This is a genomic window from Pararhizobium capsulatum DSM 1112 (assembly GCF_030814475.1).
GTDB lineage: Bacteria > Pseudomonadota > Alphaproteobacteria > Rhizobiales > Rhizobiaceae > Pararhizobium > Pararhizobium capsulatum.
This window is the reverse complement of sequence record NZ_JAUSVF010000007.1, coordinates 1-55566: the sequence shown is the minus strand read 5'-3', so window position 1 is coordinate 55566 and position 55566 is coordinate 1. Positions and strand designations below refer to the sequence as shown.

Here is a 55566-nt window from a genome sequence, read left to right as displayed (position 1 = left end):
GCCAAGCTGGCCGATTTTGAGTGTCTTGCCATCGGCGAAGGCAAAGTTCGGGATGCCCACGACAGTCGCAAGAAGCGCGTAGGTCGACAACTTGATAATGGTGCGCCGAGATTTCGAATTCTTCATTTGTAATCTCCCAGTTTGAGATTTGAGGCCCCTCAGCCTCTTTATAAATTGTTCTTTATGCAGAACTTTGTTCTCCATAGAACACAGACATACTCCATCGCACGTGCAGCATTGTCAATCGAAGATTTCTTTAAAAATGCGCAGCCGATACCACTGTCTGATGGCCTACTTCCTCAGCCGGCTGGAAAGTCATTCGGCACGCGGCCCAAAATTGCCTGGTTGATTGAAACGGCCGTTCGAACGAGCTCACGCGCAAGAAGCTCCTCACGCGGGGCTATTGTCGATAAAAGACCGGAGCAAGTGAAGGTGTAAATAACCTCCCCGTGACGGCCGAAAATGGGCATTCCGAGCGCCATAAGTCCTTCCGTCAGCTCGCCAATGCTTCTGGCATATCCGCGCTTACGGGTTGCGGCGATCTCCGCTCTTACTTCCTTCTCAGTCATCATCGTCGTCGACGTATAGCGAACTGGGCGCCAACTTTTCATCCAGCGGTCGATTTCGGTCTCAGGCTGCCAGGCAAGGTATGCCCGCATATTTGCCGTGGCATCGCGCGGAAAGTGATGTCCTATGGGAAAGGAAACCTCCATCGATTGGGCGCCATTGAACTTATCGACGACAATAAATGTATCGTCGTCCTGAGGCTGAGATAGCACAGCCGGTATCTCCGCACGCTGAACGAGAAGTTGCAGCTCACGTCGGATGGCATCAAGCACTGGTGAGCCGAGAAGTGAGGACGCACTGGCAAGGAGGCCGGAGTTCAGTTGGTAGGCTTTTGTGCGTGCATCGAATTTCAACCAGCCGAAATATGTGAGCGTCTTCAAGATTGAATGACAATGGCTCTTTGAGATTGGAAGTACACTCAGGATCTCAGTAAGGGATGCCATGTGAGCCGGTGCGCGGTTGATATAGTTCACGATCCCAATCGCGTTCTCCACTGCAGGAACCAGTCCAGGCGCGGGAGACTGTGGAGAAACGTCATCGTCTTGCGCCGTCAACAACCACCGATTTCCGCTTTGGCGTAACTCGGACGAATAAGCGCTTCTTAGCGGAGAACCCTCCTGAAGCGAGCCCGCAGCCTCAATTTCACGGTTATCTTTCGACACTTTTTTCACGTCCCTCCCCAAGGCAGTCAGATGCTTCTATTGAAATACTATTCTATATAGGGAACAACGTCGAATGAAAATATGATCGTAGTAGGGATGCCGTCCTGGTGATTATGGAGGCACCTGCTTGGAGATCGCATCAGCGCTCAAAACGCGCAGCCAGCATTTTCTTTAACTGAACATTCTGCAGTCGAAGCCTATTCGCCAACTGTAAGGGCAGCTTTTTTGCGCGGGTTGATACGGGGTATTGGTGGTAAAATCCACCCTCATTGCTTCAAAATGGCGGGAGGTATCGCGTGGACTGCGCCCTTCAGGTCCGGTTACGGTGCACCCCGTCACTATCGCCACATTCATCTTGGGTTCATGCCAAGCGTCCCAAAATGAACGACGGAAAAAAAGTTGGGTGATTGGGATGAAGAAGATTGGTGCAATGCTAATTGCGGTTGTTACGGCTTTTTCTGGTGTGGTTCCAGTCCAAGCGATGCCTGTATTAAAGATACAGGTGCCGGATTTGAGCGCTCAGGGCGTGGACTTGGTTCACCACAAGCCGGGTCACTCCGGTGGCCCGCCGCACGCACGCACATATAACCGCTACAACGGTACACGTTACAGCACTGGTACACGATACGGCTATCACAACGGCTACAGGGGCTATCGCTATAGTCGGAACGGCTACCATCAGCATAGTGACGGTTGGTGGTATCCACTCGCAGCATTTGGAACAGGCCTTATCATCGGTGGATCGATTGCGTCGCCACGGCGTCCGGCCTATTCGAATTCAACCTCGGCCCACGTTGACTGGTGCTACTCGCGCTATCGTTCGTATAGTGCCTACGACAACAGCTTCCAGCCCTACAGTGGTCCGCGTCAGCAGTGCATTTCCCCGTATTATTGAAGCAGCTCACGTTCAAGCGCGCGTGCTATGTGATCTCTGTCGATCAGGCAGGCGAGAAGGTTCATGGCGGCGTACATCTGCAAGACTTCCCGCCAGGACATCCAGCCGTGCATCCATGTCGCAAGTGGCCAGAACAGGGACGAGGCCAAACCCGCAATCAAGGTGAGATGGACGATCGCGGTCTGCGATTTCCTGCCTCCAGCCTGCACGATTGCGGTGAAGGCCCTCGAATAGAGGACCCCGGCGGAGACCACCTGCATCAGCGTGAGCAATACTGCGAAAACCACCGGTCCCGACGAGATCGCCGTCAGCGCCGAACCTATCGATCCGACCGCCATCACCCTTCCCGCCCCCCAGATGCGGGAACAAATACTTCGCATCCATTGTTGCAATCGCCGCAGGGTTTCGCCCATCGACGCATGACTTAAAAAGGTGCATTCAGAATCCACGGATTAGGAGTTGATAGCATGCCAGACATTTTCAGCCTTATCGGACGCTCACTCGGCACGGCAGCGCTTTTGCTGTCGGTCGCAGCTGCGCCGATTTCAATCCCCGCAGCCAGGGCACAGGACACCCAGGCCGCAGCAGCTGCCCCGAGCGCAGATGCTGATGCAGACACGCCCGATCTTCTGACAGAAGATGAACTGGAGGTGCTCGTCGCCCGCATCGCCCTCTATCCGGACGAGCTGGTCGCCGTCATCACCTCCGCCTCGATTTTCCCCCTGCAGATCGTGGAGGCGCAGCGGTTCCTCGATCAATCGAAGGCCAAGAAGGACCTGAAGCCCAAGGACAGCTGGGACGGCAGCGTCATCTCCCTTCTGAATTACCCCCAGGTCGTCAAGATGATGAGCGACGACCTCGAGTGGACACAGTCGCTCGGCAGCGCCCTCACCTATCAGCAGAAGGATGTGCTGATCGCCATACAGACGCTGCGCGACAAGGCGGTCGCCGACAACGTCATCAAGAGTGACGACAAGATTACCGTCGTCAATGAGGGCGACAATGTCGTCATCCAGTCCACGAACCCCGAAAAGGTCTACGTGCCGCAATACGAGCCGCAAATGCTCTATGAACCGAGCTATGCTCCGGCTCCGATCAGCTACTATCCTGAACCCTACCCCAATTATTACTACCCGACGGCAACCTTCTTTGCAGGCGCGGTGACGGGTGCAATCTGGGCCTCAGCGGTCGATTGGGACGATTGGGGTGTATGGGGCGGAAACTGGGGCGGCGGCGATGTCGATATCGACTGCGACAACTGCTTCAACAACGTCGATATAGATCGCGACAAGTTCAAGATGGGTGATGTCGACTGGAAGAATGTCGACCGTTCCAAGATCAAGTTCGACAAGAACCAGTTCAACAATATCGATCGCACCAAGATGCGTAACGATTTCAAGGGAAATCGCGAAAACAACATCGGTGTCAAGGCAAAGGATTTGCGTCGCGACGGCGGTAACACCATCGCCAACAATCGGCCTAAGGTTACCACAAACGACATTCGCAAGAGCAAGGTCGATGCGGATCGTGCTCGCAACAAGAGCGCTAATGCCGGAAATCAGCGACCGGGCAAGGGGCAGAACGCTGCCAACCAGCGGCCGGGCAAAGCACAGAACGCTGGTGCCAATCGTCCAAAAGCTTCACAGGGGGCAAACCGTTCGAACAAGCAAGTCAACCGGCAGGTCAAGCAGCCAAAGGCAGGTGCTCGTACCCAGAATCGCTCCCCGAAAAACAACTCCGTGCTCGGCAATCCAGGCAATCGCCACCAAACGAACATGTCATCCAATCGCGGCAGACAGTCGATGGGCGGCGGCCATCGCGGTGGTGGCGGTCATAAGGTGGTGAGACATGGCGGTGGCGGCGGACGTCGCCGGTAATTCGGGCGCAAAGGAGAAACGACGATGAAAACAGAATACAGAACTATTCTTCGCACGTTGGCCTGCGCCGCAGTCTTTGCAGGCACAACGCTGGTACCGGTTGTCAACGCGCAGACCGCTGACGACAATATGTCCATTTCGGACTTCGCGTCGAAACAGGAACCACCGACTTTCGCCACCCCCGAAGAGGCTGTCGCGGCGTTCAAGTCGACCGTCGAAGGTGGCGATATCGACAAGCTCGCCGCCCTGCTCGGTCTCGATGCCGCAAAAACCAAGGCGGCCAGTGGCGTGGCGGAAACCTACGAAGACATCAAAGCCCGCCTGAAGGAAAAGCTTGATCTCACGGATGTGAACAACCGCAAGGTTCTGGAAATCGGCAACGAGCGCTGGCCTTTCCCCTTCCCGATCTCCAAGGGTGACGACGGCAAATGGGCCTTCGATACCTTTGTCGGGCTTGAGGAGGTCGCAAATCGCCGGGTTGGAGAAAATGAACTTTCGACCATCGACACCATCAGCGACTATGTCGGAGCACAGGAGCAATATGCCCTTGCCGATCACGATGGCGATGGCGTTCTCGAATATGCGCAGAAAATAATCAGCACCGAGGGCACCCAGGACGGCCTCTATTGGCCAGCCGAGGCGTTCGACGGCGAGGAAAGCCCGGCCGGCGCAGCACTTGCCGGCGGGGATGCGCTCAAGGCAGCCAAGGCAGGCGAAGGCTTCAATGGCTACCGATACAAGATCCTCACCCGACAAGGCGACGCGATTGCCGGGGGCGCTTATGACTATGTCATCAACGGCAACATGATCGCCGGTTTCGGCCTCGTGGCCTGGCCCGTCCATTATGGCATAACCGGGGTCAAGACCTTCGTCGTCAACAAGAACGGCATCGTCTATGAAGCCGATCTGGGCGACGACACGTCGAAAATCGCGTCGAAAATCGAAACCTTCAATCCGAACGACGATTGGCAGATCGTGGAGGACTGACGCGGTGACTCGGTCGCGAGAAGGGAGAGAACCAGACAGCGGCCGCGGTCGACAAGAAATAGCTGAACTGTAATGCCCGGCTCCGCATTTGCGGGGCCGGGGATTTCGGTACTTGTGCAAGTGCAGGTACGTGGCTCGGTCGTTCTGCTGACATCTCGGTTTCTGCCCCGCGCCGTATCGACCTCGCCTTGGGCTATCTGCGGTTCGTGGGTACGTTATTCGGTTGCCAAGACATCACGCACCTGGTCGATCTTGCCAACAGCAGGTCCGACGCCCAAAACGGTCTTCGCCCATGCCATTACTTCCGGATCGGCCACAATCACGTCGCCCGGCTGCCCTATAACACCAATGTCCTTATTGGCTGCCGACAGCAGCGCCGCGCTCAGAGCCTCATCACTCAGGGCCGGGTCGGTCGGGATCGCAAGGCGGCCATTGTCCAGCTCGAACTGGGCGTAGGCAACGACATAGGAGGAACCCTGACGATGCAGCATGACCCTGCCGTGCTTTCCGCCGGAGCCGTTGCCAGAACGAACGTTCCTTCGTCGAATTTTCGGTTTTTAGGGCATAGGCGGGATTGGCGCGCACGCAGAACCCCGCGCCTATCGCGTCCTGTCTCACGGGATTGGACAAGAAACCGACGATGCACATGACTCGACACCCAAACCCTGAACCAACTCGCATCGATCCTGTGGCACTATCGACAATGTCACCCATTGCGCAGATGCTGTGCCGGGTTGAGATCATGCAAAGGTCAAAGGGTTGGAAGTATGAAAAAGCTTATCATTGCGGTTGGAATGATTGGGATTCTCTCGTCATGCACGCAAACAGAACGAGGCACCGCAATCGGTGCAGGCTCCGGCGCAATCATTGGCGGCGCTGTCAGCAATAGCTGGGAAGGCGCGGCTATTGGCGCGGTGGCTGGTGGTGTTGTCGGCGCACTTGTTGGCCACTCCCAGGAACACCGAGGCTATTGCATTTACCGCGATCGCTATGGTCGCCGGTTCGAGGCACCTTGCCGATAGTTGCGGCCCGATAGCCGGACCCCTTCGAGCGCCTGTTGTTGGTTGACCCCGACGGGTACAGCGCGTCCTCAGCCATACCGACAATCTGGAGCCAACAGTTCGCTACCCTATCGCGACTGGGGGCCGGTCAGCGGCGAAGAAAGGAGGGATTACCCTCTTTAGTGCCAACGCCTCGCTTTCTTGCCGGAAGTATCGGAGCAGGAGACGGTCGCGGTACTGTTCGTGCCGTTGAAATAGGCCGATGCATCTCGCCGATGCATCTCGAATGCGGGCGTGAGGCCTGTACGTCAGCGAGTGGAGATGCAAGGGGCATCCAGTGGCCAGCTATGGCGAGGAGAAACAATAGGGCCCCCGCTTCGCAGCGAGGGCCTCGCGATTATATTCTGTCCAAAATTGCTGGCCCTGAGTACTAGCCCATGTTGGCTAGTACCTCTAATTGATGAAGGGGTGGCGACTGAAGTCCGCACAAAGCACTTGCGTTTCCCACGGGGATTTCGTAAGCAAATCTTTAACATTCGGTAAATTATTATTTAAGATTTGATAGTTTTTCTGCAATTTGTGCTGGGGGGCACGAATTCGAAATGCTTTACGCGTCCTGCGGTCTTTTGAAAGTGAACTTGGTCGGCACTGCGAGTTTGCTCGGACGGTCGGTCATTGGCCACGCCGCCCGCACCGCATCCCCATAGAGTTACCTGAAAACCCAAGCCCGTCGTGAAGGGGGCGACGGCGGGTTGGGCCTATGCGGAATACACAGCCCTCGCATTGGGAGGAAATAACAAAATGGCACAAACGCCAACGAGCCCTTCGGCTCTTATCAACAACGCCGCGAAAGACGACGTCGTCGGTCTGAACGGCGACTTCAACTTCACCATCAGCGATCTGCTGGCCAATGATCCGGGTGGCGCTGCCAAGGTCAACATCGGCACGCAGTTCTTTTTCGGTGACAGCGCACCGGCCGCTGGTATCCCGTCCATTGGTGATCAGGTCAGTTATCTGGCCGCGCATGGTATCACCGCCCACCTCAACGCTGCCGGAACCGCTTTCGTGTCGTTCGATATCGGTGAGAGTGCCACGGATATCAATTACTTCGTCCAGATTGGCAACAAGGGCACGTGGTCTCAGGCCCATGTAGACGTCTCGGCTCCCGACCCGGTGGTCGTGCCGCACCTCGGCGGCAATCTGTTCACCGAGAACTTCGACAACATCCCGGCAGAGCATGTATGGGTTGCCAGCGGTAGCGTGTGGCAGCAGGTCGACCTCAACGCGGCTCACGGCTGGACTGGTGCTGCCTACAGTGAGCTTGGTGCCGACGGTTATCTGGAAGTCGAAACCACTTCGGGCGCCACCGGGCAGGCTTTCTGGCTCGACACCCAGAACAGCCCAGGCCCAATCAACATCAGCCACGACTTCATCGATGGCACCGCGCCGGTTGACGGCAAGACAGCGGTATTGTCGTTCGATATCGCCAAGCAGGATTTCGACGGACACTTTACACCAGCCAACGAATCGTTCGAATTCCGGATCGACGGGCAGACGGTGGCACAGATCGACGCTTCTGATCTGACGAACGCCGGCCAAATGTATCACTACGAAGTGAACATCGCTGGCTACGCTGACAACACCGACAGCACCCACACGCTGTCGCTGGTCGACACAACCGGCGAGTTCCACTTCAACGGCTTCTCGGTCGACAGCGTCCAGATCAACGACTGGGTCGTCTAACGAGATCGGGGGCAATAGGTCCTTCTCGAGCTCAAACCACGGGCAGACCGGCCCCTTGCACTCGGGGCCGGCCTGTTTGCTACTAACAAGCACTTTCGGGTCTGGAATGGCTTTGGATTGCGTCGAACGAAATCGCCCGTTCTCTCAACATCGACGAGAGCGGCAAATTCAGCGAGCAAACGCCCGAAAACCGAGGCGCCAGTGCTCACATCCAGCAGCCACATCGGGCTGGGGGGCGTCCGCAGAACGTCGCCTCCCTTTACCAGCTCTTTACAGTTCATGAAGCACACTGTTGCCAAGCGCGATAAGTATCACGTACGCGCACCTCTGTTTCTCGCCCGCCAGTTTGGCGGGTTTCTTTTTGCCAGCGTACCGGAATCGGGAAAACCAGGCTTCCCATTCCACACCGCGGTACCTAAGGTTTCATTCTGGTTTCCCTCTCTGGGACGCCGCCTCCCCTCACCCACATTGCAGCCAAGTGTGGGATGGCACTTTGCCCCGCCCTCACACGGCGGGGTTTTTCCTGTCGGCCGATCATGGCAACGATCGAACCCACCCCCGATTGTTGTCGGATACGGACCGGGACGTTCGTCAAGTCTGGCCACGTGGCCTGACGGTTTTGTCGATGCAGATGACCGCCCTGCGCAAGGCCGCAACGACCCCCGAGGCGATTGGCGAACGTTCGGCCGATCGTGAGGACTGTCAAAAAGAGGGTCGCCTGATATTTTCACCATGCAGTGAAAAGCACGGGGCGTTTCGCCGGGACTTTTCATGGATCAAGCGGAGAACATAATGAGCACGGATCGTCGCCGCGCGTTAATGCAGCACCTGATAACAACGGAAGCAGCTGCGGGTCATGCGATCGACCGCGATGCGGACTTCATGGCATTGGTCGAACTCTGGATTGAAGGAGACGTCGACATGGTAGAAGTGCGTCGGCGGTATCGGATCATCTGCAAAGAGCGGCTCAAGCAGAAGCGAATTTCGGTAGCATCGGGCAAGGGTCAGACCCAGCCTGTACCGTTCACTTCGGAAGATGAACTTCTTGCGGAAATCGCACGGATAACCACGCCGGATCACACCGTATGAAATCCAGGTCTATCTCCCAGAGGCAAAGGATCTGCGCCAACGGGTTGGACCACGGCTGCTCTCGATCAGCTCCGACGTCTTCCCGCTGGCGGTCGCCGAGCTTCTAGAATCCCGAACGCAGCGACCGCTGGGCGACAGAAGCCAGCATATCGCCTCACCACGGGCGTAGATTGCGTCTGCATTTACCACCGCCAACGCCGGCGCAACGCCTCGTTGAACCACACTTCGGCATCATGATCTGCGCCCCCTGCGGAGTGGAAGTCGAGGGTATGGCCATGCCCGTTCTGTCGAAGCCAGGCTTTAAACGATCTGAAGGTCGGATGATCCATTTCTTTATCGGTCAGAGTTCGAAACCATATCGCACTCAGGGAGCGGATGGCATTCTCGGTTTCGGATTTTTCCATGCCTCATGCATCCATAGGTGGATCAAAGTTGAGAGCCGCCTTGCCGTTGGCGACGGCTGTCCCCAGACGGTCCAGAAGGTCCTGTGATCCACACTCTCCGAACCGGCTGCCGTGGGCTAGATCGGTTAACTCCGCTGAAGTATCGGATTCGTGAAACATCGTCGCCCTGCACGTATGGGGAGATAGTTTGTATATGAATAACGGAAAATAAGCCGGAAGCAATAGACGGCCCAAAAGGCTACGGCCACATTGTCGGTGACGAGGGATACGGTGTTCACATAAGTCTCGCCCGATGCACGGACCCCGCGGCTCAACAGGCCACGCAACCAACTGTGAATGCTACCGGTTATCGTTATGCGGTGGGGGGAGCGGCTCAGAGAGAAGCTCAATTTCGGCCCGTTGGAGCTTGCAGCGTGACCAGCACGCGATGAGGACCAGTACGGTCGCAAACTCCGGCTCTGGAAACCGCCATCATGGAATGGGGAATCGCTCAGTGGAGCGTCGCTCGCAACCTCTTGTGCCTCAAGGAACGATGAGGGGCACCGTGGTGTCCCATACAGAACTCGAGGGCCGCGGTGGATGCCTCGTCTTCATTTTTAAACGGGCCAAGCACCGTGAGGGAATCGTCCAGCACGATCGTTATCGTTCGGCGCTCCGGATTGTACACAAAGAAGGCGCTCTCCAACTCGGCGTCAATTGTTTCCACGATCGCCTCGCTATCTCTCAGAATGAGAGGTATTTTAGCTAAATGATATATTCACACATCACCCAATTGGGGGAGGTCTTACACCTGTTGATCGGAGCCAAAACATTGACGCGAAGGGAGCTGTCGCCGCCGCGTTGCTTTCAATCCCAATATTCCCCGCCTTGTCGCCGCCGACGCCATCCGCCTTGAGAACGCCATCTTCACGGCACTGGCTGCGGTGGGGACACTCGCATCCGGTGCGTTCGCGTCGAATTCGACCGGCTTTGCTGGCGACAGCAGCGATCGCATCATTTACGAAAAGGACACCGGCGCACTCTACTATGATGCCAATGGCAGCGTCGCTGGTGGGGGCATCCACTTCGCCACATTGAGCGCCAATCTGACACTCACCAACGCGGATTTCTTCGTGATCTAGTGATGGTTAACTCGATAGCCGAAGAGACAGGTTTCTCCGGTCTCGACGCATTCGAGCAGTCCCGCCCGGGATAGAACTTCGCGTCTGTCGTCTTGTCTCACGGGACCAGGAAGCGGTGCGTCTTGGCCAGGATCGAACGGGTGCAGAGGATTGTTGAAGCGTTGCAGCCCCAGCACTGGTCGTGATCGTACTAGCAGCCTTCAAACAGCTAACTAAAACAAAAGGCCAAACCGCCTTGCTCGGGCGCTGCCGGTTGCCTACGGCGTACGATCTCCTTTTTGGGAATTGTTCGCGTGAGGGATGACACCCTGGATATTCGCCATTCCTGCTTCAAAACAGGCCGCAACAAAAGCTTCGCGAGCAACCGCGCTCGACGCGCTCAGGCATAGAGCCCTGCGACAGGCGGTAACAGCGCGCTCGTAGCGCTCGCCGTGCTTGAGTGGTCACTCGTGTTCGAGAAAATCGAGCGCTTCGTCGACCTTGGAACCGCGAAAAACCTGCATCGTATTCTCGGCGAGGTGATCGCGGATATCATCAAACCAGGCGATAAATCTCAGGCGAATTGATGGGGTGAAGGCGCCCATGCTGCGCACTCCCCAGACGCGAAGGAAAAGAAACGTTAGATCGTCTCAGCATTGGCGGTGTGGCGGCCCTTACTCCACGCCAATCGCAGCGGCGCAGGAAATGGAACCACCCTGCGTGAGTGCTTGCAGGGTGGCTCAAATCCGGTTGGGGAACCGGGCGCTCGGTGAAGTGGTCCTCACAGGGAGTGACTGAAGACCAATTTGGGGCCTTATAAGCGCTCTTTAACCGTCGCTGAAAAAATCGAATGACGTAACCCTGAAATTTCAGGGGCAGAAGGCAAAAATCCTTGCTCCCAATGGCCCGAAGTACCGGATCGGGAACAGCCTTGCTTGACACTCGCGTGCATTATGGCAGGTTGCGCGTATAAGGCGTGGGGCGATAGATGATTGCGACTGACTGGCATGCCAAACTGACGGAACAACACGAGATTGTCAGGATCAAAGCCGAAGAGGCGACGATCCTGCTATCGAAGCCCGACCTTCCTCTTCAAACCGCGTCTCAACTTTATCGCGATGTCGAGAGGCTGGCGCAGAGGTTCGATGAGATCGTCAATCTTCTCGCAGAGGACATCGATGCCGACACCCGGCTTTCCGAAGCCGCAGAAGCCCTGGACGATTTATGGGCTTGCCTTTCGGTCGCGACCGTCAATCGCGTTCTTGTCCTGCGAGGCCTTGATCCGTTCGGAATTCGGGATGATCGCGAGGACGGCGATGATTGAGGCCGCCAACGCCAATCGCCCCTTCCAAGGCAAAGCCCTCGCAGCGGTGTTACGCGATCTTGCCCAAATCAACGCGATCGCGCTCAGCCTTAAATACGACCTCGCTCCGCTGTCGGAGAACGACAAGGCATTGGGCATGCAACCGCTTGCCCCAACGCAAATCTCCCGTGAACTTGAACACATAGCTGCAATTGTTACCCGGATTGTCCTGGAACATTTGAAGGCCGAATCCAACGAGTGGTACGAGGCAAACGACCAGATCGAATAGCATCAGGCCGCCTGGCAGGATGAGCCGCGCGGCCTTGGATCGTTTGCGTTGGAGGGAGCCTCGATTGAATGACCCACACCACCGACTTCATTGCTGAGCTTTTAAGGGCCGGGAACGAGGTCGAGACGCTGGGCGCGACCGAGGTAAGCCAATTGCTGGACCGGTCAGTCGACACGATCCGAGACATGCACCAGCAAATCGACGCCGAGCAGAACCGCCTACGCCGAGACGTCGTTATCTACCGTCAGACTGCATCGGCCAGAGCAAGGGACTACCGCCCGACGAGGCGAAAGACGCCCTGCTCGATGCAGCCGACACGATCAGCACGTTCAAGATGGTGTCGGACGCAACGTATAATCGCATCAAGGAGCCCTGACGATGCAGCATGACCGTGCCTTGCTTTCTGCCGGAGCCGTTGCTCTTTCCCTTTCAGCAACCGTCGCCGCTCTGATGGCCCATCTTCGACGAATAGGCGCCGTCAGTGAGCAGGCTGAACGTGAAATCTATGAGGATGCGTTACTGATGCTTGAAGAGGGCCAAGCCAACGATGCGAGCGGAGTATTCCTCGCCGCCAGAGACCTTATAGAACAGCAATTGGCGATCGATAAGGTTTCGAAGGGCGAAGGAGGGTGAACATCGTAGTCGCCAGGCAGGTCGCCTCCGGCCGTGACAAAAACGACACGGGCACGCAAGAAATGATTCTAGCGTATGGAAGCATTGCGGAGCCTGTGCTTCAATATCTCGATATTGGAGAGATTTTCAAAGAGGCAAAGGCATGTACGAGTATCGCCTTGACCAAAAAATTACGTTCCTGGCAGCAGATATTCTTCTGTCTCAGAACATAGACTTCAAGCACCCAAGTTTCTTCTCCCGTTTTTTCGATCTCGAAGCCGAGATGAACAAACTTTCCGAGCCAGAGATCAGCAGGCGATTTGCTATGGCGCAATCGCAGTTGGAATGTGCCGACATTGATCGACTGCTCCACAATTTCGCGACCAGCTTGGAACACCACCAGATCGCCAAAAGGCTGTCGTCGTTGAAAGCTGCGTTGGCGGCGCTTCAACCACCCTCCCCTGAACGAACGTTCCTTCGTCGTATTTTCGGTTTTTAGGCATTGGTGAAGTTCAGGCCGGCCGTGGTGAGCTTGTAGTTCGTCCCCCCATCGCGTCGCCTTTGGGTCGCCGCCCGAAATTCCATTTCTATTCTTTATGAAGTAGATGTAGGCTCGTTCTCGGTTACGATCCATGCGACCGGAATGTGAAGTTCCGACCATCTGATATCGCGGAAGTCGAGCCCCCTGAGCAGTGCCCACAGAATTTCTCGACCGCCTCAAATTTGGTTTTTTTGACACTGATTTTTTCTGGTTCTCACGTGGGATCGCGCTGATCCTCGCCACGGATCAAGTCAGACAGCACACAAAAAAAGGGTTACCAATGAGAAACGTCCTGACTGTTATCGCCGCGATGTCAGCATCGCTCTTATCCGCAACTGCGACCACCGCACAAACACCCGTCCCCAGTGCAACCGACGTGCTTGTCAAATATGGAGAAGTCGAGGGCTGGACCGTCTATGAAAATCAAACCCGCGGCGATTGCTTGATCGTGCGGGATTACGGCATGGGTTCAGTCCAAATGGGTGTCACAGCCAATCAGGAGGTCGGTTATCTAGGCGTGTTCACGAAGGCGGATATCGGCTTTCAGAACGGCACGGTGACGGAAGTGTTCGTTGACGTCGGAGGTAAACTCTATAGCGGTCTCGCCACCAGCACGCATGGCGAACTCAAAGGTGGCTATTCCGGCGGCTATATCTTGGCCAACGACCCGAATTTCAAGCGCGACATCGCTAAAAAATACGAAATGATCGTTTTTCCGAAAACCACGGCAACATTTGTCGTAGACCTGAAGGGGACGTACAAAGCGATGGAAATGGGAGCCAAGTGCCTGAAACATTGATGGACTGACCTGATCGCTGAGACGGCTGCGCTCTCAGCTTGAGAGTTTCTGAGCGATAGCGCACGGGGCGAGATCGCGGTGACGCCGAACGATTGTATCGCCTGCTGGTGGACGTTCGGCATCACCGCGTTTGGCGCCGAGCTGAATCGCAATTTGTTCACTTGATGGTAAGAAACTTGGTTTTCTTCAAAGCACGAACGGTTGCCGAACGGATTATGCACGGACAAACAACAGCGCAGCGCGTCTAATCCAATTGGGGATGGCCTCCCCTTTCTCAGCCGCCCATTGTCGGACTGTTTGCCGTTTCAACCGTAAGCTATTATTTACAGTGCTAGCAACCCAACCCCAAACGCTAGCTTTACCCTCGCGCTCAAAGGTGAACCCCGCGGGCAGGAGGACAGCGAAGCAAGCCCATCCTTGCTTCCTGGTGGGCGACCACCATTGACCGGCGGTCGCCCATTCAAATCAGGAGATCATGATCTCTATTCCGCCTGCCGACACGAGACAGGTGGGTGATTGAAGCCTTCGTCCGCCCTCGATGGCGACGGATCCACGCGGCGATGGAGATTAAAAAGCCAGTGGCTGCGGCAACCACTGGCTTACCCCGCCTGATTTGGAGGCGGAGAGAACACCGGCAAAGACGGGGACCTTCGCCAGCGATAGTTTTCACTATCACGCGATCAAACTGAACTTTTCTGACATGAGCCTGAAGGGGCAATGTCCTCAATTCCCCATCGAGGAACGGGCGATTTTGAGCGGCGGCAGAGGCCCGAAACCGCGCCGGCGGCGCTCACGTCCAGCAGCGAAATCGACCGGCGCGTCCGCAGAACTTCTACACCTCTCGTCTTGTCGCACGTAGTCAATAAGAAACCGTCAACACGCGACACCGGTACCGCGAACTGTCCAGCATAGAGGCGATGTGGGCCAAAACTCGCCTCCCTCGCCGACGACCGCGGCGCTCTTGCGACGACTGGATAGCGATTACTGATCTCGCGGCCATCGTTGCAGGCATCCCTGGAGAAAAGGTGAGCAAGTCAGCCGCGAACGGGACCCGCTTACGTTGCCAGCAGCTCGTTGAAGCGGGCCTGGTCGAGCTTGGATACCAGGACCAATTGACCGGCGCCGTCTGGAAGCACCGCGGCGAACAGCGAGTCCGCCTTGTCGTCAGGCGCCTCGAGTCGCTAGGCTAGCTATACACCAGCACGACGAACCGCTCGCCTCGAAAGGAACTTCCGTCCGTGGTGGTCGACGACGTAGTCGAATGTTGCAGCAGCTATGGGAGGGCGAAATATGGGTGACGAAGCTATTTTCGGTGACAGGTTTTACCTTTCCCATATGGAGGCGCGGGCTTCGGCACGCATATACGAGGGCTTTTAGCTATTCTCTAAAATGAACCGAAACGTTCTCCTGCTATCAAGAACAAAACGATAGCTTCCCCATGATGATTCGTTGCCGGGATTATCCCTTGAAGCGTGTATTGGAGAAAGTCGGCCACGACTGGATAGCGATTGTTGGACTCGCTGCCATGCCTATTCAAGAATTATTAGGCGGACTTCCGCAAGGTGGATGCACACGCCCGCCGGAGAAAACATGAAGTCCAGGAATAGATCCGATATGAAGGCTTCAACTGCCATCCCGCTTGCTCTGCTGCTCGGCGCTGCCACGATGTCGCTGTTGGGAATAACCGATGCGCAGGCACAGAACAACGACGTCGATCAGGCGGTATTCGTCTTCGGCGGCGCGATGGTCGACGCGGACATGCTCCACGCAGCTAATCCTTTCGGTGCCACATCCGCCGACCTCCCGATCGTCGGCCTCGGCTACCAGTTGTTCCCGGCAAGGATGGGCTCCTTCAAGTTCGGACTAGAAGCGGGGCTCGCCGGAAGATTTGGCGGGCATCCGAATGCGGAATTCTGGGGCGGCCTCGTCGGGCGCTACGACGGTTTCGAGATTGGCGACGCTGTCCGTATCTCGCCAGCCTTTACGTTTGGCATCAGCTATGTCACGCATACCCAGGAGGGGCGGGAGCGCCAGAACGAGCTGGAACACAACGGGGACGCCAGAACGCTTTTCTATCTCGGCCCCGAGTTGAACCTTTCCTTCGACACCATTCCCGACGTCGATTTCTTCTGGCGGCTTCACCACCGGTCCGGAGCCTGGGGGACGCTCGGCGACATGCACGGCGCCTCCAATGCAAATGTCATTGGCGTACGGCTCAACTTCTGAAGGACCCTACTTCGTCTCCAAATCGATGGAATGCGACGATTTATGGTCTCTGTCCTTTGAGTTGGGCTTGCGTGTCGCGGGCTCCGCCCAGTGCGTAAGACGAGAATGGTCAAATCCATCAAATGCCGGGACCATTTAACCTGACGCAGTCGGTAGGCCAGCACCCTCAAGCCATGCGCGGACGTTTCCTTCGGCCGCTTTTTGCGCATCGGTGAAACTATGCGAGCGCTGGAAGCCGCCGAGCTTTGTAAGGTTCTCCGACCACAGCCACTGGCCTTGTGGCTCCTGCAACTGGATGATCGTTGCGACCGGATGCCGACCAAGCATTCCCACCCATCGGCGATTATTTTCGGCTATCCAGCTCAGCGTCGCACTCATAAGGCCTCCGCAACTATAACTGAAGCAGAAAGAATATTGCACAACTGAAAAAATGCTAGCAAAAATTGAATTCACATACTGTGTGCAGCTGGGAACCGAACTTAGCTACCTCCCTCGGTTCGTCGCGCGAACCAACCAGCAACGGAGTTTGATGGCTCTCCGCCCCGAAGGCCCGGTTGCCAAAGAAATCAAAAGGTGCGGATATGGCCTGGTCCCGGCTGCTACGGTTGACTCGGTAAAAGAACCAACAATGCGGTCGACCCGATTGCCGTGTTGTTTGATGGATGAACAGCCATCTCTGTAAGCGCCATAGCGGCGATGTTGTCGGCGAAGGAGCTGAATTGTGGCGGATATCGATGACGAACTCAGGACGCTTCGAAGTGCCTTGCGAGTTCTCGAGGAAAAGAACCGCAGAACCGGTGGTGATGGCTATCCTCTCCAGATCGCCCAGGTACGGGACATGATCGCCGAAAGGGAACGGTTTCGCCTGGATCAAGGTCAATTCGGAAACCCACTGTCCCGTCAACCAATCACCAAAGAACGGGCCTCACGAGACAAAGAGGATCGCTGACCCCACAGGCTTTCAGGACGTCACGGCCATCGAAGAGAAGCACAACGTTTTGCGCTTGCCGCAACTGGTCAAGCAATGCCGCCACGGCTGGCGCCATCCGAATGATGTTCTTGAACTCGACATTGAGGTCCTTGCCGAAGGCGTCGAGACGATGGCCGATCTCGATTTCCTGCGAGAGGAAGGATGCAGCCAAGTTCAGGGTTTTTTGTTCGGGAAACCTATGCCAGCGGACATGCTCGAGCCCAAAAAAACGAGCTCCGGAGCAACATCCCTCCCCCAACGGCTACGCTTGGGGGAAGATAACCAACGCTCCTGATAAAACAAACCAATCGGTGCAAAATTCCCGAGTATTTTTGGCGATTATGTGTGGTGGGACGGCTTGGAGGTCGATCAGGAAGGCTTCTGCCGATCACGCTGGCACCATGGCCGCAAGCAGCTAATGTCTCAAATCATTCGCTCACGGAGATTTCAGAAGCATTTCGAAGACGGCCTGTTCGAGTGGATCCAGCGGCGCAAGGTGAGGATATTTTATCGCTCAGGGTCTCGCTGAATCATGGCTCCATTCCTCATTTTTGCCTCGATCAGATCAGGAGCGATCCGTCCGTTAACCGCTTGGACGCCATCTGGCGCGGAATACCCATGCCAACTAGGGTTTGAGATCGTGTGCTTGGCCCGATGCCCGCAACTGTTCGAGGGTTTTCCCCAAGCAGCTCCCTCCTTCCGAGCCACCGACCGCCTGTGCGTGCCCGCCCAATGTGATCGTGCCGGCAAGCCTGTCTGTGGCCAGGTATGTGGCCGTGCCGTCTTTCGCGAGTTTAGAAAAGTAGAAGGCGAGTTGGGTGCCTTTGTTTTCACATGTGATAACAATCGGAAACGCGCCAAAAGGACCTTCTTGCGCGTAGGCGGCCGGGACGTCGAAAAATCCCATAGCTCCCCAGGCCGCAATCACCATTGCCACGACCGTTCGCTGTGATTTATTCATGTTCGAAAGCAATGTTCGCGTCATAGACACCCCTCAATAGTAAAAAATTACTGGCGAGGCCAGCTCGTATCAGTCGAGATCGTAGCACCTGCATCAACGCCACTGCTGATCAGAAATCTCGCTGGAAGCGGACGGTGCCGCCGAAGGCATTGCCGTCGCCACGCACGCCACCGAAATCGGTGTAGTTTATTTCCGGCATCATCTTGAAGCCAGAGACCATCTTGTATTCCACGTTCAGGGCTGCGGCGAAGGTGCCGTCTTCTTCATAGGCTGCCTGGCCATTGATCGTAGCCTTGTCAGTTACCTTGGCAGCAAAGCCACTCCATGCTGCCCATTCGCCGTTCCACGAACCGAAGAAGTTGCGCTGGCGCGAGCCTGCCGGGCCGTCTTCATTATCCCAGCCAGACTGATAGCCGCCCATGATGAAGATCGAGAAGACATCGTTGAGGGTCAGATCAAGGCGGGCCTTGGCTGCCATTTCTTCGGACTGGGCGTCGTAGCCGATGATTGCGGAAATGCCGCCCCAATCCTGCTTGTACTTGAAGCCGGCCAGCGGATCCGGCCAGTCTTCGTCCTTGTAGTAGACCGTCGTGCCGCCGGCACTATAGGTGCCGTTGCCCTCTTCCAGGCCAATCAGTAACTCGAAGCCGTTGTCAGTCTTGTAGACATAGCTCACCTGAGGGGTGCGGTTTGGCGAGTAATCGATGACATCGTCATTGATGATGTTGCCGGCCGAATCCAGCCATTTGTCGAAGCGCGAATCCGAATAGCCGGCGCGGAAGCCACCCAGCTCGATATAGGAACTGATCAGCGTAAACTTCTCCACGCCATCCGTGTTATCCCAACGATGCTCGATAAAGGAACGCAACGTACCATATTCCGTATCGGAGGCTGCGTCATAGCGCAGCGTGGCACGGGTATGGCCAACCCAGCCGTCGTTGATCCCGTTATAGGGGCTCTCACCCAACATATTATCGAAACGAACGTAGCCGCCGATCTTCAGACAGGTCTCGGTGCCCGGTATGTAGAAGTAACCTTTTCCGAATGCGTCGCAGACGCGAACATATTCCATCGGCTCTGGCTCGGCCGCGACAATGGCGTCCGCTGCTGTGGCGTTCTGAAAAGCTGCAAGCGCGGTTGCCGAAGCAAGCAAAAGGCTCTTGATGGTCATCAAATCCCCAATCGTGTCAAATGACAACACATGAATTTCCGGTGCCAAGCCGCCCGACCAACTCGGGACCGCGGACGGACTCAGCATGCCAAACAGCATAAAAAGACCATGGGGCCATGTCACATTCTATCAGGTAAACTGTCATCCCAATGCCACACGAAAATATCGAATGTGGCAAAACTACAGCACCCGCGAGAAGGTTGCCCAGATGGTCGTAATCTTTGAAAAATCGCCGTCGTGACGGACACGTCATCCCCGGTATGGACGCTAATTAAGTTACCGTAGGAGCGTCCGATTGTCTGGAGGAGCTCGTCGAGTCGATTGATCTTGGGATTGTGGATACGATCGAGCACATCGGCCAAGTAAGACCGAGGATCCATGCAATTATTGATCCGGCACGCTCTATCTTCGACCTCCGCGCGCTCAAACTGGTTCGTTCATTCGGATCCCTGCCAAATCAAATTGAATCCGTGCCGGAGCTATAAAATCATCGGAAAGGATGGAGATGAAATCTTTCAGACTTCCGATATTTAACAAAACGGGCAAGCCGGAAAATCACACCGGTGGAGCGATCGAGCGCCGTGGCATACCGCGGCGCTCCCCGCCTCCCGATTATCGTTTCAGCTTGGCCGCGACAGCGTCCGGTTTGACCAGTTTCAGCCCTCGCGCCTTCTCGTAACCGTGGATTTCCTTCACATCCAACTTGCGCATGAAGTCGATCGTCTCCTGCGTCAGCACCTGGCCCGGCACCATGATCGGGAAGCCCGGCGGATAGGGAATGACGAAGTTGGCCGAAACCATGTCCGGCCCTTCCGCCAAACGGCGATCGCATTCGGCTCCAATCAGCGGCACGTATTCGCACACCGAAGCGTCATAGGCGTTGAAGAAGGCGGTGCGGATATCGCCTTCCGGCGTCATTTTCCCTGCGTCGCTGCGGAACACCTCGTGGAAGTGACTGAAGTTCGGCAGATCCGGCACATCGGTCATCAGCGATTTTACACGCGCGGCGAAAGCGGTGCGCTCGCCCTCCCCGCCATCGGCCAGACGCTTGTCGATGCCATGGCATATCTCGACCAGGACACGAATGAGATGGGCGACATCGCTGCGCGTATTGTTGATGTTCGACTGCAGCAGCACGCTGTTGCGTGAAGTCTTGTTCAGCTGGATGTCGTATTCATTCGCCAGCAACCCCTTGAATTGCGTTCCGTCGAAACCGGCGGTACCGCAAACCAGTGTCATGCGGGTGGGGTCGAGATAGAATTCGTCTTCCTGCATTGCCTTGACTGCCGTGGCCCAGGTCGAGCCCGGCGCCAGATAGTCCTTGAAGCCGGACTGCCGATAGGCCTCGGGTATCATGTCATCCGCTCCGAGCACGCGGAAGTATTTCGAGATCAGCGGGTGTTCATTGATCGCCTGGCGGATCTTGAGCGCGATCTCGATCGCGTTCATCACCAGGCCATAACCATCGAGTTCCATCTGCCGCCGCGCGACGTCGAGGCTCGCGATCAGCTGCTGGTTCGGGCTAGTCGAGGCATGGGTGAAGACGGCCTCGTGAAACTGGGCTTCAACGGTGTGGAAGTCTACGTCCTTGACCAGCAACATCGAGCCCTGCCGGATCGCCGACATCGACTTGTGCGTGGAGTTGGTCTGGTAGACACGAAGGCGGACGGCCCGTGGATCGGGGATCAGGCGCGCGGCCATGAGTTCGTCATCGGAAGGACTGTCTCCGAGCTCGGCCTGCTGCTCATCATAGGCCTTGATGGACGCAGGATCCCGCAACCATTCCTCCAGATCCCCGGCGGCACCCATGGCCGTGCGCGGACGCAGGAACGGCGAGAACCGGGCGAAACCGGACCATGCCTCGTCCCACAGAAAGATGAGGTCCGGCTTGATGGCGAGGCACTCCTCCATCACCCGCCGGACATTGTACATGTGCCCGTCGAAGGTGCAGTTGGTGAGGTCAAGCAGTTTCAGCCGATCGAGGCGTCCTTCCGCTCTCAGCGCCAGCAACGCACGCTTGATGGTCGCGAGCGGGACCGCGCCGTACATCGAATATTCCGTCATCGGGAAGGCTTCGACATAGTAGGGCTGCGCGCCGGTCAACACCATGCCGTAGTGATGCGACTTGTGGCAGTTGCGATCGACGACGGCGATGTCGCCGGGCGCCAGAAGGGCCTGAACCGCCATCTTGTTGGATGTGGAGGTGCCGTTCGTCACGAAGAAGACGTGGTCGGCGCCAAAGGCACGGGCGGCCATCTCCTGCGACCGCTTGATGGTGCCTGTCGGTTCCAGAAGACTATCGAGACCACCCGTCGTCGCGCTGCTTTCCGCGAGGAACAGGTTGAGGCCGTAGAATTCGCCCATGTCGCGTATCCAGTCGGACTTGAACACCGACTTGCCGCGGGCGATGGGCAGGGCGTGAAATGTCCCGATCGGCCGGCGCGCATATTTCTTCAGATTGTCGAAGAACGGTGTTTCAAAACGCGCCTGCACGCCTTCGAGGATGGCGAGGTGCATCTCAAGCGGCTCCTCGACCGCATAGAACACGCGCCGCACGGCGTCGGCTGCCGGATCGCCGGCAATTTTCTCCACCTGGCGGTCGGAGAGCAGATAGACGTCAAGTTCGGGCCTGATCCGCTTCAAGGAGCGCGCGAGGCGAAGTGCCGACATGTCAGGCCCTTCTTTTTCGCCAAGCGGATCGAGCACGGAGCGAAGCACCGGTGCATCATGGCGCGAGCGGTAGGGGAACCCTTCGGCGAGGACCACCGAAATAATGTCCGGGTTGAGAGCCGCGGCGCACAACGCATCTTCGAAGGAGCCCACCAGGATCGGCTCGTAGATGAAGGCATCCTCCGGTCGGCGCAGCCTGCGGATTTCCGCGGCAAAAGCCGCCCATCGCGCCGCCGGCTGGCTGTTGACGAACAGAACTTCGAAATAAGGGCGGCGCGCGCTCGTTTCACCGGTCCCGGGAGGCATGATATCAGCCACCTCGTTCGCCGACATCTCCTCGTGGACGTCCCACTCGCCCGGGCGCCCACGATAGGCATGGGTGAGCAAGCCATTGGAAATCCGCCGCGCAAGCTTTGCGGCCCCGCCTGCATCGTTGGTGGCGATGCGTTCTCCCAGCGCCGTGAGCAACCGTGCTCCCGGATAGGCATGATATTCCTCTGCCGGCGCCAACGCCGAGAGCGCGGCCTCGAGCGGGGCGCGCTCGCCGCGGCCGGCCGCCCAGGCATCGGCAAGCGACGTGATCTCGCGCCAGTTGTCGGCGCGACCCGAATGGATGAGCAAAAATTGATCGACACGTGTGGTGTTGGTAGCCATTGGCCCCTCCCAATTCCGTTCTGATTGAGTGCCGTCCGCTGCCCACCATCAGGATCGGGCTGCGTCGGCAATTCGAATCTAAGTGACTGTGTGGTTTGATCTGCTCCTCACGCCGAAGAGCATCGGCGTGAGGCGTTCCTGATCTTCGCGTCCAAGCAAGGCGTGTTCGCACGAAACTGCCGCGCATGTTCGCGCAACAGGCATTGAGAATGCCGCTATGCCAACAACAGCACCAGCACCATGCCCCAAATGGTCAGGAGCGTATTTCCCACGGCGTAGGTCACAGTGTAGCCAAGCCCCGGTATCTGGCTCTTGGCGCGGTCGTTGATCATGCCGAGCGAGGCTGTGGTCGTTCGTGCACCGGAGCAGCATCCCAGAAGGATGGCAGGGTGGAAGCGGAAGACATATTTGCCGACATACATGGCCAGCACCAGCGGCACGGTCGTCACCGCGATTCCCCAGAGGAACAGGCTGATGCCGAGCTGCTGGAGCCCCGCGACGAAGCCCGGTCCGGACGAGATGCCGACGACGGCGATGAATACGTTGAGGCCCACCGAATTCATGAACCAGACGGTCGGTGACGGAATGCGGCCGAAGGTCGGGCGAACGGATCGCAGCCAGCCAAAGAAGAGCCCGGAAATCAGCGCGCCGCCGGATGTCGAAAGTGTCAGGGGGACACTTCCGATCTTGAACGTCAGGGCGCCGACGAGCGCGCCGATGGTGATGGCCGCGCCGATGAAGGCGACATCCGCAACGTCAGTCTGCTGGTCCGGGCGGCCCAATGCCTTCGTGGCAGCAGCTGTATCCTGCGTTCTGCCGACGATCGTCAGGATATCGCCGCGATGCACTTTCGTATTTGGCAGGATCGGGATCTCGGTCGCCGTCGCGCCCCGAACGATCTTGCGCAGGAAGACCCCGCGTGCAGACGGCATCGTGGCAAGTTCAGCGAGTGTCTTGCCATCCGTCGCCTTGTCGGTGACGAACACATCGACGCCCTCGGTCGGAACTGCAAGAAGCTCGCGGTCGTCCACTTCCTCGGCAACCGGGCCGATCAGGCTGACCAGCACCTCGCGGCGCCCGGCCACGGCAACGACGTCGCCGGCTGCAAAGACGGTGTCGACGGTTGCATCCGTGATCTGGCCGCCTCGACGGACGCGCTCGATGAACACACGTTCGTTGGGCACGAGTTTTTCAGCCTCGAGGGCCGTTTTGCCAATGATCTGGCCACCTTCCTTGATGCGATAGGCGCGTAGTTCGTAGTTGTGCCAAGCCGTGCCGGCACCCCCAAGGACTTTCTTGCCGCCGTACTCTTCCTCGTAGCGCTTGCACTCCGCCTCAAGGTCGATACCGAGGAGCGCCGGACCGAAAAGCGCCAGGACGATGGCGGAACCCACGGTGCCGAAAATATAGGTAACGGCATAGGCGACCGGCATGGCATCCAGCATCGCCTTGCTCTGTTCCGGTGGAAGGCCCAGCCTGTTGATCGCATCCGTGGCAAGGCCCATGGAGGCAGAGATCGTCTGCGAGCCCGCATAGAGTCCAACCGCCGAGCCGATGTCATAGCCGGCGATGAGCGCTCCCAAATAGGCCGCCCCAAGGCAGAAGAAGCAGACCACAACCGCGAACAGGGCCTGCGGGATGCCGTCCTTGGCGATGCCCCGCACGAATTGCGGCCCGACGCCATAACCGATCGCAAAGAGGAACATCAGGAAGAAGGTCGGCTTCAGGGGCGGGGAAATCGTGATGCCCAGCTGGCCGATGAGAACGGCGGCGATCAGGGTTGCCGTGACTGCGCCCAGGCCAAGCCCCTTGTAGGTGAACGACCCGAAATAGTAACCAAGTCCGAGGGACAGGAAGATCGCAATTTCGGGATAGGTGCGAAGTGTGTTTACGAACCAGTCGATCATAGCAGGAGGCCCTTGAGCATGTGAATAAAAGGTGACGAACGCAGTTAGAAGTATGCACGAAAATGGTTTTACTGAGCGCCGGATTATGTCGGAAATGTTACGCATCAGTCGAGTAAGTCGTTGGAAACATACACCCTTGCGCGTCCGTTGCAAGCTGGTAATATGAGCTTGTCGGGCGTTGACTTTATTCTTTTGAAGTAAAACATACCTCGATTGGGAGGGCGTCGAAAAAATCTGCACGTACTATTACGATTTCGATAGACGGGAGGTCGAAATGATTGGTAATAGCAGGAGGATAGATCGATAATAAATGCTGCTGTGCAGTATGTTTATTGATTTATACTTATATACGGCCATGAAGATATTCAGAGACGCGAATTCGTTCGGGGAGGGATTTCCGCGGGTGTCGGCTGCGATCATCGGCTCCGACCGCCGGACAGATACTGTTCGCAGATACTGTTCTTTGAGTCGATCTGTTGTACGTTGTTACAACCCTGTCTGAGCCGACAAGCCTCGCAAATACGCAGATGGCCCGGCGCGCGAGACCGCCTTCGACCATGTTCGCTTTCCCGTGCAGAGGGCCTTGCGGCGTGACGTTGCCGCTCGGTGAAAACAGGTCCTCTGCGAAGACAGACGCGACATCCTGGCCCGCTCATCAAGGGCCAGGATCCGGCCGCACAGAGCGGACGGGATGACACGACCTCGAAGGGTGGTGCGAAGAGACAGGCTGACGCTGGATTGCGAAGCCGCAGTCGGCGGCGACCGGCCCTATGGGCGGCGATACCGTTTGTCGACACGTGCCTATCGCGGCGAGGGCCGGCCAAGATGTATGCGCCACGGGCGCGATCAGGCGCCGGTTGAATTGGTTTGCCACGGACTGCTGGATTCACAGGAGAACTGAACCAATGACTGAGATCGACTATAAGAAATTCGAGCATATGAGCCCGTTCGAGATCAAGGACGGCCTGATGAAGCTCGCCAAGCGCAGCTCGGAAAAATCTACCCTTGCGCTCCTCAATGCCGGCCGCGGCAATCCGAACTGGATTGCGACGGCGCCGCGTGAAGCCTTTTTCCTGTTCGGGATGTTCGCCCTGTCCGAATCCCGTCGCTCGATGGATAATCCCGTGGCGGGACTGGCTGGAATGCCGCAGAAGAACGGCATTGCCGCCCGGCTGGAGGCGTGGCTTGCCAAGCGTGCGGAAGATCCGGGGGCCGACTTCCTGACGAGAATGGTCGATCACGGCGTCAAGATGTTCGGCTTTAATGCCGATGCTTTCGTCTTCGAGCTGACGGATTCGATCATCGGCGATAACTATCCGGTTCCCGATCGCATGCTGGTGCATGCCGAGCAGGTGGCGCACCGCTATCTGATGTGGGCGATGGGCGCCGATACGGCCCTTTCCGGAAAGTTCGACCTTTATGCCGTCGAGGGCGGCACGGCAGCGATGTGCTATATCTTCAAGTCGCTGATGGCCAATCGCATCCTGAAGAAGGGCGACACCATCGCAATGGGCACGCCGATCTTCACACCCTATATCGAGATCGCCGAACTCGAGGACTATGCCTTCGAGGCGGTCCATATCAGGGCGACGCAGGAGCACCGCTTCCAGTATTCCGACGAGGAGATCGCCAAGCTCGAAGACCCGAAGATCAAGGCCTTCTTCGTCGTCAATCCTGGCAACCCGACTTCGATGGCCATCGATGCGGCAACGCTGAAGAAGCTGGTCAACCTGGTCAAGACCAAGCGCCCTGACCTCATTCTGTTGACCGACGATGTGTATGGTACGTTCGTTCCCGGTTTCCGCTCGCTGATGTGCGAACTGCCCTACAACACCATCGGCGTCTATTCCTATTCGAAATACTTCGGCTGCACCGGCTGGCGCCTCGGCGTCATCGGTATCCACGAGAACAATATTCTCGACGATCTGCTGGCCAAGCTTCCGGCCAAGGAACTGGAGGCGCTCGACAAGCGCTATATCTCGATCACGCTGGAGCCGCGCAAGCTCAAGATGATCGACCGCATCGTGGCCGACAGCCGCGACGTCGCCCTTAACCACACGGCCGGCCTATCCTTGCCGCAGCAGGTCATGATGACGATGTTCTCGATCAGCGAGCTGATGGACACCGAAAAGGTCTACCAGAAAGCCTGCATGGAGATTTGCCACAACCGGGTCAACACGCTGCTCGAGGGCCTGCCTCTCGATCTGCAGCCGAATGCGAATTTCGCCGCCTACTACGGCACAATCGATTTCGAATTCTGGCTGCGGAAATATGTCGGCGAGGAGATGGTGACATGGCTGAAGGCGAACGTGCATCCGCTCGACCTCGTCGCTCGACTTGCAGAAGATCACGCCATCGTGCTTCTGAACGGCGGCGGGTTCGACGCACCTAACTGGAGCGTCCGAGTGTCCTTCGCCAATCTGCCAGACGACGCTTATGACGACATTGGCCGCGCCGTCCGTGCCGTCGGGCGAGGATATGTGGACCGGTTCGAAGCAGCGAAAAAAAGCTGACACAACCGGCCCCGGCCGCCAGGGAACAGTCGCTGACCGACAGGTGAGCGACTGGCGGCCCTGGCTGCAGAATATCTTGCATGAGCCGGTGCCTGCGGGCGCCGGCTCGGTTTGATGCTGATCTGCCAGCGCATCTCATCTTACATATCATTACCTCGCGAAGAATCGCCGTACTCATGGGGAAGATCGAAATGATTGAGTGGCTAGAGCAGTTTTTGGTCCGCTACCCGGAAATCACGCTGTTTCTGGTAATCGCCATCGGGTACTGGATTGGAAGCTTCAAGATCGGGGCTTTCAGTCTAGGGCCAGTGACAGGCGCGCTGTTCGCAGGGCTTTTGATTGGCTGGTTCGCGCCTGTGCCCGTTTCCAGCATGACAAAGTCTTTCCTCTTTCTGCTGTTCCTTTTCGGGATCGGATATTCAGTCGGTCCGCAGTTCATGCAATCGATAACGCGCCGCGATGGGCTGAAGCCGATGCTGCTGGCGGTCGTCGTATGCATTTCTGGCCTTGCCGTTGCGATCCTCGTGGCCAAGATACTGCGCTTGGATCCGGGTTTTTCTGCTGGTCTCCTGTCGGGCGGTCTCACCCACAGTGCGGCCATGGGAACGGCGACCGACGCTATCAATGGACTGGCGTTGTCAGAGGTGGATCGGGGGCGCTTTGTTGCACACGTCGCCGTGGCGGATGCGGTTTGCTACATCTTTGGCTATGCTGGCGTGATCGCTTTTTGTACCACGATAGCCCCGGCGCTTCTGAGGATCAATCTGAGGACGGAAGCCCTCAAACTCGAGGAGGCATTAGGGGTAGTTCGCTCGAAACCAGGCTTGGCATCTGCCTGGCGGAAATTCGAGTTGCGCGCCTATCGATTGGCGAAGAATTCACCTCTGGCTGGATTAACGGTTGCCGCCGCAGAAGAGCGTGTACCTGCTCAGCGACTGTTCATCCACCGGTTGCGTAGGGGAGAAACCATCATCGAAGCAGAGCCCGGCGCGACGCTCCAAGTGGGCGACGTGGTCGCCCTCTCAGGGCGGCGCGAATTCATCGTCGAGCATGTCGGACCCATTGCGGACGAGGTGGAAGATAAGGAGCTCCTCGATGTGCCAATCATGACAGCCGATGTGGTCCTCACCAACAAGAAGCTGGCAGGTATGAGCTTGGGTGATGCTTCGGAGCAGGACTGGGCACGAGGCCTCTACCTACGATGGGTGCGTCGCGGGAGTCAGGAGATCCCGATCGCGGCTGGAGTCGAACTTCAGCGCGGAGACACACTTCGCATCGTCGGCCCTGAGCCCGTCGTAGAGCGAGCCGTGGCGAACATCGGTGCGAATGTGGATCCCCACTCCAGTATCGATTTTGTTGTGCTGGGCCTTGCGATCTTCTTAGGGGGCATCGTTGGCGTTCTCGTGACTTTTCCGGTTGGAAGCGCCAAAATTGCGCTCAGCACCAGCGTTGGCACGCTGCTTGCCGGGCTTGTGGTGGGGTATCTCCGCAGTATTTATCCGCTGTTCGGCCGAGTTCCCCAAGGCTCTATCGACCTTATGACGTCATTGGGGCTGGCGGCGTTTGTAGGGCTCACCGGCATTCACGCGGGGCCGATCTTCTTCTCAGCCTTGAAGGAGGCGGGGATCGGGCTTTTGTTCGGTGGCATGGCGGTAACCCTGCTGCCGCAGGTAATCGGGTTGTTCTTCGGTCGCTACATACTGCGGATGAACCCGATCCTTCTCCTTGGGGCTTTGGCGGGAGGACAAACAGTGACGGCAGCGATGGCCGCCATCCAAGAGCGCTCGGGGAGCCCCGTCGCAGTGCTAGGCTATGCGCCAGCCTACCCGATTGCGAACATCTTCCTTACGACCTGGGGTACGATTATCGTATACGTCATCGGCGGTTAAGATGAGGACTGTTGCCGTTCCATCTGCCTCGTCTGTGAGCGTGATCTTGCCCATGTTTTCCTTGGCCTTCAAAACGCAGCCCCCGACGGTTTTAACGTCATGCTCGCCGCCATCATCCTTGATCATTTTGGCAACGGTGCTGGCCATTGCGTCCGCGGCGACAACATGGCAAGTCAGAATTTTTGCGAGCTTGTCCTTGTTTTAAGAATCGAGCGGCGTCTCGACGGTGCCTTTCGGAAGTGCCTCGAAGGCTTCATTGGTCGGAGCGAACGGTGAACGGCCCCCTTCCCCTGTGTGGAAACGAGGCCTGCAGCTCGCGTATCTTGGTCAGGCTGATCTTAGCAGGCTGAACTGGGCCTCCCCTCCCCAAAGACCGTGCACACGTCGATTTTCTCAGAAGGCGCGAAGGCTATCGGTTTGGCGAAAACAGTCTCAAATGTAAATCTATTGGGAGCGCTTTACGCGTCACAAGGCCGCTCTAACCGCACCACTCGTCATGTAACCATTACGACTGATAATGTTGGCTTATCGTTCGTTTCTTTCCTGATCGAGGAGAGCGGCAATTTCGGCGACCAGAGACCTAAAAACCGCGCCGGCAGCGCTCCCATCCGGCAGCCACATCGGCAGGCGCCACCGCAGAACCTCGCGCCTGATCTGTTGTCACATGCAATTGCATAACAAACCGTCAACGCCCCCTTTGCCCGGCGCGATTGCCATGGACATCAAGCCCCGCTTGGTTTCACAGGCCGTCCTTCCTTCCAGGTCGCATTGCCCTGCATCAGCGGTCTTGCCTTTGGCGACCGCCTGCGCGAACCTTTCACGTCGTGCGATTTTGAGGACTGGCACGGGTCAACCTTGGGAGTGGGTGAAATGGCGTTTCCTGATAGGCCGTTGGCATCGATATCGAAGGAAAAGCTTGGCGACGGATGGCTGGTGAAGACATTGAACGTTGGCGACCAAGTGGAACAAGAGTACTTCTTTAAGAGCGAAGCGGCGGCAGATGCCTACCTATCCAAGCAATATGAACTCGTTCGAACCGAAAACGGGGGTTAGTTTGCCGCGACTTCATGGCGAACGTTACGATGCCGGTGAAAAACGTGGGGCGCCGCCGCTCTTCTGAAACAGGCTCCTGTCGCTATCGCGCGCGAGGCGTTCGTTGCCGCCTGCCTTGACGCTGGACTGCCCGCGCAGGCTGTGCCGCCAACGGTGGAGCGAACCGGACCTTTCCCGCCGCCGCGTATCAGAGCCTAGCCAAGCGCCGTTTGCAGGGTCACTGGCGCTGGTCCTGGCGGATCATGCCAAAACGCCAATAGGGACTGTGGTGCAAGGCGACTAGCCGCCGCGGCGAGCCGAATTCGCCGCCTCAACCTCCCCGCTCGGTCTGCGCTTTTGCCCGGCTCTGGCCGTACTCTTCAGCCTCCCGCTGCGTCGCAAATCCGCGATGCTCTTATTGCCTCACTATGAAAAATCAACGCAACCCATACGCCCTGAGATTTTTTGATCACAATTCTCGGCTCGCTCAAAACAACCCCTCGATGTTCTAGCAATGGATCATTGCTTAGGGTGTATTTCGCGGGTTAGCATGCACCAAATTCGGTAGATTCCATGAACTATGCACGAACATGCGATCGTTGGTGTGTGAACGGGCGAGGAACAGACTTGGACAACGCGCCATCGAGCCGGGGCATCGTATAAACGACGAAAACTCCCGCTGTCAGTTCCTTGGGTGACAGGTAACCTCGCGGTGCGGAGGTAACCTCAAGCCATAACGAGTGCGTACATTCCGAGTAACGACGTTTGGAAGACAACATTTCATAAAGCACGCCCGCTCAGTCGCCGATACTGAGCGGGCTTTTTACGCCGCTATCCCCAGTCGCCATCGAACAGTTCCACAATCCGCACATCCGCCATCTGGACGGATCAGCGATGGAGCACTCGAATTACCCTGCTTCACCACCGGTGCGGAGCTTGGGGGACGCTCGGCGACATGCACGGCACCTCCAATGCAAATGTCGTTGGCGTACGGCTCAATTTCTGAAGGACCCCTACTTCGTCTCCAAATCGTTGGAATGTCACGATGCGTAAGACGAAAATCGTCCAATCCATCAAATGCCGGGGCAATCTAGCCTGACCCAGTCGGTAGGCCAGCGCCCTCAAGCCATGTGCGGGCGTTTCTTTCGGCCGCTTTTTGCGCATCGGTGAAACTAGGTGAGCGCTGGAAATCACCGAGCTTCGTGAGGTCCTCCCACCACAGCCACTGGCCTTCTGGCTCCTGCAACTGAATGATCGTTGCGACCGGATGCCGGCCAAGCATTCCCACCCATCTACGATTGTTTTCGGCTATCCAGTTCAGCGTCGCACGCATAAGGCCACCACAACTATAGATGAAGCAGAAAGAATATTGCACAACTGAAAATATGCCAGCAAAAATTGAATTCACATACTGCGTGCACCATCGGTTAGGTTGCACTACCTCACCAAAAAACGGAGTTCGATGGCTCTATGAACGGGAACAGGTTGGCAGACACATACTTCGGCCCGTAGGCACCCGTTGCCACCGCTTCCTGTCGTGCTTCCGGCCGATGTCGCTGATGCGTGTCTTGACTCCCGCGTGTATAGTGTCACCCTTCTCTCACAAGACGTGGGACGGCAATAATGGCGACGGATTGGTATGCAACACTGAACGAGCAGCATGAGATGCTTAGGAGCAAAGCTGAAGAGGTTGCGATGCTACTTTCAAAGCCTGGCCTCGCCATCATGACCGCTTCGCTCCTTTATGACGACGTCGAGAAGCTGGCTCAGAAATTCGACACCATCGCGGCTCGCCTCGGAGAAGACCTAGACGCTGACGACCCGCTTGTCCAAGCAGCGGAGGGGCTGGGCGACTTCTGGGCGCGGCTTTCCGCAGCGACCGTCAATCGTTTACGCGAAATGCAAGGACTCGCGCCAATTGAAATGCCGAACGGCGACCACGACGAGGGAAAATGATGAAGATGGTCCCGATCGCCTGCTCGTCGAAAACCGTTTTGGCGGGATTTGGTGCCTCGCTTGCAGAATGGCGAACCCCCCATGATTTTCAGCAAATGGTTTTGCAGACCACGGATGTACTGGCTGCCGATCGAAAGAGAAGCTGGGCTTATTATCCGGCCATTTTCTTGCAGCCGCATTACTCTCCACCTTCCGACTGTCCTTCCTTCCAGGAGAAACTATGTCCGATACCAATGCGCCGAAGCAGCTTTACGAACTTGGACCGATCGGCCGTGAGTGCCGTTTTCCGGTCGCAGAACAGCACGAGACGATCGGCGGATTTCTGTTCTGCGCCAAGCCGGTGAAGCTGGGACTGGTTTACTGCAACCACCACCATGACCTCTCAGCGGTAAAGGGTAGGCCCCGTGGTGCACCCCGGCAGAACTGATCATCACCAACACTGAATGCCAACCGGCGACATCTTGGAGGCCTTGATCGGCGCGATGCAGTCGTTGCAACGGCCATGCTATCTCCGGTTTCCGATTGCGCACACGTTTCCCGGCTCAATCCGCTTGAGCAACATCGGCACAAGAGCAGGCCCGCGTTGTCGATAAGGCGAAGGATCGTAAGACTGAAATTTTCACAACAGCCTAAAATAGCGAGAGTACCGGATCTTAGTCGGGCGCCGTCACAGGGGCTACGTTGCGCGGACTAGTTCGCGGCAAAGCAATAGAATAGCCCTTCGCCGCCAGTCCCCTTGAACGCCTCAACTGTGCAGCCGCCCCGCGTCGGGTGTGAAGCATTCCAAGACTTGGCCTCGGCTGAATCGTTCAACCCGGTGCGATCGCTGTGGCCGACAATCGCTGCGCCATCTGCGCCGCCCAGCGTCCAGTTGCCGCAGGTTTCCGCCGCTGCAGTGCCATCTGGTTTCGAACCCGTCAGAATGTCGTGGCGGTTGGGCGTGTCACCTCGACCGTTGATGATTTCCCTGTTCCGTTAGAGCTCAGTCACTCGATTGTGATTGGGCGGTACTTGCCACTTGCAATTGCCTTTTCCAAAGTCGCTTGGGTACCAGACTACACAGGAAACAGACATGACGCTCTGCTGGCCCATACGGGCAAACAACCCGCCGATTTGGAGAGAGGGCTTAACAAAGCTGGCGCAGGCTCCTGGTCGGTTGCCTTTCCGGAAATCGAAATTGGTGACCACGTGCTCGAATGTTGCAGCCGTTACCGACCAGCTGGCAGACACCTACTTCGCCCCAAGGCACCTGTTGCCAATGAACACAAACACTGCGGACACTGCCTGGCCTCGACTGCTACAGTTGCCAAAGCGCGGGAACCGATAACGCAGTCGAACCGAGTGCCGTCTTGTGTGGCGGAAGAACAGCCATCTCTGTAACACTAGAGCGGCGGTATTGTCCGCTAAGGAGCGGAATTTTGGCGGATATCGATGACGAACTCAGGACGCTTCGCAGTGCCTTGCGGGTTCTCGAGGAAAAGAACCGCAGAACCGGTGGTGATGGCTATCCTTTCCAGATCACTCAGGTACGCGACATGATCGCCGAACGGGAACGGTTTCACCAAGATCGAGGACAATTCGGCAATCCACAATCCCCTGGACCAATCAACAAAGAACGGGCATCGGAAGACAAAGAGGTTCGCTAATCCATACAGCCATTCAGGGGCCGTCATCCGGACCCACATAACGACTATCTTGTCGTAGGGCGAAACTGCTGCGCTATGATCATCTCCAGAAGACTTGCAGACCCCGGATGTACTGGCTGCGGATCGACAGGAAAGGCTGGGTTCTACCCGGCCTTTTTGTTTGCCGATTGCTGCCGCAAGCAGCCTATTGGCGAGCATTCGGTCAGTTTCGTCCTGGACACGCACTCGCCGACCGCGGCTATTCGCCACTACGTTGAACAATAGGACGCCTGATGTCTGAGAACAACCGGGCGCTCGGTGAAGTGGTTCTCACAGGGAGGAACTACCGGATCGGGAACAGGCTTGCTTGACACTCGCGGGCATTCTGGCACGTTGCGCGTATAGGGCGTGGGGCGATAGATGATTGCGACTGACTGGCATGCCAAACTGACGGAACAACACGAGATTGTCAGGATCAAAGCCGAAGAGGCGACGATCCTGCTATCGAAGCCCGACCTTCCCCTTCAAACCGCGTCTCAACTTTATCGCGATGTCGAGAGGCTGGCGCAAAGGTTCGATGAGATCGTCAATCTTCTCGCAGAGGACATCGATGCCGACACCCGGCTTTCCGAAGCCGCAGAAGCCCTGGACGATTTATGGGCTTGCCTTTCGGTCGCGACCGTCAATCGCGTTCTTGTCCTGCGAGGGCTTGACCCGTTCGGAATTCGGGATGATCGCGAGGACGGCGATGATTGAGGCAGCCAACGCCAATCGCCCCTTCCAAGGCAACGCTCTCGCAGCGGTGTTACGCGATCTGGCCCAAATCAACGCGATCGCGCTCAGCCTTAAATACGACCTCGCTCCGCTGTCGGAGAACGACAAGGCATTGGGCATGCAACCGCTTGCCCCAACGCAAATCTCCAGTGAACTTGAACACATAGCTGCAATTGTTACCCGGATTGTCCTGGAACATTTGAAGGCTGAGTCCAACGAGTGGTACGAGGCAAACGACCAGATCGAATAACATCAGGCCGCCTGGAGGTTGAGGCGCACGGCCTTCAATCGTTTGAGTTAGAGGGAGCGTCAGATTGGCATGATCCAAATCACCGACATCATTGCTGAGCTTTTAAGAGCCGCGAACGAGGTCGAGACGCTGGGCGCGACGCAAATAAGCCGATTGCTGGATCGGTCGATCGATACGATACGAGACATGCGCCAGCAAATCGGCGTCGAGCAGAACCGCCTAAGCCGTGACGTCGTCATCTACCTTCAGACTGCGTCGGCCAGAGCAAGGGGACTACCGCCCGATCAGGCGAAAGACGCCTTGCTCGATGCAGCCGACACGATCCGCACGCTCAAGATGGTGTTGGACGCAAAGTATAATCGCATCAAGGAGCCCTGACGATGCAGCATGACCCTGCCGTGCTTTCCGCCGGAGCCGTTGCACTTTCGACCTCGGCGACCGTTGCCGCTCTAATGGCCCATCTTCGACGAATAGGCGCCGTCAGTAAGCAGGCTGAACGTGAAATCTATGAGGATGCGTTACTGATGCTTGAAGAGGGCCAGGCTGACGATGCGAGCGGAGTATTCCTCGCCGCCAGAGACCTTATAGAACAGCAATTGGCGATCGATAAGGTTTCGAAGGGCGAAGGAGGGTGAACATCGTAGTCGCCAGGCAGGTCGCCTCCGGCCGTGACAAAAACGACACGGGCACGCAAGAAATGATTCTAGCGTATGGAAGCATTGCGGAGCCTGTGCTTCAATATCTCGATATTGGAGAGATTTTCAAAGAGGCAAAGGCATGTACGAGTATCTATCGCCTTGACCAAAAAATTACGTTCCTGGCAGCAGATATTCTTCTGTCTCAGAACATAGACTTCAAGCACCCAAGTTTCTTCTCCCGTTTTTTCGATCTCGAAGCCGAGATGAACAAACTTTCAGAGCCAGAGATCAGCAGGCGGTTTGCTATGGTGCAGTCGCAGTTGGAAAGTGCTGACATTGATCGGCTGCTCCACAATTTCGCGACCAGCTTGGAACACCACCAGATCGCCAAAAGGCTGTCGTCGTTGAAAGCTGCATTGGCGGCGCTTCAACCATCCTCCCCAGAACGAACGTTCCTTCGTCGAATTTTGGGTTTTTAGGGCATAGGCGGGATTGGCGCGCACGCAGAACCCCGCGCCTATCGCGTCCTGTCTCACGGGATTGGACAAGAAACCGACGATGCACATGACTCGACGCCCAAACCCTGAACCAACTCGCATCGATCCTGTGGCACTATCGACAATGTCACCCATTGCGCAGATGCTGTGCCGGGTTGAGATCATGCAAAGGTCAAAGGGTTGGAAGTATGAAAAAGCTTATCATTGCGGTTGGAATGATTGGGATTCTCTCGTCATGCACGCAAACAGAACGAGGCACCGCAATCGGTGCAGGCTCCGGCGCAATCATTGGCGGCGCTGTCAGCAATAGCTGGGAAGGCGCGGCTATTGGCGCCGTGGCTGGTGGTGTTGTCGGCGCACTTGTTGGCCACTCCCAGGAACACCGAGGCTATTGCATTTACCGCGATCGCTATGGTCGCCGGTTCGAGGCACCTTGCCGATAGTTGCGGCCCGATAGCCGGACCCCTTCGAGCGCCTGTTGTTGGTGGCACAGATCGACGCTTCTGATCTGACGAACGCCGGCGAAATGTATCACTACGAAGTGAACATCGCTGGCTACGCTGACAACACCGACAGCACCCACACGCTGTCGCTGGTCGACACGAGCGGCTTCTCCTACAACGGCTTCTCGGTCGATAGCATCCAGATCAACGACTGGGTCGTCTAACGAGATCGGGGGCAATAGGTCCTTCTCGAGCTCAAACCGCGGGCAGACCGGCCCCTTGCACTCGGGGCCGGCCTGTTCGCTACTAACAAGCACTTTCGGGTCTGGAATGGCTTTGGATTGCGTCGAACGAAATCGCTCGTTCTCTCACCATCGAGGGAGAGCGGCAAATTCAGCGAGCAGACGCCCGAAACCCGAGGCGCCAGCGCTCACATCCAGCAGCCACATCGGGCTGGGGGGCGTCCGCAGAACGTCGCCTCCCTTTACCAGCTCTTTACAGTTCATGAAGCACACTGTTGCCAAGCGCGATAAGTATCACGTACGCGCACCTCTGTTTCTCGCCCGCCAGTTTGGCGGGTTTCTTTTTGCCAGCGTACCGGAATCGGGGAAACCAGCCTTCCCATCCCACACCGCGGTACCTAAGGTTTCATTCTGGTTTCCCTCTCCGGGAAGCCGCCTCCCCTCACCCACATTGCAGCCAAGTGTGGGATGGCACTTTGCCTCACACGGCGGGGTTTTTCCTGTCGGCCGATCATGGCAACGATCGAACCCACCCCCGATTGTTGTCGGATACGGACCGGGACGTTCGTCAAGTCTGGCCACGTGGCCTGACGGTTTTGTCGATGCAGATGACCGCCCTGCGCAAGGCCGCAACGACCCCCGACGCGATTGGCGAACGTTCGGCCGATCGTGAGGACTGTCAAAAAGAGGGTCGCCTGATATTTTCACCATGCAGTGAAAAGCACGGGGCGTTTCGCCGGGACTTTTCATGGATCAAGCGGAGAACATAATGAGCACGGATCGTCGCCGCGCGTTAATGCAGCACCTGATAACAACGGAAGCAGCTGCAGGTCATGCGATCGACCGCGATGCGGACTTCATGGCATTGGTCGAACTCTGGATTGAAGGAGACGTCGACATGGTAGAAGTGCGTCGGCGGTATCGGATCATCTGCAAAGAGCGGCTCAAGCAGAAGCGAATTTCGGTAGCATCGGGCAAGGGTCAGACCCAGCCTGTACCGTTCACTTCGGAAGATGAACTTCTTGCGGAAATCGCACGGATAACCACGCCGGATCACACCGTATGAAATCCAGGTCTATCTCCCAGAGGCAAAGGATCTGCGCCAACGGGTTGGACCACGGGTGCTCTCGATCAGCTCCGACGTCTTCCCGCTGGCGGTCGCCGAGCTTCTAGAATCCCGAACGCAGCGACCGCTGGGCGACAGAAGCCAGCATATCGCCTCACCACGGGCGTAGATTGCGTCTGCATTTACCACCGCCAACGCCGGCGCAACGCCTCGTTGAACCACACTTCGGCATCATGATCTGCGCCCCCTGCGGAGTGGAAGTCGAGGGTATGGCCATGCCCGTTCTGTCGAAGCCAGGCTTTAAACGATCTGAAGGTCGGATGATCCATTTCTTTATCGGTCAGAGTTCGAAACCATATCGCACTCAGGGAGCGGATGGCATTCTCGGTTTCGGATTTTTCCATGCCTCATGCGCCCACAGGTAGATCAAAGTTGAGAGCCACCTTGCCGTTGGCAATATGACCTGCATCGCCTTCAACAATGCAGTGTTGGTGGACATTCGACCTTTGCCAACGCGCCCTTGCAGCCCGCCATCCCGTACTGGCGTCTTGGGCGCCACGCAGCCGTCCACGGGTGGTCAGGCTTGGGCGGTTGCTGTGCAAGCACGTTTTTGGAAATTGCCGCAGCAGCTGGCCCGCAAATGCCAACCTACGACCGGCTCCGCCCCCGCAACTCGTAGTCAAATTGCGCTTGCGCCAATTTCAGTCGGTCCGCGAGGAAATCGATACATAACCTTAGCTTAGCGGCAGACAGGCGGTTGTGGGGATAGACAGCATGTAACGGCGCAGCGAGCGCAGAGACCTCCGGAAGGACAATCTCCAATCTTCCAGACCGAACATCATCCTCTACATCCCAGATCGACTTCAGAACAAGGCCGTGACCGCGCAAGGCGGACTGGTGTGCCAACTCACCGTTATTGAGAGCGATCTTCCAATTAACATTGACGACACGGTCGTCAACGAAGGACCACTGCGTGTTCATCGGTTCGCCGAAGACGATTGCGTCGTGCGCAACGAGGTCCTCGATTGTGACAGGCCGTCCTCGCTTCGCTAGATAACTTGGAGCGCCGCAGATAACACGGCGGTTGGACGCTAATCTTCGCGCAATCAGACTCGAATCCGAGAGCTCGCCAAACCTTATGGCGAGATCGTAGCCGCTCTCGACGATATTCGCGATACCATCGTTGGTATCCAGTTGCAGCACGAGATTTGGATGCTGTTGTTGGAACTCCTCCATTAGCGGGACGAGCCACCGACTCCCAAACGCAAAGGTTGTGGTAATCTTCAAGAGACCTGTAGCCGTTTCGCTTCCGCTGGAAACTTCAGCCTCCGCCTCGTCAATCTCGTCGAGAATTCTCGAGCATCGTTCGTAAAAGCGTTGTCCTTCCTCTGTTGCCGAAAGAGACCGTGTTGTGCGGTTGATAAGCCGCACGCCAAGGCGATCCTCCAAACGTGAAAGTTTTCGGCTGATCACGGTCAGCGAGAGCCCGGTGTCCCTCGCTGCTCGCGAAAGACTTCCTGACATCATGACCCGCACGAAGATCCGCATTTCGAGCAAATTATCACTCATACTCTTGCCGATATAGCAACAGACCCTCGCTCGCAACAGCTATTCTTGCTGCAAGAGTAGGAGGCTATCTTGTCTAAGACGATCCATTCACAAGGAGTTAAAATATGTCGAAGCTGTTGGACTCGCGCGTTCTCGTCGTTGGCGGAAGTTCGGGAATTGGTCTTGCTGTTGCAACACAGGCATCCGAACTGGGAGCCCGTGTTACGATCGTTTCCCGGTCGCTTGAAAAGCTTGACGCAGCCGCTTCCACCATCGGCAATGGTGTGGAAATCGCTGCCTTGGACACGTCCGACAATGGCGAGGTTCAGAAGTTCTTCAGCGCTCGTGATTCATTCGACCACGTCGTCGTTTCCGCCGCGCAAACCCCCTCCGGTTCTCTCCGCATCCTTCCACTCGAGGACGCCAAGCGCGCAATGGAAAGCAAATTCTGGGGCGCGTATAGGATTGCCAAGGAGGCTAGGATCAAAGAACGAGGCACCCTCACCTTCGTATCGGGTTTCTTGAGCGAGCGACCATCGGCAACATCTGTGCTCCAGGGCGCAATCAATGCCGCCCTTGAAGCTTTGGCACGAGGCTTGGCGCTTGAGTTTTCGCCAGTAAGGGTGAACACCGTCTCCCCCGGCCTAATCAACACGCCGCTTTGGGGCAAAATGGACCTGGCAGCAAAAGAAGCTATGTTTGAACGCGTGGCTAACAACTTGCCAGCGAGGACGATAGGTGAACCGTCCGATATCGCCAACGCCGTCGTGTTCTTGATGACCACCCCATTTGCGACCGGTTCAACGGTTCGCGTCGATGGTGGCGGCGTGATCGCCTAATGCTGGCAGCTCTCGATCACGTCACTCTCCGCACCGCGAAACTTTAGGAAACACGCGCGTTCTTGGAGCAAATTCTGGGGCTGAAGTCGGGTTTCCGCCCTGACTTCGAGTTTCCCGGATTCTGCCTCTAGGCCGGCGAGAACCCCATGGAGCGTCTGCTCGCCAGAGGTGGCTTACATGCCGGGTTTGAAAACGAATTCTTCGATCATGCCCTATCAAACTACAATCCAACATGAAGAGTAAACCAGTGTACATTCTGAACAAACTCAGCGTTCCGATGATCGTATTGGTGACTTGCCTCGCTGGTGCCACGACAGTCGCAGCACAGGAAAAGGTCAAGATCCACGACGTCGTTCACGGGTCGGACAAGGCAGTCGAAGCGCAGACTGAAAAGGCGGCGACGACCTTTTATGACTTTTGGAACACCGGAGATGTGAAGTTGCTGGATCAAGCCATCGGCTCCACATTTACCGACCACACTCTTCCTGAAGGTCGGCCCCAGGGGCCTCAGGGGCCAGCATTCGCGTCAAAGAACTTTAGGGTAGCCGTCCCGGACCTGAAAGTGGAAATCAGGAAAATGATTTTCAGCGGTGATTACGTCACCGTCCATATGGAGTTTACGGGTCATTTCACTGGGAACTTCGGCGACGTCCAGGGCCATGGTCAGGCAGTAAGGTTTATCGCAACAGACCTGCTCAAGATCACCGACGGCAAAGTCACGGATAACTGGCACATCGAAGACAACCTGACCCTTCTCGGTCAATTGGGTATCGTCAAGAAATAAATCGCCGTTCTGCTCGGAGCGGTCCACATCGGTTCAAGCAGGGGCGAAATGACACTCGAAGCGTTTTCGCTTGCGGTGTAATTTTCGCGGGTTATACACCCCAACCCCGTCGGATACACTCGCTGACTAACGTCCCAGTTGGAAGGTCGGACTATCAACACTTGGATTCTGACAGAAGGAAGCGAAGTCCTTGAGAAATCTTTCGGCCCTTTCGCGATTGGAAGGGGCCCGGAGAATCTCAAGGATCTGTTCCGGCGTATTCTTCATCACCGGAAATCGAAAGAACAGGCCTTCATTGAAATTGGGACTTACCGTCGCAAGCACCGTTCGCAGGATGTTTAACATGTCGTCTCCGCGGTGCGAGGCATGGACAAGAGCAATGGATTTCCCAATCACCTGATCCCCTGAAACGAGCCAATCGATCGCATTTTTCAAGCCGCCGGGGATGCTGCGAACGTATTCGGGGCTGGAAATGAGTAACCCGTCACTTTCCGAAATCGCCTGTTTAAAAATCCGTACGTTATCCGGCTCGTCAGAACCTTCGAGATCGGGCGAAAAGACAGGCAAATCCCCTATGCCATCGAACACATCAATGACGATACCTGTGGGAGCTATGACCTGCATCGCCTTCAACAATGCAGTGTTGGTGGACAGTCGGCGTGCGCTGCCTGAAATTGCGAGTATCTTCATCGGTTCACCTATCGCGACGCATAATCGCTGGTATGCCACCCGTTAGGTCCTTGCTGAGAACCGGCTGAAAGGTGGTAGTGGGCCGGACTTTGTCTTTTGTTTTCAACACGACTTCGGATCGCTATATCGGCAACCATATTCTTGGTGATGGCGAGGTCGCAAGCGATCCAGCGATAGCGGCGACCTTCTTTGACTAATTCCATGACCTGTTTCCCGTTGGCGCCGGGCGCTGCTCGATCTCAAACATGTCGTACTGTGAGCTCATTCTGTTCGTCCCAAACCAGTAGTGTTGAACTCTGCGTCCGCCTGCCCTCACCCGGTTTTCTGCTGCACCGTCCCGTTGAGCCGCAGCAACGCCATCAGCATCGGTCCAATGGAAAACTCCCCTCGCCGCGCGCGCGCCGTGAGATCCCGCAGATAGCCGCCGGCCGAGTTGATGTGCCCGGCCCGCTCGAGAATGCAAGCAATCGCGACCGCGGCATTCTCGGCCCCAAGCGCTTCGCAGGCCTCCTCGTAGGCCGACGGGCTGACCCCGAGCATCGATCGCACCACCACGGCAGCTGAGCGCATGTCGCGCCAGTTCTCGATCTTGCCCCCCTGCCCGTAAGCGGACATCTCCGGGCAGGCTCGCAACACCAGTCCCAACGGAAACACCTGCGGCGTCTCCCGCTTCGGCTGGTTGTCTGGCACGGCCGGTTCGCCCTGCTCGTTTTCAGAGCGAGGTTCAAGTTCATAGCTGGATTCGGTTTTTGAATTCTGTATGTGCTGACGGTATTCGCCATCAATGGTGACGGTTTTTTCTGAAATCAGCTGAAGTTCCAGCAGGTTGACCACTTCTTCATGCAGAAGGTCGAGTTCCTCGGCGCATCCGGACAGTTCCTCACCGGATTTTACCTTCGAAAGACGTCCGACAGCGGCGATGTAGTGACCTTCAACCATGCCCCAGTCACCGGAAGCCCCCTCCTCCATGGCGGCAGAGATCAGCTTGCGGATATCTCTACGGCGCAGCGAGATCCGTTCTTTCAGGATTTTGAGGCGCCGTCGCTCTTCGGCGACATCCTGCGCCATCAGCGCAAGCTCTTCGGCGCGCGCGAGAAGCGGAGCCAGGCTGAAGCCATAGGCGGTTTCGATCGCCCCGTCCCTGCCCTTGCGGGCATAACGCTTGCCATTCGGGCTGTCGTTTCGGTGGATCAGGCCAGCATCGACCAGCAGTGCCAGGTTCTCGCGAAGTGTCGTGCCGGCAATACCGTTGGCGCGTGCTGTCAGCTGCGCATTCGACGGAAACACCACGAGGTTTTCGTCGTCGCTCAGTTCGGTCTCCGGATAAAACGTCAGCAAGGCGTTGAGAACCGCCAGGGCACGGTCCCGCAGGCCAAACCTCGTGCGTGCGTCGCAGGCGTCACGGTAGATCTTCCATTTGTCGACCGACCTGCCCTGCTTGGCGCCCGCTGTCTCCAGCTGTCCCCTGATCAAGGCAAGCGTCATCGGCCGCCGCCCAAAGGGCGTCGTCACACTTCCACTCTGCATTTCCTTCACCTTTCAAAAGGCAAAAGAAATCCGCTCACCAAAACGATGCCAAAGACTCTTGACTGTGATTCGGGGAAATGCGATTCTCGAGTTGCTGAGACTACGAGGAAAGCTTCCGCGACGGCGACGTTCGGGGGCTTTTTTCTTTTGCGATTATTCTCCTGTCTGTCCTTGCTCTCTGTCACGGAAAGCACGGTAAAGTGCTTCCAGTTGGTCCGAGACAAATGTCCCGAACGTCGACGCTTCCTTTGCAGTCAGTGCCAACGTAAAAGTTCGTCCTGCTTCACGGGTTGTTATGCGAACCGCATCGTCTGCTATCGAGAAGGTTTTCTCGCTCGGCTTTCGGCCTGCACGCTTTGGCAGTTTCGCGCTTTTAAGTTCGGATAGAAGAGCGTTGAACCTGCCTTCGGGCGCTGTTTTCTCAAAGGCGGGAGACATAGTGAAGGCCACCGCCCGCTCCTCGTTGGTTCCGCGTTGAATTAGCTTCTTCAACTCCTCCCAACGATCACGTCCGACTCCCTTACCTGCTCCGATGGCATTTAGTACCTCATCCGGGACGCACTCGACTACCGAGAGCATGCGGGAAAGTAACGTGTCGTCGATTGTTAGCGCCGTTTTGATTGTTTCTTTCGTCATGGCACTATTCGATAGTTTATGGGCAAAGAGAGCCTTCTCAATAAAAGTTAGGTCGGCGCGAGCGGTATTTTCCTGTCCTTGCGCAATGACATGAGCGATGTCCTCGAAAGGTTTGATTACAGCTCGTACCGAGATGCCAAGCTCACGGGCAGCGCGGGCGCGGCGATGACCAAACACGATCATATACCGATCCGGATCATCCGGATTTGGCCGCACCAGTATTGGTGTCAGTTGGCCAGACTGCCGAATCGCCTCTCGCAAAGATTCAAAATCTTGCGGATCGTCTTCGATGCGGTCTGAAATGAAGGAAGCATCGAGAACATTGGGATCGAGCGCGACAATGGTTTCGCCCTCAAGCAACCTCACGGTGTTCTCCGCCATCTCATCCAGTGACTGGATCATCGATCGGGAAGCACCGCGTTTCGTATATTCGCTACGCGCCTCTGTGGTTTTTTGCGCGACGTCAGAATTCGGGACCGTAAAGTTTGCCAAACTATGCTTTCTGGCCATAAAAGGTCCCCCCTAACGCTAAATCGTTATGTTGATTACGATTTTCGTCATTCTGCACGGCTGTCAAGATTCGCATTACTTCCGACCCCAGGCTTTATGAACTAGTCCGGCAATCTCAGCATTTACACTGTTGAGACACTCCAATGCTCGATCATACGTTGAGCGCGTGAACTGACTTCTCTCCACTTCATACAAGGTCTGCTTCGTGATCCCAGCATCGCTGATTGCCGTGGATTTCAACATCTGGTTCTGAAGCATTCGCTTGTTGAACATTGCTTGCATGAAGCCCACCATCTGTGCTTGTGGGCCATCCGTCGGCTCGTATCGAGTAACCAAATAGCGGAACCAGTTCAATTTGACTCGCGCCCCTGCTCCTTTAATCGATTGCAAAATGCCCCCGAGCATCAGCAAAAACTGGCTCATTGACATGATGTCCAGCATTTGCGGATGCACGGTAATCAGTACTGAGGTCGATGCTGTCAACGCAGTCAGTGTCAAGTAGCCAAGCTGCGGTGGGCAATCGATGACAACCACATCATATTGATCATCGACTTCCTTAAGGGCATTAGAGATCCGAGTGAAAAATAGCCTGCCCTCTGGCGAGCTTTTATTCGACGCCGCCAGAGGCGTTTGATACTCATATTCTTGTAGCTCAAGATTCGCAGGGATGATGTCCAGCCCTGGAAAGTTTGTCGGTTGGATAATGCTCCCGATCGATTTTCTTTCATCGTCGTACCGAAGCGCCTCAAACATAGAGGGATTCTTGTCTAATTCGGGCTGAATGCCGTGCAGCGCGGTGAGCGAAGCTTGCGGGTCGAGATCAATCGCAAGCACCCTGTGGCCGGTCAGTGCCAGATATTGTGCCAGATGAGCGGTGGTTGTGGTTTTACCCGAACCGCCTTTGAAGTTGACGACCGATACAATTTGCATTTCCTCACCAGTGCGGCGATGGGGCACGTAACGTTTAAAGTCACTTCGGCCATTTTTGTCGAGAAATTGCCTAAGTTCGAGCATCTGCTCAGCTGTGTAGGTCCGCCGTCCTGATGACGTCGTAGTGGGAACAGGGCCTTTCCCTTCTAAATGGAGTTTCTTGATATGATTTTGAGTCACACCTAGATACTCAGCAACCTCGGCTAGTGAAAAAGGACGCAGACCCTTTTCCGCGTCAGGCGGGTATTGCTCGAGGCGAAGCATATTGAGATTGTCGGAGATGAGCTCACCCTGCTCAAGTATCTCCTGATCAAAATCCAATGTGTCGATCGTAATTGCCATATTCATGAGCCAGTTCCGGGGAATAACGCTTTTGTCGTTAAACGCAGCTAATAAGCGTTATTTATATGCCCGATTCTGGGAGGACGGCAAATTGTTTTTAGTTAATGAATGGTTAACGGCTTAAGCGCTACTTCCTGTGAAAAACGACAAACTTTTGGAACTCGGATATCTAATTGTTTCCGTTGAAAAATATTAAATTCTGCACGGCTGTCAATTTCGAAGGAGATCGTCTGTCCGTATGAGATGAGCTCGGCCACTGCCCGTAAAGTCATCGGCATCTTGGCAACCAGCACTTATATCATGAAAGGCCAACTAACGCCCGTTCCTGCAGACTGGGAAGTGGCTAGGATTGAATGCCCCGCTGTTTCCCAGTGGGCAGGCCGCCAAGCCCGCAGCGCGTGGTTTTGTTGAGTTCTTTCAGCAGTCGCTTCGAATGTTTTGACGGACAGTGTCACGTCAACAACCGTGCCGCACGTCCGCTTCGCCGTGTGGCGTTGTTGTAATAGCTGGACGCCTGCTGAACCGAACGATGCCTCGACTGTTCCATTGCCTCGGGAAGAGGAATGCCGCGGTTGGCCGCTTCGGTGAGATATCCCGAGCGTAGCCCGTGCGCGGAAAACTCCGATGGCTCCAACCCGGCTAAGGCCGCTCGTTGCTTGAGGATGTCATTGATCGCCTTCGGATCGATCGCGCGCTTCGAAACGTTGCCCCAGCGATCAATGGCTCGAAACACAGTGCCGCTGTCAATTCTTCCGGCAACAAGCCACGCATTGAGTGCGTCCACCGGACGACCCGTCAGGTAGACGACCTCATCATCCTCGACACTGGTTTTGGTTCTACCAAGATGGATCGACAGCGAGGGGAGGGGAGATCCGCCTTCGACAGTCACCGGCGCCTCGATAGTCAGTTGCTCCTTGCGCAGACCCGCGATTTCGCTGCGGCGACGACCGCCGGACGCAAAGCCGACCATGAGGATGGCACGATCACGCAGATCGCGGAGGTTGTCGCCGGTGCAGGTGGCGAGCAGTTTGGCCAGCACATCCCCCGTCACGGCTTTGGTACTCTTACGGTTGCGGGGAAGCGGCTTTGCTCGCACTGCCAACCGGATGGCCGACTTCAGCGCAGGGGAGGAGAACGAGCCGGCCAGCCCGCGCCATTTCGTCAGCGTTGACCAGGAGGCCAGACGACGGCGCACGGTGTCGGACGCATGCGGTCCGGTAGATCGCAGAAAACCCTGCTCACGCAGGCTCTGCGCGACGATATCAGGCATGCCGTGGTCGGGATCGACTGCCCGCTGTTGCGGCTGCCACAGGTGATGGGCGACGAATTTCAGGAGCAGGGCTTCGGGCGCTGGGAAGGGGAGGGAGGTGCCAGTTGCTGCCAGCGACCACGCCTGCAGATAAGCCAGATCGGAGGTCAGCGCGCGAAGCGTGTTTTCGCCCATGCCCTCGTTGATCAAATGGCGCAGCGTCTCGACATCCTGGTCGGTGAGCAGCTTTGCCAACTCGTCGCGACGCTCAAGCAGCAGAACGGCGGCGATGGTGTCGAGCTCTTGGGCGCCGCGATCGACAACGTCGCCGGCTGGTCGCTTAGTCGCCATGAGCGAAGGGGCCGAGGACAGGCACGCCTTCCTTGCGCGCGGCCGCGGCGAGTTTGCGATCAAGCGTGGCGAGCGGAACTCCGCGATTGATGGCGAGCGCCAGATAGGCCGCATCGTAAGCACTGAGAGCGTGGCCCGCGGCCAATATCAGAACGGAGCCGTCACCTCCAATGCCGGCATCATCGAGCGGCAGGCGGCGCAGCCGCTCCATGTTGATCAGGGCGCCGCCCGCAGCAATCCGGCCGCGGCGTTCGGCCATGGCAAGAATATTGCGAATTTCAAACCAGAATAGCGATGGCACTGGACATAGGTCAGACATCGATGCGATCACGCCCTCTGCCGCGTCCGAATGCTCCTCAGGCAGCAGCCACGCGGCTGCCATTGAGGCATCAACAACGAAATACATTAGCGACGCCCTTCATCACGCCACGTGAGAAGCTCCTCGTGGGTCGACGAGGCCCCCTTAAGCCGCGCAGCTCTGACCTCCGCAAGCAGCAACTGCATGTCGGTTTGCTTGCGAATACGCGTAACATGTGCGACGGGATCGTTGCCTCGCGTGATGATGAGGTCTTCGCCTGCTTCGACACGGGCGAGCAGCTCGGACAGATGGGTCTTGGCTTCGGAAATCTTAACCGTCGTGGTCATCGGCGCGCCCTTGAAGGATCATTTAAACCATCAAAATAAGCTCGTCCTGCGACCTGGTCAACGGGTTGGTTTGATCACTACCGATAAGCAATACTTATCGGAGGTGATCCCTCGCGCGACTGAACAGGACATGACAGGCTGAAGCCATAGGGTGCGAACGCGCCACTATAGCCATGCACGATCAGCATCCGAAGTTGGGGAATGACGCAGAGTAGGTCACGGATATTGGGTGAGACGCTGGCGGTGACGCGGCTGTTTGGCCTGCTGCCGGTTTTTCGGACACGAGATTAAGCTAATCCCACCTTGGTTTCAAAGTCATTGGGGCTGAGATAGCCCAATGTCGAGTGGCGACGATTCGGGTTATAGTATCGCTCGATGTAATCGAACACATCTACTCTGGCGGCGTTCCGGTCTGTGGACGCCTCAGGATAGGCGTCTATGGCCGCTTGTGCGCCATCATAAGGACTGACGACCCGCGAAGCCCCTGCCCACCTCTTTGAATAGATGCACCCGACAAAGCCGCGTGCGCGAACGACGTCTTCCTTCGGGATGCTGGTCAACGACGAGATCCGAGCACAGAGTTTATCCGCCACTCGACCCGTCGGTGGTTCGCCGGCAAGCGAGACTCACGTTCGCGTTTCACAACAAGTAGCGCTTGATGCGACAAAGACGTGGCAGGCCCATATCAAGCAACGGGCACTTGCGCACCGCTGAGGTGATCGTTGTTGGGGAGCGCAAGGCAATAATGTTAGGAAGTCCATAGGCGTTATACCGAAACGGCGGCCACCGTTGTGGCTCCCAATCGCCTGATTGAGTTACGCCGACCAGAGATTGCTATCGCGGGAAATCTCTAGTGAAAGCTTCGAGCACATCAATGAGAACCTCATTCACCTTTTCCAGGCTGAAATCATTCAGGCCGATTACGCTGTGACCAACCGAAACACTTTGCGAAGATGAGTGCCGATAGTGTTGAAACTGGATATGGTCGTCAGTCAGGCTGACCGCGCTTCGGATCGACCGTCCGGAAAACTCGCTTGCAAGTTCCATCTCGACCTTTGCCGATGTGCCCGGCGCCGGCTCTGTAAGCCGCAGTTTCGGCATGTCGGCCATTTGCAGTTTCTGGTTTAGCGTATCGATTGCGCTTTCAATCTTCGGCCGGAACGTCTGAACCCAGCTCGTCTCCACCCACTGCTTCCGTTCCGCCTTTCTGGATTTGACGAGGTCAGCCTCATGCTGCTTGCGTTTTGCCTCCCCTTCAATACGGCCTCCCAAAGCAAGAAGCTTGTTGAGACGTTCATCGATGGATTTTGACATTGGTCATCCTTTGATATGGCGTGTAAGAGCGGTGCGCGGATTGTAGGCATCTGCGAGCTATGGCTTCCATACGTGGGAAACCAACAAGAACGGCGACCAGCTGCAGGCCCCGCCTCTGAAAACACCGATCGTCGGCACGACATACTGGACAGCAGTCGAGATGGTCACGAGACGGTATTCCCCTCGACCACGTCAAAGTGTTTTGCTGATTTCCAATTGGCACGATTTTGCCAACTCACCATTTGGTTTGTCGGCCCCGAGAGGAGTAGCCCAGCCGGCCTTTTCAACGATACCGCTTCGGGCGTAGCTGCCGGCTGCCTTGAATTCGGTTAACACCGCGGCTGCCAGCGGATCGGCCTTGGATTTCTCGATGCAGTAGGGCGTCAAGGCCATCGCGACACCGGTGGATGTCTCGGTTGCGGAGTTCTTGCGGGAGGTGCCGCCAGTTACCCAGCCGCCCCATGTAAAACCGACCACTGCCATTGCAAGCTCACCGACAACCGCACCGTTCAGTGCAGGTTTCGTCCAGATGGGAATATTCAAGGGTGAATCCAGTTCAAGGATGGCCGGCCTTGGCAACATTGCCTGCCGGAGAGTGATTAATATCACCGCGACAGGATTTCCTCGCATGAATTCGCACTGCCCCATTCGTTTGTATGACCGAGGGGAACAATGCGCGGCCTTTTCTCCCGCTTGTTGGTTGACCACCTGAATTGCTATCAGGTGGTCGCGGGTTCAAATCCTGGCGGGGTACCAAATTTCCAGACTATCGCGCCATCTTTCCATGCGACGGTCTCGGATTTGCGCCGTGCACACCAGCATCTCTTGTCATTCCTGCTTCGGCACGGTCGGGCATTCGAAGGTCGTTCCCATTGGAGCAAGGCGCACAGAAACTGGCTGGCGACGCTGCGTTTCGATCACCGGGCGCAGCAGATCGCCATGGAGGAATACATTCACTCGATCGAACAAATAGAGGAACGGCGCGACAGGCTAACCCGCCAGATGGTCGACCTCCTGCCGAACTGGTCGCTCAATCCTGTCGTCGAAGCAATCCAGGCTCTGCGCGGCGTCGCACAGATCTCGGCGGTGACCTTGGTATCGGAGATCGGCGACTTCAGGCGATTTAGCAATCCACGACAGTTTGCATAGGGTGTTGATGTGCGCAAAAATGTGCATATATTGTGCTTATTGTTTTGCGGAGTGATAACTTTGGTCCAGGCTATGATGGCACATACAAACGTGGTCTCCGGCTTTGTTGATAGCCTGCAGGAGCCACGGACACCGTATATTTCTCCCAATCGGTTGTCGAAGGCGCTTGGCGTGCCAGTGACCGGACTTGCACAGCTAACGGGCGTTCATCGCAACACATTGCGCAATCCGTCCTCTGAGCGGCTCCAAGGTCGCATGCGGGAAATGATCAAGGTCATTTCCGCGGCTGCCGAACTAACTGGAACTCTCGATAAAGCGATCTACTGGTATCGAAACGAGCCGATCAGCGACTACGAGCACAAGACGGCTGCCGAACTTGTCGCCGAAGGGCATGTCGAGGCCGTTCTGGCTTTTATCCGAGACCTTGGTAACGGCGCGCGCGGGTGAGGCTTACACGTCTAGGCCCGGCGGATGAGATTTTTCACCGCTTTCTCACGCCTAAATGGGCCCATTTGCCAACCAGTGGGGCAGGGGCTGCGACCGACGGTGGCCGTTTCAACCGACCCGGGATGGAAGCTTTGTATCTCTCGAGGGCTGCCCAGACCGCGCTCGAGGAATATCGCCAGGGCGCATCCATCACGCCGCCGGCAACACTGGCAGCATATACGGTCGCGTTGGATCCAGTCGTAGACTTATCGGAAGGGTTTGATCCGCTGATATGGGATCAGAGATGGGCGGAATGGGATTGCGCCTGGCGCAAGATTGCCAGGATCGATCGCAAAACGCCGGCATCCTGGTCGCTTTCGGATCTGGCCATCACAGCTGGCTACAAGGGTATTCTCTTTCCATCACTGCGGCATGCGGGAGGGACGAACCTCGTCGTCTTCACCAACAATCTCCACGATGGCGACCGTGTCGATGTCCATGATCCGGACGGAAGGCTTCCCAGAGACCAATCGTCTTGGCGTTGAATTCGATCGGATAGACTATCGGTCCCATCATCGCTACGCTTGAGAAGCGCATACCAAGGCCGCGCTATGCGACCGTTTTGAAGTTGTGGACGGCGTGCTATGTTTCGCCCGCAATTAGGTCGAACCATTTTGATATTCGAAGTGTGACTGGGCAACATCATGATCGAAAGCGAGACGCGGCAGGCGGACTGGCGCCGAGCAAACCCGATAAAATACGGCGCTCATTTGGCGGTTCAAAAAGCGCTGAACGCTGGGACGTTGGAGAAGCAGGCCTGTGAGGTCTGCGGTATCGAAGCGGTTGATGCGCATCACGATCACTACGACAAGCCTCTCGTCGTCCGCTGGCTGTGCAGGCGGCATCACACCCGACTGCACCATTACGGGGAAGACATGTTCCCGCAGGCTCTCGCGGCGCCCGTCGCACTGAAATGAACTCAGCTTTGCTCAATGCCGTGCGACTGCGGCAACGAGAGTTGCCACGTCGAGCTTACATTCGGAATATGCTTGCCTCTTATTCCAGCGCCCGTTTCGTCCACTCGATGTCGACCAAGGATCCGTCAGCTCCCCCGACACATCCCGCTGCTCAGGTAACCAGACGGCCCGGACGTTCGATGCATGCGGTGGTAATGCGAGGTGTATCGAGCCTCGTCGCAAAACCTGCATGTCTGCCCGGATCATGCTGGATTTGGTTAACGTTTGAAATCAAGGGTTTGGATGCCGGTCGCAGCATTTTTCCGATAGGCGCATGTCTAGTTTTTCTTAACCTTAACAGGTTCGGTTAACGGGTGGTGGTTTCGGCATACTGGTTTTGACATCAAAAAGTGAAAGCCGCATGTGGGGTGCACACGCGGCTTTGCAGGGCTTTGATCAGGGTGCTGGAAACCGCATTTAGCTGCATCCGCTTGGCGGCAATTTGGCGGATGCTGCTCCCTGGACGCAAAGAAAAACCCGCATCCATTCGCGGATGCGGGCTTCTGGTGATATCAACAATGCAGAGGAGGTCGGCTTGACCTCAAACTCGGCCGATAGAATTCGCCGCCCCTTTGGAATTGCTCGACAGGGCGTGATCGTCCGAAAGATCCTGGCTGGCAAAATTCGCGCAACCTGGATTGCCGATCAGAGGAAATTTATCATCTTCGCCGCAAACGGCGACTCCTCGATGTAGGATCCGGTCGTGGTAATACGTGAGTGGCCAGCAAAGATGCGCACGTCTTCGAGCGAAGCGCCGACTGTGTTGGCGTGCTGTGCCATCGTGGTGATGGCGTAGCGGCGGCCGGAGTGCGAGCGAGCCCCTTTAAAGCCACAAATGGTGTAGAGCCGCTTAAGCTGCTTTTGGACCAAATTTGAGCTGGCTGGGATGCCGCGCTGGGACCAGAAGATTGGACCATCTGTGATCGCCGTTTGTTCAAGATAGTCGCGAAGAGCTTCGATCAGTTCCGGACGCATCCGCACCGTCCGCTCCTTCCCGTATTTTGCACCGCGCTTGGAGACAGAAATGTGGTCCAACAGCTCTCCAGTTGCATCTGTGACGTCATGGACATGCAGCGTCGCGATTTCTCGCGCGCGAAGTCCGCAAAAGCGAGACAGCAATACAAACAGCCGATCACGGGTGCCAAATACGTTGTCGATGGGGGCTCTTTCCGCCGCCATATCGAACTGTTCGGGGGTCAGGACCTTTGCCTTCCCAAGTGGGCCGCGGTGTGTGGCGCGGCGTTTTGGCGTCTTCTTGTTGTACTTGGCCCATTCAGACCGCGGGGGAAACTTAGTCGCCATGTGTCGTACTCCATACTCGTTGACGATGAGCCCATGTCCGAACGCCAAATATGCGGGGGGCATGGCATGATCAAAAGCTGCTCGAAATTGCAGCTTGCTCCCATGTACTTTGGTTGCTCATTTTCATAAAGCATAAAATCGATATAAGCGGTACAAGAACGACTCTCTAAACGTCTAGATTTGAACAATCAACATTTATACCACGCATTTTGCGATATATATTTGGTTTCTAATCTTAATCTCCAATGTTAGACCACTCGAAATTTGCGAGATCGGCGAGAGTTCCGCCCCAAACAGCCTTGAAAAGAAATTATACTTCAATGGTTTAGCGACTTGATGTTATACAAGCGCCGTTTGTTCGAATTTTCTCGCTGGGAGTCGGCCCGCCGAGGTGCCCGAAGTCGGATAGAGACGTCGGGGCCATTAACCATAAAAAAAGATTGTTAAGCTCGCAAAATGCGGGGTCTCGTCGTTTCCGGCTACCCGATCGTGCCTGCTTTGGGAAACCTCGCGTTTTGTTAAGGATGGCCGGCTTTGAAAGTCATAATCTCAAAAAATCCGGAAGGATTCCGAGGGTCCCCGGCACTCAATTTGAATCGACGATGAGAGCTGCATGCAGCCACGCGGGCGCCGTCGAAGCGTCGCCAGGAGCATGGCGCATAGCAGGCGGCTCGCTTCAAGGCATCACAATTGGTTCGGAATCATAAGATTCGAAAAATCTGCAAGGATTCGCAGGGTCCCCAGCTTGTTATTTTGAGATGAAAACGGGTTTTTTCACGCTCCAATTGGACGGTTGTCGTCTTTGGATGATCTAGTACCAGGTTACTCTTGGCTCTATTTGACTTAAATGGTCTCGTCGGCCACCGACCGTGCTTAGTTGTATATTGTTGCTTATTCATATCCACCAAAAAAGATGGCGGCAAAGCCGAAGGGTCGCCAGTGTCGCAAAGTTGAAATGTCCCTTTAGGAGGCTCGCCTGGCATGTTGATCAGCCCTCGACCTGACCGATAGGCCGGGGTTGCGAGGGCAGGGCAGGGGCGGGTGACCGGCGGCTCCGACTTCAGCTTTTTGAGACAGCTTCATCCGGCCAATCACACTCGGGCGTTTAAGGCGTTATAACGCCGCCTGCCGCCTGTGCAATCGCCACCGCTGGATCGCTCATGAAATCTCCAAGAATGCGGGCCGCAGAACGGACGGCCAATCGATCATTGCTCAACTGGACGCGCGAATTCTTGACAGGATTAAGCCACTTTACGGCCAAGGCAAGCCGTTCCTTCGAGGGGATTGATGCCGATCCTCGATGGGGAGCCGGACTTGGCCCGGCTCCCCATTTTCGGACTGCGGGAGTGTTAAGCCGCCTTTGCCTGGGCAGTTGTTTTGTTAATCGAGGTCACGGCCAAATTGGTCAACTTGTTGTTCGTGGCCTTTTCCTGGTCCAGAATTTCGCTCAGGATCTTATGAGCCTCGTCATGTCCAAGATCTTTGGCCCATTCACGAAGCGAGCCGTAGCGCGCGATCTCGTAATGCTCAACAGCCTGACACGCTGCAAGCAGGCCGGCATCAAGGGCAGTGCCTTCGGCTTCTTCCATGAGACCATCGGCCTCTTTGATCAGCCCTTCAATCGCATCGCACTTTTCGCCCGACGCCTTTTTGCCGATCGACTTAAAGACGAGCTCAAGCTTCTTGATCTGGTCCTTTGTTTCCGCCAGATGATCCTCGGCAGCCTTTTTCAGCTCCGCACTCTTGGCAGCCTTGGCTACCTTGGGCAGCGCTTTGGTGATCGCGTTCTCGGCGTAATAAACATCCTGCAATGTGTGCTCAAAAATATCGGACAGGGTTTTCATGGTGTTTTCTCCTCAACGGGCTGAATGCCGACTGAGAAATTGATGAGCCGCGGATTCGTTCCACGAGGATGAGTTTGAGCTGAAATCCGCAATGCAGTTTCATATTCTTAGCGTACCGCGACCCCGTCAGTGTCGGCCCGACGATAATCCCCCCGGCAATTAACGGGCTTCAAAAGTAGAATTTTCTCGGGCTTTATGATCGAGGAGAATTCGATGAAGATGGGCAGATTTAGCGAACCACAAATCCTTGCAATCCTTCGCCAGGCTGAGGGAGGTGTTCCTGTACCCGAGCTTTGTCGGGAACATGGAATGAGCACGGCGTCCTTTTACAAATGGCGCTCTAGATACGGCGGCATGGACGCGTCGATGATCAGCCAGATGAAGGCTCTGGAGGATGAGAACCGTCGGGGGAAGAAGATGTAAGGGCGAGGCGTCAAGGTGGGACGGGAGATCAAGGCAACTAATTCCCGTGCTCACGCTGCCAAAAACGCGCCGAGCTTGCTACTCCAAGAGCCTGCTTATTCGATTTTCAATGGCTCAATCCCGCTAACCGCTAAGGGATCCCAGCGTTAATGGACCGAGACCTAAAATTCGTCGGATCAGTTTAAGCGAGCAACGGATTTAAAAGGCACCGTGGCAACCACGATCCCTTCCTCTGTCGCAATCTCGAATGCGTCGGCGAATAGAGCTTGTCCGCTCCACACGCGGTCAGAGAGCATTTCCCGGGCAGCTCTTGAGGCTTCGGCTTTCGCGGCGTCAACCGATGGGAATTCCGCTCCCTCAGTATCGTCCTCACGGCCAGAGTCGGTACGGAGGTGAAAGTAGTATCGCGCCATGAAGATCTCTCCTTGCCACCAAAACTTCCTCGCCTTCAGTTGGTTCCGGAGCAGTTGCCAGCTCCGGCTGGAAATGAGGGCGGCCATTGAAACGGACCGGGGTTGATCGTTCTGCTTGAGATCTAGCGCAACTGGCGCCCTTTGTGAGGGCCTTTTCTTGACGCAAAAAAAAAGAGGCGCTTCGGGGGAGAAGGCGCCTCTTAAGCATGAGCTATATCATCGGGGGATGATATTCCGATTAATCAACCGATGCACTGTTTGTTCCCTGGACGTTT

Annotated in this window: 59 protein-coding genes and 7 pseudogenes (1 of these 66 only partly in view); 35 read left to right on the top strand and 31 right to left on the bottom strand. The window is 56.4% G+C overall.

Features of this window, described 5'->3' with window-relative positions:
• Positions 1 to 126 carry the 5' portion of an ABC transporter substrate-binding protein gene (locus tag QO002_RS30570; RefSeq protein WP_307237435.1) on the bottom strand. The gene continues 1083 nt to the left of window position 1, outside the view, so 126 of the gene's 1209 nt are visible here — the first part of the coding sequence; it begins with the start codon at positions 124 to 126; its stop codon lies off the left edge, out of view.
• Positions 127 to 299: 173 nt separating this feature from the next.
• The gene (locus QO002_RS30565; RefSeq protein ID WP_307237432.1) at positions 300 to 1238 is read right to left on the bottom strand and encodes an IclR family transcriptional regulator; all 939 of its coding nucleotides are present in this window, start codon (positions 1236 to 1238) and stop codon (positions 300 to 302) included.
• Between the two features lie 403 nt (positions 1239 to 1641).
• Here QO002_RS30565 and QO002_RS30560 point away from each other — a divergent pair, with 403 nt between their 5' ends.
• Positions 1642 to 2124, top strand: a complete 483-nt coding sequence (locus tag QO002_RS30560) for a BA14K family protein (RefSeq protein WP_307237431.1) — start codon at positions 1642 to 1644, stop codon at positions 2122 to 2124.
• Here QO002_RS30560 and QO002_RS30555 read toward each other — a convergent pair.
• Positions 2118 to 2462 (bottom strand): MFS transporter, encoded by a 345-nt coding sequence (locus tag QO002_RS30555; protein WP_307237427.1) that lies wholly within the window; start codon positions 2460 to 2462, stop codon positions 2118 to 2120. The genes QO002_RS30560 and QO002_RS30555 overlap by 7 nt on opposite strands.
• 129 nt (positions 2463 to 2591) lie before the next feature.
• Between QO002_RS30555 and QO002_RS30550 the strand changes: the two genes are divergently transcribed.
• Both QO002_RS30550 and QO002_RS30545 read left to right on the top strand, forming a co-directional pair.
• A complete protein-coding gene (locus QO002_RS30550; protein ID WP_307236336.1) occupies positions 2592 to 4001 on the top strand; it encodes a DUF3300 domain-containing protein in 1410 nt (469 codons plus the stop codon).
• Positions 4002 to 4025: 24 nt separating this feature from the next.
• On the top strand, positions 4026 to 4988 hold the full coding sequence (locus QO002_RS30545) for a DUF2950 family protein (RefSeq protein ID WP_307236338.1): 963 nt from the start codon (positions 4026 to 4028) through the stop codon (positions 4986 to 4988).
• Positions 4989 to 5203: 215 nt separating this feature from the next.
• Here QO002_RS30545 and QO002_RS30540 read toward each other — a convergent pair whose 3' ends face one another.
• Positions 5204 to 5479, bottom strand: a complete 276-nt coding sequence (locus tag QO002_RS30540) for a hypothetical protein (RefSeq protein ID WP_307237423.1) — start codon at positions 5477 to 5479, stop codon at positions 5204 to 5206.
• Positions 5480 to 5755: 276 nt separating this feature from the next.
• On the opposite strand from QO002_RS30540, the gene QO002_RS30535 reads away from it, so the two are divergent.
• The 3 genes from QO002_RS30535 (at position 5756) to QO002_RS30520 (ending at position 8821) form a co-directional block, all read left to right on the top strand.
• On the top strand, positions 5756 to 6010 hold the full coding sequence (locus QO002_RS30535) for a YMGG-like glycine zipper-containing protein (protein WP_307237203.1): 255 nt from the start codon (positions 5756 to 5758) through the stop codon (positions 6008 to 6010).
• Positions 6011 to 6790: 780 nt separating this feature from the next.
• On the top strand, positions 6791 to 7732 hold the full coding sequence (locus QO002_RS30525; protein ID WP_307237420.1) for a hypothetical protein: 942 nt from the start codon (positions 6791 to 6793) through the stop codon (positions 7730 to 7732).
• 792 nt (positions 7733 to 8524) lie between these two features.
• Positions 8525 to 8821, top strand: a complete 297-nt coding sequence (locus QO002_RS30520) for a hypothetical protein (RefSeq protein ID WP_307236367.1) — start codon at positions 8525 to 8527, stop codon at positions 8819 to 8821.
• Positions 8822 to 9003: 182 nt separating this feature from the next.
• On the opposite strand, the gene QO002_RS30515 is transcribed toward QO002_RS30520, so the two are convergent.
• Positions 9004 to 9225 carry a hypothetical protein gene (locus tag QO002_RS30515; RefSeq protein WP_307236370.1) on the bottom strand — a complete coding sequence of 74 codons (222 nt, stop codon included), beginning with the start codon at positions 9223 to 9225 and terminating at the stop codon, positions 9004 to 9006.
• Between the two features lie 923 nt (positions 9226 to 10148).
• Here QO002_RS30515 and QO002_RS30510 point away from each other — a divergent pair.
• Complete coding sequence (locus QO002_RS30510) at positions 10149 to 10346, top strand: hypothetical protein (protein WP_307237417.1); 198 nt, start codon at positions 10149 to 10151, stop codon at positions 10344 to 10346.
• Positions 10347 to 10603: 257 nt separating this feature from the next.
• On the opposite strand, the pseudogene QO002_RS30505 reads toward QO002_RS30510, so the two are convergent.
• Positions 10604 to 10849: pseudogene (locus QO002_RS30505) on the bottom strand (DUF982 domain-containing protein).
• 464 nt (positions 10850 to 11313) lie between these two features.
• On the opposite strand from QO002_RS30505, the gene QO002_RS30500 reads away from it, so the two are divergent.
• From QO002_RS30500 to QO002_RS30475, 6 genes are all read left to right on the top strand, one after another.
• Positions 11314 to 11649 carry a hypothetical protein gene (locus QO002_RS30500; RefSeq protein ID WP_307237387.1) on the top strand — a complete coding sequence of 112 codons (336 nt, stop codon included), beginning with the start codon at positions 11314 to 11316 and terminating at the stop codon, positions 11647 to 11649.
• Positions 11624 to 11917, top strand: coding sequence for a hypothetical protein (locus QO002_RS30495; RefSeq protein WP_307237414.1), 294 nt, complete (start codon positions 11624 to 11626; stop codon positions 11915 to 11917). Before QO002_RS30500 ends, QO002_RS30495 begins: the two co-directional genes overlap by 26 nt.
• 378 nt (positions 11918 to 12295) lie before the next feature.
• On the top strand, positions 12296 to 12550 hold the full coding sequence (locus QO002_RS30490) for a hypothetical protein (RefSeq protein ID WP_307236032.1): 255 nt from the start codon (positions 12296 to 12298) through the stop codon (positions 12548 to 12550).
• 142 nt (positions 12551 to 12692) lie between these two features.
• A complete protein-coding gene (locus QO002_RS30485) occupies positions 12693 to 13028 on the top strand; it encodes a hypothetical protein (RefSeq protein ID WP_307236035.1) in 336 nt (111 codons plus the stop codon).
• Between the two features lie 193 nt (positions 13029 to 13221).
• Positions 13222 to 13869 (top strand): hypothetical protein, encoded by a 648-nt coding sequence (locus QO002_RS30480; protein ID WP_307236037.1) that lies wholly within the window; start codon positions 13222 to 13224, stop codon positions 13867 to 13869.
• A gap of 1614 nt (positions 13870 to 15483) precedes the next feature.
• Entirely contained in the window at positions 15484 to 16095 is a 612-nt protein-coding gene (locus tag QO002_RS30475) for a hypothetical protein (RefSeq protein WP_307237411.1), read from the top strand.
• Positions 16096 to 16230: 135 nt separating this feature from the next.
• Here the strand turns inward: QO002_RS30475 and QO002_RS30470 are convergent, their stop codons facing one another.
• Genes QO002_RS30470 through QO002_RS30460 form a run of 3 tightly spaced genes read right to left on the bottom strand, consistent with a single transcriptional unit; the run spans position 16231 to position 17237 of the window.
• Positions 16231 to 16473, bottom strand: a complete 243-nt coding sequence (locus tag QO002_RS30470; RefSeq protein ID WP_307236026.1) for a hypothetical protein — start codon at positions 16471 to 16473, stop codon at positions 16231 to 16233.
• A 55-nt stretch (positions 16474 to 16528) separates the two neighbouring features.
• Positions 16529 to 16975 (bottom strand): hypothetical protein, encoded by a 447-nt coding sequence (locus QO002_RS30465; RefSeq protein WP_307237615.1) that lies wholly within the window; start codon positions 16973 to 16975, stop codon positions 16529 to 16531.
• A gap of 28 nt (positions 16976 to 17003) precedes the next feature.
• A complete protein-coding gene (locus QO002_RS30460; RefSeq protein ID WP_307237612.1) occupies positions 17004 to 17237 on the bottom strand; it encodes a hypothetical protein in 234 nt (77 codons plus the stop codon).
• Here QO002_RS30460 and QO002_RS30455 point away from each other — a divergent pair.
• Positions 17160 to 17360, top strand: a pseudogene (locus QO002_RS30455) (EAL domain-containing protein); the annotation flags it as partial. The gene QO002_RS30460 and the pseudogene QO002_RS30455 overlap by 78 nt on opposite strands.
• A 330-nt stretch (positions 17361 to 17690) precedes the next feature.
• On the opposite strand, the gene QO002_RS30450 reads toward QO002_RS30455, so the two are convergent.
• The 5 genes and pseudogenes from QO002_RS30450 to aspT (QO002_RS30435) form a co-directional block, all read right to left on the bottom strand.
• Entirely contained in the window at positions 17691 to 17972 is a 282-nt protein-coding gene (locus QO002_RS30450; protein WP_370878636.1) for a hypothetical protein, read from the bottom strand.
• Positions 17973 to 18135: 163 nt separating this feature from the next.
• Positions 18136 to 19197, bottom strand: coding sequence for a porin (locus QO002_RS30445; protein WP_307237408.1), 1062 nt, complete (start codon positions 19195 to 19197; stop codon positions 18136 to 18138).
• Positions 19198 to 19499: 302 nt separating this feature from the next.
• Positions 19500 to 19583: pseudogene (locus QO002_RS31090) on the bottom strand (transposase domain-containing protein); the annotation flags it as partial.
• A 226-nt stretch (positions 19584 to 19809) separates the two neighbouring features.
• Positions 19810 to 22521 (bottom strand): aminotransferase class I/II-fold pyridoxal phosphate-dependent enzyme, encoded by a 2712-nt coding sequence (locus QO002_RS30440; protein ID WP_307227082.1) that lies wholly within the window; start codon positions 22519 to 22521, stop codon positions 19810 to 19812.
• A gap of 215 nt (positions 22522 to 22736) precedes the next feature.
• On the bottom strand, positions 22737 to 24428 hold the full coding sequence (gene aspT / locus QO002_RS30435; protein WP_307237405.1) for an aspartate-alanine antiporter: 1692 nt from the start codon (positions 24426 to 24428) through the stop codon (positions 22737 to 22739).
• 905 nt (positions 24429 to 25333) lie between these two features.
• On the opposite strand from aspT (QO002_RS30435), the gene QO002_RS30430 reads away from it, so the two are divergent.
• Positions 25334 to 26941, top strand: a complete 1608-nt coding sequence (locus QO002_RS30430; protein WP_307233816.1) for a bifunctional aspartate transaminase/aspartate 4-decarboxylase — start codon at positions 25334 to 25336, stop codon at positions 26939 to 26941.
• Positions 26942 to 27117: 176 nt separating this feature from the next.
• A complete protein-coding gene (gene aspT / locus QO002_RS30425) occupies positions 27118 to 28830 on the top strand; it encodes an aspartate-alanine antiporter (protein ID WP_307237402.1) in 1713 nt (570 codons plus the stop codon).
• Here aspT (QO002_RS30425) and QO002_RS30420 read toward each other — a convergent pair.
• A pseudogene (locus QO002_RS30420) lies at positions 28831 to 29147 on the bottom strand (fasciclin domain-containing protein); the annotation flags it as partial.
• Positions 29148 to 29700: 553 nt separating this feature from the next.
• Here QO002_RS30420 and QO002_RS30415 point away from each other — a divergent pair.
• From QO002_RS30415 to QO002_RS30405, 3 genes are all read left to right on the top strand, one after another.
• Positions 29701 to 29883: a hypothetical protein gene (locus QO002_RS30415; protein ID WP_307237399.1), complete on the top strand. Its 183-nt coding sequence runs from the start codon at positions 29701 to 29703 to the stop codon at positions 29881 to 29883.
• Positions 29884 to 31485: 1602 nt separating this feature from the next.
• Positions 31486 to 31818, top strand: coding sequence for a hypothetical protein (locus tag QO002_RS30410; RefSeq protein WP_307237396.1), 333 nt, complete (start codon positions 31486 to 31488; stop codon positions 31816 to 31818).
• Between the two features lie 220 nt (positions 31819 to 32038).
• Entirely contained in the window at positions 32039 to 32245 is a 207-nt protein-coding gene (locus QO002_RS30405; RefSeq protein ID WP_307237393.1) for a hypothetical protein, read from the top strand.
• Between the two features lie 263 nt (positions 32246 to 32508).
• On the opposite strand, the pseudogene QO002_RS30400 reads toward QO002_RS30405, so the two are convergent.
• Positions 32509 to 32784: pseudogene (locus QO002_RS30400) on the bottom strand (hypothetical protein); the annotation flags it as partial.
• A 452-nt stretch (positions 32785 to 33236) separates the two neighbouring features.
• On the opposite strand from QO002_RS30400, the gene QO002_RS30395 reads away from it, so the two are divergent.
• The 9 genes from QO002_RS30395 (at position 33237) to QO002_RS30355 (ending at position 37353) form a co-directional block, all read left to right on the top strand.
• Positions 33237 to 33464 (top strand): hypothetical protein, encoded by a 228-nt coding sequence (locus QO002_RS30395; protein WP_307237390.1) that lies wholly within the window; start codon positions 33237 to 33239, stop codon positions 33462 to 33464.
• A 399-nt stretch (positions 33465 to 33863) separates the two neighbouring features.
• A complete protein-coding gene (locus QO002_RS30390) occupies positions 33864 to 34199 on the top strand; it encodes a hypothetical protein (protein ID WP_307237387.1) in 336 nt (111 codons plus the stop codon).
• Positions 34174 to 34467, top strand: a complete 294-nt coding sequence (locus QO002_RS30385) for a hypothetical protein (protein WP_307237385.1) — start codon at positions 34174 to 34176, stop codon at positions 34465 to 34467. The genes QO002_RS30390 and QO002_RS30385 overlap by 26 nt, the downstream gene beginning before the upstream one ends.
• A 69-nt stretch (positions 34468 to 34536) precedes the next feature.
• The gene (locus QO002_RS30380) at positions 34537 to 34845 is read left to right on the top strand and encodes a hypothetical protein (RefSeq protein ID WP_307237382.1); all 309 of its coding nucleotides are present in this window, start codon (positions 34537 to 34539) and stop codon (positions 34843 to 34845) included.
• Positions 34846 to 34847: 2 nt separating this feature from the next.
• The gene (locus tag QO002_RS30375) at positions 34848 to 35102 is read left to right on the top strand and encodes a hypothetical protein (RefSeq protein ID WP_307237379.1); all 255 of its coding nucleotides are present in this window, start codon (positions 34848 to 34850) and stop codon (positions 35100 to 35102) included.
• Positions 35099 to 35584 carry a hypothetical protein gene (locus tag QO002_RS30370; protein WP_307237376.1) on the top strand — a complete coding sequence of 162 codons (486 nt, stop codon included), beginning with the start codon at positions 35099 to 35101 and terminating at the stop codon, positions 35582 to 35584. Before QO002_RS30375 ends, QO002_RS30370 begins: the two co-directional genes overlap by 4 nt.
• 206 nt (positions 35585 to 35790) lie before the next feature.
• Positions 35791 to 36045 carry a YMGG-like glycine zipper-containing protein gene (locus QO002_RS30365; RefSeq protein ID WP_307237203.1) on the top strand — a complete coding sequence of 85 codons (255 nt, stop codon included), beginning with the start codon at positions 35791 to 35793 and terminating at the stop codon, positions 36043 to 36045.
• Between the two features lie 35 nt (positions 36046 to 36080).
• A complete protein-coding gene (locus QO002_RS30360) occupies positions 36081 to 36269 on the top strand; it encodes a hypothetical protein (protein WP_307237373.1) in 189 nt (62 codons plus the stop codon).
• A gap of 787 nt (positions 36270 to 37056) precedes the next feature.
• Positions 37057 to 37353, top strand: a complete 297-nt coding sequence (locus QO002_RS30355) for a hypothetical protein (RefSeq protein ID WP_307236367.1) — start codon at positions 37057 to 37059, stop codon at positions 37351 to 37353.
• A gap of 182 nt (positions 37354 to 37535) precedes the next feature.
• On the opposite strand, the gene QO002_RS30350 is transcribed toward QO002_RS30355, so the two are convergent.
• Together QO002_RS30350 and QO002_RS30345 are read right to left on the bottom strand one after the other, a co-directional pair.
• A complete protein-coding gene (locus QO002_RS30350) occupies positions 37536 to 37757 on the bottom strand; it encodes a hypothetical protein (RefSeq protein WP_307236370.1) in 222 nt (73 codons plus the stop codon).
• Between the two features lie 244 nt (positions 37758 to 38001).
• Positions 38002 to 38922 (bottom strand): LysR family transcriptional regulator, encoded by a 921-nt coding sequence (locus QO002_RS30345; RefSeq protein WP_307237370.1) that lies wholly within the window; start codon positions 38920 to 38922, stop codon positions 38002 to 38004.
• A gap of 104 nt (positions 38923 to 39026) precedes the next feature.
• Here QO002_RS30345 and QO002_RS30340 point away from each other — a divergent pair, with 104 nt between their 5' ends.
• Together QO002_RS30340 and QO002_RS30335 are read left to right on the top strand one after the other, a co-directional pair.
• Positions 39027 to 39740 (top strand): SDR family oxidoreductase, encoded by a 714-nt coding sequence (locus QO002_RS30340; RefSeq protein WP_307237367.1) that lies wholly within the window; start codon positions 39027 to 39029, stop codon positions 39738 to 39740.
• Positions 39741 to 39987: 247 nt separating this feature from the next.
• Positions 39988 to 40524: an ester cyclase gene (locus QO002_RS30335; RefSeq protein ID WP_307237364.1), complete on the top strand. Its 537-nt coding sequence runs from the start codon at positions 39988 to 39990 to the stop codon at positions 40522 to 40524.
• Between the two features lie 126 nt (positions 40525 to 40650).
• Here QO002_RS30335 and QO002_RS30330 read toward each other — a convergent pair whose 3' ends face one another.
• The 10 genes and pseudogenes from QO002_RS30330 to QO002_RS30285 all read right to left on the bottom strand — a co-directional run bounded on the left by QO002_RS30330 (position 40651) and on the right by QO002_RS30285 (position 49261).
• Positions 40651 to 41214: an NADPH-dependent FMN reductase gene (locus QO002_RS30330; RefSeq protein ID WP_307237361.1), complete on the bottom strand. Its 564-nt coding sequence runs from the start codon at positions 41212 to 41214 to the stop codon at positions 40651 to 40653.
• Between the two features lie 312 nt (positions 41215 to 41526).
• Positions 41527 to 42741 carry a plasmid replication protein RepC gene (gene repC, locus QO002_RS30325; protein WP_307237358.1) on the bottom strand — a complete coding sequence of 405 codons (1215 nt, stop codon included), beginning with the start codon at positions 42739 to 42741 and terminating at the stop codon, positions 41527 to 41529.
• Between the two features lie 153 nt (positions 42742 to 42894).
• Positions 42895 to 43887, bottom strand: a complete 993-nt coding sequence (repB, locus tag QO002_RS30320; RefSeq protein WP_307237355.1) for a plasmid partitioning protein RepB — start codon at positions 43885 to 43887, stop codon at positions 42895 to 42897.
• Positions 43888 to 43962: 75 nt separating this feature from the next.
• Positions 43963 to 45165, bottom strand: a complete 1203-nt coding sequence (gene repA, locus QO002_RS30315) for a plasmid partitioning protein RepA (protein WP_307237352.1) — start codon at positions 45163 to 45165, stop codon at positions 43963 to 43965.
• A gap of 445 nt (positions 45166 to 45610) precedes the next feature.
• Positions 45611 to 46759 carry a site-specific integrase gene (locus QO002_RS30310; RefSeq protein WP_307237348.1) on the bottom strand — a complete coding sequence of 383 codons (1149 nt, stop codon included), beginning with the start codon at positions 46757 to 46759 and terminating at the stop codon, positions 45611 to 45613.
• Positions 46749 to 47165, bottom strand: a complete 417-nt coding sequence (locus QO002_RS30305; protein ID WP_307237345.1) for a type II toxin-antitoxin system VapC family toxin — start codon at positions 47163 to 47165, stop codon at positions 46749 to 46751. Before QO002_RS30305 ends, QO002_RS30310 begins: the two co-directional genes overlap by 11 nt.
• A complete protein-coding gene (locus QO002_RS30300) occupies positions 47165 to 47404 on the bottom strand; it encodes a type II toxin-antitoxin system Phd/YefM family antitoxin (protein WP_307237342.1) in 240 nt (79 codons plus the stop codon). The genes QO002_RS30305 and QO002_RS30300 overlap by 1 nt, the downstream gene beginning before the upstream one ends.
• 287 nt (positions 47405 to 47691) lie before the next feature.
• Positions 47692 to 47814, bottom strand: a pseudogene (locus tag QO002_RS30295) (IS3 family transposase); the annotation flags it as partial.
• A gap of 424 nt (positions 47815 to 48238) precedes the next feature.
• Positions 48239 to 48718, bottom strand: a complete 480-nt coding sequence (locus tag QO002_RS30290) for a hypothetical protein (protein ID WP_307237339.1) — start codon at positions 48716 to 48718, stop codon at positions 48239 to 48241.
• Positions 48719 to 48910: 192 nt separating this feature from the next.
• A complete protein-coding gene (locus QO002_RS30285) occupies positions 48911 to 49261 on the bottom strand; it encodes a hypothetical protein (RefSeq protein WP_307237336.1) in 351 nt (116 codons plus the stop codon).
• A gap of 282 nt (positions 49262 to 49543) precedes the next feature.
• Here QO002_RS30285 and QO002_RS30280 point away from each other — a divergent pair, with 282 nt between their 5' ends.
• The 4 genes from QO002_RS30280 (at position 49544) to QO002_RS30265 (ending at position 51270) form a co-directional block, all read left to right on the top strand.
• On the top strand, positions 49544 to 49867 hold the full coding sequence (locus QO002_RS30280; protein WP_307237332.1) for a transposase: 324 nt from the start codon (positions 49544 to 49546) through the stop codon (positions 49865 to 49867).
• 72 nt (positions 49868 to 49939) lie between these two features.
• On the top strand, positions 49940 to 50314 hold the full coding sequence (locus QO002_RS30275) for a hypothetical protein (protein WP_307237329.1): 375 nt from the start codon (positions 49940 to 49942) through the stop codon (positions 50312 to 50314).
• On the top strand, positions 50311 to 50838 hold the full coding sequence (locus QO002_RS30270; protein WP_307237326.1) for an RES family NAD+ phosphorylase: 528 nt from the start codon (positions 50311 to 50313) through the stop codon (positions 50836 to 50838). Before QO002_RS30275 ends, QO002_RS30270 begins: the two co-directional genes overlap by 4 nt.
• Positions 50839 to 50997: 159 nt before the next feature.
• Positions 50998 to 51270 (top strand): hypothetical protein, encoded by a 273-nt coding sequence (locus QO002_RS30265; RefSeq protein WP_307237323.1) that lies wholly within the window; start codon positions 50998 to 51000, stop codon positions 51268 to 51270.
• A gap of 684 nt (positions 51271 to 51954) precedes the next feature.
• Here QO002_RS30265 and QO002_RS30260 read toward each other — a convergent pair.
• Entirely contained in the window at positions 51955 to 52611 is a 657-nt protein-coding gene (locus QO002_RS30260) for a tyrosine-type recombinase/integrase (protein WP_307237320.1), read from the bottom strand.
• A 1349-nt stretch (positions 52612 to 53960) separates the two neighbouring features.
• Entirely contained in the window at positions 53961 to 54455 is a 495-nt protein-coding gene (locus tag QO002_RS30255; protein WP_307235894.1) for a YciE/YciF ferroxidase family protein, read from the bottom strand.
• 213 nt (positions 54456 to 54668) lie between these two features.
• Here QO002_RS30255 and QO002_RS30250 point away from each other — a divergent pair.
• A pseudogene (locus QO002_RS30250) lies at positions 54669 to 54875 on the top strand (transposase); the annotation flags it as partial.
• 179 nt (positions 54876 to 55054) lie between these two features.
• Here QO002_RS30250 and QO002_RS30245 read toward each other — a convergent pair.
• The gene (locus tag QO002_RS30245; protein ID WP_307237317.1) at positions 55055 to 55291 is read right to left on the bottom strand and encodes a DUF6894 family protein; all 237 of its coding nucleotides are present in this window, start codon (positions 55289 to 55291) and stop codon (positions 55055 to 55057) included.
• Positions 55292 to 55566 lie beyond the last annotated feature (275 nt).

Excerpts from the sequence above, each read along its gene's own strand:
- repA (WP_307237352.1), bottom strand. The coding sequence starts at position 45,165 with ATGAATATGGCAATTACGATCGACACATTGGATTTTGATCAGGAGATA.
- repC (WP_307237358.1), bottom strand. The coding sequence starts at position 42,741 with ATGCAGAGTGGAAGTGTGACGACGCCCTTTGGGCGGCGGCCGATGACG.
- QO002_RS30385 (WP_307237385.1), top strand. The coding sequence starts at position 34,174 with ATGATCGCGAGGACGGCGATGATTGAGGCAGCCAACGCCAATCGCCCC.
- QO002_RS30430 (WP_307233816.1), top strand. The coding sequence starts at position 25,334 with ATGACTGAGATCGACTATAAGAAATTCGAGCATATGAGCCCGTTCGAG.
- QO002_RS30550 (WP_307236336.1), top strand. The coding sequence starts at position 2,592 with ATGCCAGACATTTTCAGCCTTATCGGACGCTCACTCGGCACGGCAGCG.
- QO002_RS30380 (WP_307237382.1), top strand. The coding sequence starts at position 34,537 with ATGATCCAAATCACCGACATCATTGCTGAGCTTTTAAGAGCCGCGAAC.
- QO002_RS30345 (WP_307237370.1), bottom strand. The coding sequence starts at position 38,922 with ATGAGTGATAATTTGCTCGAAATGCGGATCTTCGTGCGGGTCATGATG.
- QO002_RS30415 (WP_307237399.1), top strand. The coding sequence starts at position 29,701 with ATGGCGTTTCCTGATAGGCCGTTGGCATCGATATCGAAGGAAAAGCTT.
- QO002_RS30290 (WP_307237339.1), bottom strand. The coding sequence starts at position 48,718 with ATGTCAAAATCCATCGATGAACGTCTCAACAAGCTTCTTGCTTTGGGA.
- QO002_RS30500 (WP_307237387.1), top strand. The coding sequence starts at position 11,314 with ATGATTGCGACTGACTGGCATGCCAAACTGACGGAACAACACGAGATT.
- QO002_RS30515 (WP_307236370.1), bottom strand. The coding sequence starts at position 9,225 with ATGGAAAAATCCGAAACCGAGAATGCCATCCGCTCCCTGAGTGCGATA.
- QO002_RS30555 (WP_307237427.1), bottom strand. The coding sequence starts at position 2,462 with ATGGCGGTCGGATCGATAGGTTCGGCGCTGACGGCGATCTCGTCGGGA.
- QO002_RS30355 (WP_307236367.1), top strand. The coding sequence starts at position 37,057 with ATGAGCACGGATCGTCGCCGCGCGTTAATGCAGCACCTGATAACAACG.
- repB (WP_307237355.1), bottom strand. The coding sequence starts at position 43,887 with ATGGCCAGAAAGCATAGTTTGGCAAACTTTACGGTCCCGAATTCTGAC.
- QO002_RS30495 (WP_307237414.1), top strand. The coding sequence starts at position 11,624 with ATGATCGCGAGGACGGCGATGATTGAGGCCGCCAACGCCAATCGCCCC.
- QO002_RS30410 (WP_307237396.1), top strand. The coding sequence starts at position 31,486 with ATGGCGACGGATTGGTATGCAACACTGAACGAGCAGCATGAGATGCTT.
- QO002_RS30390 (WP_307237387.1), top strand. The coding sequence starts at position 33,864 with ATGATTGCGACTGACTGGCATGCCAAACTGACGGAACAACACGAGATT.
- QO002_RS30255 (WP_307235894.1), bottom strand. The coding sequence starts at position 54,455 with ATGAAAACCCTGTCCGATATTTTTGAGCACACATTGCAGGATGTTTAT.
- QO002_RS30305 (WP_307237345.1), bottom strand. The coding sequence starts at position 47,165 with ATGTATTTCGTTGTTGATGCCTCAATGGCAGCCGCGTGGCTGCTGCCT.
- QO002_RS30365 (WP_307237203.1), top strand. The coding sequence starts at position 35,791 with ATGAAAAAGCTTATCATTGCGGTTGGAATGATTGGGATTCTCTCGTCA.
- QO002_RS30470 (WP_307236026.1), bottom strand. The coding sequence starts at position 16,473 with ATGAGTGCGACGCTGAGCTGGATAGCCGAAAATAATCGCCGATGGGTG.
- QO002_RS30310 (WP_307237348.1), bottom strand. The coding sequence starts at position 46,759 with ATGGCGACTAAGCGACCAGCCGGCGACGTTGTCGATCGCGGCGCCCAA.
- aspT (WP_307237405.1), bottom strand. The coding sequence starts at position 24,428 with ATGATCGACTGGTTCGTAAACACACTTCGCACCTATCCCGAAATTGCG.
- QO002_RS30300 (WP_307237342.1), bottom strand. The coding sequence starts at position 47,404 with ATGACCACGACGGTTAAGATTTCCGAAGCCAAGACCCATCTGTCCGAG.
- QO002_RS30375 (WP_307237379.1), top strand. The coding sequence starts at position 34,848 with ATGCAGCATGACCCTGCCGTGCTTTCCGCCGGAGCCGTTGCACTTTCG.
- QO002_RS30450 (WP_370878636.1), bottom strand. The coding sequence starts at position 17,972 with ATGGGATTTTTCGACGTCCCGGCCGCCTACGCGCAAGAAGGTCCTTTT.
- QO002_RS30350 (WP_307236370.1), bottom strand. The coding sequence starts at position 37,757 with ATGGAAAAATCCGAAACCGAGAATGCCATCCGCTCCCTGAGTGCGATA.
- QO002_RS30485 (WP_307236035.1), top strand. The coding sequence starts at position 12,693 with ATGTACGAGTATCGCCTTGACCAAAAAATTACGTTCCTGGCAGCAGAT.
- QO002_RS30440 (WP_307227082.1), bottom strand. The coding sequence starts at position 22,521 with ATGGCTACCAACACCACACGTGTCGATCAATTTTTGCTCATCCATTCG.
- QO002_RS30405 (WP_307237393.1), top strand. The coding sequence starts at position 32,039 with ATGTCCGATACCAATGCGCCGAAGCAGCTTTACGAACTTGGACCGATC.
- QO002_RS30340 (WP_307237367.1), top strand. The coding sequence starts at position 39,027 with ATGTCGAAGCTGTTGGACTCGCGCGTTCTCGTCGTTGGCGGAAGTTCG.
- QO002_RS30475 (WP_307237411.1), top strand. The coding sequence starts at position 15,484 with ATGAAGGCTTCAACTGCCATCCCGCTTGCTCTGCTGCTCGGCGCTGCC.
- QO002_RS30260 (WP_307237320.1), bottom strand. The coding sequence starts at position 52,611 with ATGGCGACTAAGTTTCCCCCGCGGTCTGAATGGGCCAAGTACAACAAG.
- QO002_RS30330 (WP_307237361.1), bottom strand. The coding sequence starts at position 41,214 with ATGAAGATACTCGCAATTTCAGGCAGCGCACGCCGACTGTCCACCAAC.
- QO002_RS30245 (WP_307237317.1), bottom strand. The coding sequence starts at position 55,291 with ATGGCGCGATACTACTTTCACCTCCGTACCGACTCTGGCCGTGAGGAC.
- QO002_RS30545 (WP_307236338.1), top strand. The coding sequence starts at position 4,026 with ATGAAAACAGAATACAGAACTATTCTTCGCACGTTGGCCTGCGCCGCA.
- QO002_RS30540 (WP_307237423.1), bottom strand. The coding sequence starts at position 5,479 with ATGCTGCATCGTCAGGGTTCCTCCTATGTCGTTGCCTACGCCCAGTTC.
- QO002_RS30265 (WP_307237323.1), top strand. The coding sequence starts at position 50,998 with ATGATCGAAAGCGAGACGCGGCAGGCGGACTGGCGCCGAGCAAACCCG.
- QO002_RS30275 (WP_307237329.1), top strand. The coding sequence starts at position 49,940 with ATGATGGCACATACAAACGTGGTCTCCGGCTTTGTTGATAGCCTGCAG.
- QO002_RS30490 (WP_307236032.1), top strand. The coding sequence starts at position 12,296 with ATGCAGCATGACCGTGCCTTGCTTTCTGCCGGAGCCGTTGCTCTTTCC.
- QO002_RS30445 (WP_307237408.1), bottom strand. The coding sequence starts at position 19,197 with ATGACCATCAAGAGCCTTTTGCTTGCTTCGGCAACCGCGCTTGCAGCT.
- aspT (WP_307237402.1), top strand. The coding sequence starts at position 27,118 with ATGGGGAAGATCGAAATGATTGAGTGGCTAGAGCAGTTTTTGGTCCGC.
- QO002_RS30560 (WP_307237431.1), top strand. The coding sequence starts at position 1,642 with ATGAAGAAGATTGGTGCAATGCTAATTGCGGTTGTTACGGCTTTTTCT.
- QO002_RS30525 (WP_307237420.1), top strand. The coding sequence starts at position 6,791 with ATGGCACAAACGCCAACGAGCCCTTCGGCTCTTATCAACAACGCCGCG.
- QO002_RS30520 (WP_307236367.1), top strand. The coding sequence starts at position 8,525 with ATGAGCACGGATCGTCGCCGCGCGTTAATGCAGCACCTGATAACAACG.
- QO002_RS30535 (WP_307237203.1), top strand. The coding sequence starts at position 5,756 with ATGAAAAAGCTTATCATTGCGGTTGGAATGATTGGGATTCTCTCGTCA.